General features: G+C 46.0%; 53 protein-coding genes and 3 pseudogenes (2 of these 56 only partly in view). 35 read left to right on the top strand and 21 right to left on the bottom strand.

The features are described 5' to 3' along the window. Positions 1-185 carry the 5' portion of an SMI1/KNR4 family protein gene (locus GJB61_RS01525; protein WP_154116450.1) on the bottom strand. The gene continues 379 nt to the left of window position 1, outside the view, so only the first 185 of its 564 coding nucleotides appear in the window; it begins with the start codon at positions 183-185; its stop codon lies beyond the left edge, outside the window. Positions 186-365: 180 nt separating this feature from the next. Between GJB61_RS01525 and GJB61_RS01530 the strand changes: the two genes are divergently transcribed. Next, positions 366-1,217, top strand: coding sequence for a diguanylate cyclase domain-containing protein (locus GJB61_RS01530; RefSeq protein WP_154116453.1), 852 nt, complete (start codon positions 366-368; stop codon positions 1,215-1,217). A 19-nt stretch (positions 1,218-1,236) separates the two neighbouring features. Here the strand turns inward: GJB61_RS01530 and GJB61_RS01535 are convergent, their stop codons facing one another. The 9 genes from GJB61_RS01535 to GJB61_RS01575 form a co-directional block, all read right to left on the bottom strand. Next, positions 1,237-2,439: an SLC45 family MFS transporter gene (locus GJB61_RS01535; RefSeq protein ID WP_338115637.1), complete on the bottom strand. Its 1,203-nt coding sequence runs from the start codon at positions 2,437-2,439 to the stop codon at positions 1,237-1,239. A 4-nt stretch (positions 2,440-2,443) separates the two neighbouring features. Continuing rightward, positions 2,444-3,181, bottom strand: a complete 738-nt coding sequence (locus tag GJB61_RS01540; RefSeq protein ID WP_154116457.1) for a glycerophosphodiester phosphodiesterase — start codon at positions 3,179-3,181, stop codon at positions 2,444-2,446. Positions 3,182-3,368: 187 nt separating this feature from the next. Next, positions 3,369-3,893 (bottom strand): adenylyl-sulfate kinase, encoded by a 525-nt coding sequence (gene cysC / locus GJB61_RS01545; protein WP_154116459.1) that lies wholly within the window; start codon positions 3,891-3,893, stop codon positions 3,369-3,371. Then, the gene (locus GJB61_RS01550; protein WP_154116463.1) at positions 3,890-4,759 is read right to left on the bottom strand and encodes an STM4011 family radical SAM protein; all 870 of its coding nucleotides are present in this window, start codon (positions 4,757-4,759) and stop codon (positions 3,890-3,892) included. Before GJB61_RS01550 ends, cysC begins: the two co-directional genes overlap by 4 nt. Continuing rightward, on the bottom strand, positions 4,756-6,141 hold the full coding sequence (locus GJB61_RS01555) for an STM4012 family radical SAM protein (protein WP_154116465.1): 1,386 nt from the start codon (positions 6,139-6,141) through the stop codon (positions 4,756-4,758). The genes GJB61_RS01550 and GJB61_RS01555 overlap by 4 nt, the downstream gene beginning before the upstream one ends. A 17-nt stretch (positions 6,142-6,158) precedes the next feature. After that, a complete protein-coding gene (locus GJB61_RS01560) occupies positions 6,159-6,944 on the bottom strand; it encodes an STM4013/SEN3800 family hydrolase (RefSeq protein ID WP_154116467.1) in 786 nt (261 codons plus the stop codon). Next, positions 6,941-8,254: an STM4014 family protein gene (locus GJB61_RS01565; protein ID WP_229521403.1), complete on the bottom strand. Its 1,314-nt coding sequence runs from the start codon at positions 8,252-8,254 to the stop codon at positions 6,941-6,943. The genes GJB61_RS01560 and GJB61_RS01565 overlap by 4 nt, the downstream gene beginning before the upstream one ends. Beyond that, positions 8,217-9,062: an STM4015 family protein gene (locus GJB61_RS01570; RefSeq protein WP_154116469.1), complete on the bottom strand. Its 846-nt coding sequence runs from the start codon at positions 9,060-9,062 to the stop codon at positions 8,217-8,219. The genes GJB61_RS01565 and GJB61_RS01570 overlap by 38 nt, the downstream gene beginning before the upstream one ends. Positions 9,063-9,447: 385 nt before the next feature. Further along, positions 9,448-10,584, bottom strand: a complete 1,137-nt coding sequence (locus GJB61_RS01575; RefSeq protein ID WP_154116471.1) for a copper amine oxidase N-terminal domain-containing protein — start codon at positions 10,582-10,584, stop codon at positions 9,448-9,450. A 265-nt stretch (positions 10,585-10,849) separates the two neighbouring features. On the opposite strand from GJB61_RS01575, the gene GJB61_RS01580 reads away from it, so the two are divergent. The 12 genes and pseudogenes from GJB61_RS01580 to GJB61_RS01630 all read left to right on the top strand — a co-directional run bounded on the left by GJB61_RS01580 (position 10,850) and on the right by GJB61_RS01630 (position 22,924). Beyond that, a complete protein-coding gene (locus GJB61_RS01580; RefSeq protein ID WP_229521404.1) occupies positions 10,850-11,275 on the top strand; it encodes an NAD(+) diphosphatase in 426 nt (141 codons plus the stop codon). A gap of 14 nt (positions 11,276-11,289) precedes the next feature. Then, on the top strand, positions 11,290-11,742 hold the full coding sequence (locus GJB61_RS01585) for an NUDIX hydrolase (RefSeq protein WP_154116477.1): 453 nt from the start codon (positions 11,290-11,292) through the stop codon (positions 11,740-11,742). A gap of 103 nt (positions 11,743-11,845) precedes the next feature. Continuing rightward, positions 11,846-12,298 (top strand): NanQ anomerase/TabA/YiaL family protein, encoded by a 453-nt coding sequence (locus GJB61_RS01590; protein ID WP_154116479.1) that lies wholly within the window; start codon positions 11,846-11,848, stop codon positions 12,296-12,298. Positions 12,299-12,511: 213 nt separating this feature from the next. Continuing rightward, complete coding sequence (locus tag GJB61_RS01595) at positions 12,512-14,089, top strand: response regulator transcription factor (RefSeq protein ID WP_154116481.1); 1,578 nt, start codon at positions 12,512-12,514, stop codon at positions 14,087-14,089. Next, positions 14,070-15,869 carry a sensor histidine kinase gene (locus tag GJB61_RS01600; protein WP_154116484.1) on the top strand — a complete coding sequence of 600 codons (1,800 nt, stop codon included), beginning with the start codon at positions 14,070-14,072 and terminating at the stop codon, positions 15,867-15,869. The genes GJB61_RS01595 and GJB61_RS01600 overlap by 20 nt, the downstream gene beginning before the upstream one ends. A 25-nt stretch (positions 15,870-15,894) precedes the next feature. Next, positions 15,895-17,424 carry a response regulator transcription factor gene (locus tag GJB61_RS01605; RefSeq protein WP_154116486.1) on the top strand — a complete coding sequence of 510 codons (1,530 nt, stop codon included), beginning with the start codon at positions 15,895-15,897 and terminating at the stop codon, positions 17,422-17,424. A 117-nt stretch (positions 17,425-17,541) separates the two neighbouring features. Beyond that, positions 17,542-19,245 (top strand): type 2 periplasmic-binding domain-containing protein, encoded by a 1,704-nt coding sequence (locus GJB61_RS01610; protein ID WP_154116488.1) that lies wholly within the window; start codon positions 17,542-17,544, stop codon positions 19,243-19,245. A gap of 92 nt (positions 19,246-19,337) precedes the next feature. Continuing rightward, on the top strand, positions 19,338-20,303 hold the full coding sequence (locus GJB61_RS01615) for an ABC transporter permease (RefSeq protein ID WP_154116490.1): 966 nt from the start codon (positions 19,338-19,340) through the stop codon (positions 20,301-20,303). A 2-nt stretch (positions 20,304-20,305) separates the two neighbouring features. Then, entirely contained in the window at positions 20,306-21,265 is a 960-nt protein-coding gene (locus GJB61_RS01620; RefSeq protein ID WP_154116491.1) for a carbohydrate ABC transporter permease, read from the top strand. Between the two features lie 42 nt (positions 21,266-21,307). Further along, positions 21,308-21,541 (top strand): annotated as a pseudogene (locus GJB61_RS31450) (family 43 glycosylhydrolase); the annotation flags it as partial. 28 nt (positions 21,542-21,569) lie between these two features. Then, complete coding sequence (locus GJB61_RS31455; RefSeq protein ID WP_338115638.1) at positions 21,570-22,055, top strand: beta-xylosidase family glycoside hydrolase; 486 nt, start codon at positions 21,570-21,572, stop codon at positions 22,053-22,055. Between the two features lie 182 nt (positions 22,056-22,237). Continuing rightward, the gene (locus tag GJB61_RS01630) at positions 22,238-22,924 is read left to right on the top strand and encodes a copper homeostasis protein CutC (protein WP_154116493.1); all 687 of its coding nucleotides are present in this window, start codon (positions 22,238-22,240) and stop codon (positions 22,922-22,924) included. Here GJB61_RS01630 and GJB61_RS01635 read toward each other — a convergent pair. Together GJB61_RS01635 and GJB61_RS01640 are read right to left on the bottom strand one after the other, a co-directional pair. Then, positions 22,921-24,612, bottom strand: a complete 1,692-nt coding sequence (locus GJB61_RS01635; protein WP_154116495.1) for an AraC family transcriptional regulator — start codon at positions 24,610-24,612, stop codon at positions 22,921-22,923. The genes GJB61_RS01630 and GJB61_RS01635 overlap by 4 nt on opposite strands. Positions 24,613-24,749: 137 nt before the next feature. Continuing rightward, positions 24,750-25,748, bottom strand: a complete 999-nt coding sequence (locus GJB61_RS01640) for an ABC transporter substrate-binding protein (protein WP_154116497.1) — start codon at positions 25,746-25,748, stop codon at positions 24,750-24,752. A gap of 239 nt (positions 25,749-25,987) precedes the next feature. Between GJB61_RS01640 and GJB61_RS01645 the strand changes: the two genes are divergently transcribed. The 3 genes from GJB61_RS01645 to GJB61_RS01655 all read left to right on the top strand — a co-directional run bounded on the left by GJB61_RS01645 (position 25,988) and on the right by GJB61_RS01655 (position 31,822). Continuing rightward, on the top strand, positions 25,988-29,347 hold the full coding sequence (locus GJB61_RS01645; RefSeq protein ID WP_195724191.1) for an Ig-like domain-containing protein: 3,360 nt from the start codon (positions 25,988-25,990) through the stop codon (positions 29,345-29,347). 424 nt (positions 29,348-29,771) lie between these two features. Continuing rightward, positions 29,772-30,824 carry an SPFH domain-containing protein gene (locus tag GJB61_RS01650; protein ID WP_154116501.1) on the top strand — a complete coding sequence of 351 codons (1,053 nt, stop codon included), beginning with the start codon at positions 29,772-29,774 and terminating at the stop codon, positions 30,822-30,824. Beyond that, positions 30,821-31,822, top strand: coding sequence for a diacylglycerol kinase catalytic domain-containing protein (locus tag GJB61_RS01655; protein ID WP_154116502.1), 1,002 nt, complete (start codon positions 30,821-30,823; stop codon positions 31,820-31,822). The genes GJB61_RS01650 and GJB61_RS01655 overlap by 4 nt, the downstream gene beginning before the upstream one ends. Positions 31,823-32,122: 300 nt before the next feature. Here GJB61_RS01655 and GJB61_RS01660 read toward each other — a convergent pair whose 3' ends face one another. Next, complete coding sequence (locus GJB61_RS01660) at positions 32,123-32,605, bottom strand: hypothetical protein (RefSeq protein WP_229521406.1); 483 nt, start codon at positions 32,603-32,605, stop codon at positions 32,123-32,125. Between the two features lie 189 nt (positions 32,606-32,794). Here GJB61_RS01660 and GJB61_RS01665 point away from each other — a divergent pair, with 189 nt between their 5' ends. From GJB61_RS01665 to GJB61_RS01710, 10 genes and pseudogenes are all read left to right on the top strand, one after another. After that, the gene (locus tag GJB61_RS01665; protein ID WP_154116504.1) at positions 32,795-33,706 is read left to right on the top strand and encodes a L,D-transpeptidase family protein; all 912 of its coding nucleotides are present in this window, start codon (positions 32,795-32,797) and stop codon (positions 33,704-33,706) included. A gap of 144 nt (positions 33,707-33,850) precedes the next feature. Continuing rightward, positions 33,851-35,455, top strand: coding sequence for a GAF domain-containing hybrid sensor histidine kinase/response regulator (locus tag GJB61_RS01670; RefSeq protein WP_154116506.1), 1,605 nt, complete (start codon positions 33,851-33,853; stop codon positions 35,453-35,455). A 538-nt stretch (positions 35,456-35,993) separates the two neighbouring features. Next, a pseudogene (locus GJB61_RS32480) lies at positions 35,994-36,590 on the top strand (metallophosphoesterase family protein); the annotation flags it as partial. A gap of 122 nt (positions 36,591-36,712) precedes the next feature. Then, positions 36,713-37,252, top strand: a complete 540-nt coding sequence (locus GJB61_RS01680; RefSeq protein WP_154116509.1) for an AAA family ATPase — start codon at positions 36,713-36,715, stop codon at positions 37,250-37,252. Next, positions 37,245-37,790, top strand: coding sequence for an RDD family protein (locus GJB61_RS01685; RefSeq protein ID WP_154116510.1), 546 nt, complete (start codon positions 37,245-37,247; stop codon positions 37,788-37,790). The genes GJB61_RS01680 and GJB61_RS01685 overlap by 8 nt, the downstream gene beginning before the upstream one ends. A 315-nt stretch (positions 37,791-38,105) precedes the next feature. After that, positions 38,106-38,825 carry a hypothetical protein gene (locus tag GJB61_RS01690; protein WP_154116511.1) on the top strand — a complete coding sequence of 240 codons (720 nt, stop codon included), beginning with the start codon at positions 38,106-38,108 and terminating at the stop codon, positions 38,823-38,825. An 88-nt stretch (positions 38,826-38,913) separates the two neighbouring features. Further along, complete coding sequence (locus tag GJB61_RS01695) at positions 38,914-39,594, top strand: YjgB family protein (RefSeq protein WP_154116514.1); 681 nt, start codon at positions 38,914-38,916, stop codon at positions 39,592-39,594. Positions 39,595-39,761: 167 nt separating this feature from the next. Beyond that, entirely contained in the window at positions 39,762-40,916 is a 1,155-nt protein-coding gene (locus GJB61_RS32100; RefSeq protein ID WP_154116515.1) for a winged helix-turn-helix domain-containing protein, read from the top strand. A 51-nt stretch (positions 40,917-40,967) separates the two neighbouring features. Beyond that, positions 40,968-42,239, top strand: a complete 1,272-nt coding sequence (locus GJB61_RS01705; protein WP_154116516.1) for an MFS transporter — start codon at positions 40,968-40,970, stop codon at positions 42,237-42,239. 30 nt (positions 42,240-42,269) lie between these two features. Beyond that, positions 42,270-42,908 carry a hypothetical protein gene (locus tag GJB61_RS01710; RefSeq protein ID WP_154116518.1) on the top strand — a complete coding sequence of 213 codons (639 nt, stop codon included), beginning with the start codon at positions 42,270-42,272 and terminating at the stop codon, positions 42,906-42,908. Between the two features lie 10 nt (positions 42,909-42,918). Here the strand turns inward: GJB61_RS01710 and GJB61_RS01715 are convergent, their stop codons facing one another. The 6 genes from GJB61_RS01715 to GJB61_RS01740 form a co-directional block, all read right to left on the bottom strand. Beyond that, a complete protein-coding gene (locus GJB61_RS01715; protein WP_154116520.1) occupies positions 42,919-43,701 on the bottom strand; it encodes a TatD family hydrolase in 783 nt (260 codons plus the stop codon). A gap of 69 nt (positions 43,702-43,770) precedes the next feature. After that, positions 43,771-44,634, bottom strand: a complete 864-nt coding sequence (hflC, locus tag GJB61_RS01720) for a protease modulator HflC (protein ID WP_154116522.1) — start codon at positions 44,632-44,634, stop codon at positions 43,771-43,773. Next, positions 44,631-45,686, bottom strand: a complete 1,056-nt coding sequence (hflK, locus tag GJB61_RS01725) for an FtsH protease activity modulator HflK (protein WP_229521407.1) — start codon at positions 45,684-45,686, stop codon at positions 44,631-44,633. Before hflK ends, hflC begins: the two co-directional genes overlap by 4 nt. A 137-nt stretch (positions 45,687-45,823) precedes the next feature. Next, entirely contained in the window at positions 45,824-46,900 is a 1,077-nt protein-coding gene (locus GJB61_RS01730; protein WP_154116524.1) for a stalk domain-containing protein, read from the bottom strand. Between the two features lie 104 nt (positions 46,901-47,004). Further along, positions 47,005-47,409, bottom strand: coding sequence for an FMN-binding protein (locus GJB61_RS01735; RefSeq protein ID WP_154116526.1), 405 nt, complete (start codon positions 47,407-47,409; stop codon positions 47,005-47,007). After that, the gene (locus GJB61_RS01740; protein WP_154116530.1) at positions 47,406-48,044 is read right to left on the bottom strand and encodes a TetR/AcrR family transcriptional regulator; all 639 of its coding nucleotides are present in this window, start codon (positions 48,042-48,044) and stop codon (positions 47,406-47,408) included. The genes GJB61_RS01735 and GJB61_RS01740 overlap by 4 nt, the downstream gene beginning before the upstream one ends. 158 nt (positions 48,045-48,202) lie before the next feature. Here GJB61_RS01740 and GJB61_RS01745 point away from each other — a divergent pair. After that, positions 48,203-48,400: pseudogene (locus tag GJB61_RS01745) on the top strand (hypothetical protein); the annotation flags it as partial. 87 nt (positions 48,401-48,487) lie between these two features. Here GJB61_RS01745 and GJB61_RS01750 read toward each other — a convergent pair. After that, the gene (locus tag GJB61_RS01750) at positions 48,488-49,888 is read right to left on the bottom strand and encodes an MFS transporter (RefSeq protein ID WP_154116533.1); all 1,401 of its coding nucleotides are present in this window, start codon (positions 49,886-49,888) and stop codon (positions 48,488-48,490) included. 121 nt (positions 49,889-50,009) lie between these two features. On the opposite strand from GJB61_RS01750, the gene GJB61_RS01755 reads away from it, so the two are divergent. From GJB61_RS01755 to GJB61_RS01765, 3 genes are all read left to right on the top strand, one after another. Further along, the gene (locus tag GJB61_RS01755; protein WP_154116535.1) at positions 50,010-50,324 is read left to right on the top strand and encodes an ArsR/SmtB family transcription factor; all 315 of its coding nucleotides are present in this window, start codon (positions 50,010-50,012) and stop codon (positions 50,322-50,324) included. 541 nt (positions 50,325-50,865) lie between these two features. Then, a complete protein-coding gene (locus GJB61_RS01760) occupies positions 50,866-51,450 on the top strand; it encodes a sigma-70 family RNA polymerase sigma factor (protein WP_154116537.1) in 585 nt (194 codons plus the stop codon). Next, a complete protein-coding gene (locus GJB61_RS01765; protein WP_154116539.1) occupies positions 51,440-52,201 on the top strand; it encodes a DUF3600 domain-containing protein in 762 nt (253 codons plus the stop codon). Before GJB61_RS01760 ends, GJB61_RS01765 begins: the two co-directional genes overlap by 11 nt. An 85-nt stretch (positions 52,202-52,286) precedes the next feature. Here the strand turns inward: GJB61_RS01765 and GJB61_RS01770 are convergent, their stop codons facing one another. Then, positions 52,287-52,865 (bottom strand): TetR/AcrR family transcriptional regulator, encoded by a 579-nt coding sequence (locus GJB61_RS01770; RefSeq protein WP_338115639.1) that lies wholly within the window; start codon positions 52,863-52,865, stop codon positions 52,287-52,289. Positions 52,866-53,022: 157 nt separating this feature from the next. Here GJB61_RS01770 and GJB61_RS01775 point away from each other — a divergent pair, with 157 nt between their 5' ends. The 5 genes from GJB61_RS01775 to GJB61_RS01795 all read left to right on the top strand — a co-directional run. After that, positions 53,023-54,213, top strand: coding sequence for an MFS transporter (locus tag GJB61_RS01775; RefSeq protein WP_154116544.1), 1,191 nt, complete (start codon positions 53,023-53,025; stop codon positions 54,211-54,213). A 210-nt stretch (positions 54,214-54,423) separates the two neighbouring features. Further along, positions 54,424-55,509, top strand: coding sequence for a LolA family protein (locus GJB61_RS01780; RefSeq protein WP_154116546.1), 1,086 nt, complete (start codon positions 54,424-54,426; stop codon positions 55,507-55,509). A 220-nt stretch (positions 55,510-55,729) separates the two neighbouring features. After that, positions 55,730-56,956, top strand: a complete 1,227-nt coding sequence (alr, locus tag GJB61_RS01785) for an alanine racemase (protein WP_338115640.1) — start codon at positions 55,730-55,732, stop codon at positions 56,954-56,956. 167 nt (positions 56,957-57,123) lie between these two features. Beyond that, entirely contained in the window at positions 57,124-57,405 is a 282-nt protein-coding gene (locus GJB61_RS01790) for a CopG family ribbon-helix-helix protein (protein WP_025698676.1), read from the top strand. A gap of 3 nt (positions 57,406-57,408) precedes the next feature. Further along, on the top strand, positions 57,409-57,671 hold the 5' portion of the coding sequence (locus GJB61_RS01795) for a type II toxin-antitoxin system PemK/MazF family toxin (protein WP_042124727.1). 88 nt of this gene lie beyond the right edge of the window; the window shows 263 of its 351 coding nt (coding positions 1-263); the start codon lies at positions 57,409-57,411; the stop codon falls past the right edge of the window.

Raw genomic sequence — 57,671 nt, forward strand, 5'->3', positions numbered from 1 at the left:
TCATTAAGCGGACTGCCTCCATTTTTATTAGTGATTAGTTCGATATAAGAGGACGGAAGTCGATAGCCTAGTAGCTGCTCAGCATTCAAGATGATTTCTGCCGTGACGGGTCCGGGACTAGTGAAATAATCTGAATCTTCCCAGAAGGTGGAGAGGTCAAACCCTATCCAATGCCTATTGCCCATTTTTCTCACCCTTTCTTATAATAATAGTATTAATGAGAGCATGGCTATTAAACGGTTGCTTATCATACTTGGTAGTTGTCATTTTCAGACGGGTCACATACTATTAGTAGATTAGGGATTAGAAGGGCACTTTCCTATCTACGAACTTATTCTCCTGCATAAAGGAAGTGCGAATGAAAGATGGAAGAAATCCAAAATTATATACTGGCGGTATGCTCAATACTCATCGCAGTAGTAGCTGTTTATTCGGCTTTTAGGCTGTTTCGTGACTTCTCATTAAAGTCTCCAAGGGTCAGAGCCATGCGCACCAGCTTTGTCATTATACTGGTCAGTACAGGAATTTGGACGATGCATTTGCTAGGGAATCTCTCACTTCAAGGGTACGGACAAGCTGAAGGGAACCCCTTGTTTCCTTTGATGATATATGGTTTGACAATAATCATTGTATTATTTCTGTTCTATCGGTTGCGGATATTACAGGTGGAGAGAGACCAGTTGAAAGAGCTGGCGTATAAAGATGCTTTAACGGGCTTGCTGAATAAAAATGGTATGGATCACTTTTGGGATCATTGTAAGGAAAATGAACAGCTGGCGGTTCTATTCTTGGATCTAAACCGCTTTAAGGCGATCAATGACAACTTAGGCCACCACGTAGGTGATTTGTTGCTGCAAGCAGTCGGAGGCAAGCTGAGCCAATTCTCCAGCAAAGGGAAACGGCATATCTTCCGAGTGGGCGGTGATGAATTCGTAATTATCGCCAAGCATTACAGTCAAAAAGAAGCTGAGCAGCTTGCCTTACGAGTTCTAGAGAAAACGACAACACAATACCAGTTGGAGCAGCATAATCTCTTTGTCTCGGCCAGTATAGGTATTACTATGAGTCATGGCAAGGTAGAGCGTTCCCGGTTACTTAAAGAGGCGGATACAGCCATGTACAGTGCCAAACAGCTGGGAACAGGTCGTTATTCCGTTTATAAGACACCTACTAGCGGCAGCTATGCCAGATGGTTTGACAACTTCAAATCCAGATAAGGAAATAGATGTCGGTGAGTTATGCACCTGTGGAGTGGAGCGTCTTCACTGGCTTTTTGCGTCCATTCATCAGGAACAGACAGAGCAAGGCAATTAGCATACTGGCCGCTGCACAGTAGAACAGAATAGAATAACCATGCAGATCAATCAGCAGCCCAAGCAAGGGAGGCGAGCTGATTGCTGCGAGTGAAGATACCAGATAATACATCCCTGTTCGTGTGCCAATGCTCTCCTCAGTACCCGTTGCCACAATATAAGGGTAGGAATTGATATTGATGCAGGCCCAGAACATCCCGCCAATCAGCAGTAAGCCCCGCAGGAACAACAGATTCTGTGCAAAGCCTACCAGTGCGAACACGATCATAAGACCGCATACACCGACAACAATGATTTTTTTCTTCCCGAAACGTCCGCCCAGCCAGCCGCTAGGAATAGCGAATAGCACAAAAGCCAGCGAAAAGAAGGTGAGGGAGAACGAGGCCGCTTTTTCGCTCAGCCCGAGGTGATGTTTGCCGTAGAGTGTAAATAGGGTCTCTACGCCTTGATAAGCAACAAACCAGAAAAAAATCGCCGCTAAGAGAAGTACCGTTGTCCGGTCTAGCTGCTTCTTAAAAGAGATGCGGGCAGGGTTGGCAGTCCCTGCGACTCCTTCCTGATTCACGCCGTCCCGGTTCTCTTTAATGAAGTGTGAGACGATAAATAAGCATAAAAGAGTAATCAGACCCGCTACGATAAATGGCAGCGCCGGGTTTGAGTCATAGAGGATGGAGCCCACGCCAAAAGCGAGGATCGAGCCAAATCCACCCATGAAATTAATCAATCCGTTAGCCTTCGTACGCTGAGCATCGGGGGTAATATCCGGCATTAAGGCGACTGTCGGCGAACGGTACAGGCTCATGGCCAAGTTCATCAGCATCATGAATAACAGCAGCGTGAACAGACCGGTGTGAAACGGAATTAACAGGGTCAGCACAGCAGCCAAAGGCATTCCAATCATCAGATAAGGCATTCTGCGCCCATAACGCGTGGTTGTGCGGTCACTGCGATTGCCGATCCACGGCTGCAGGAACAAGGCAAAGTAATTATCAATGGTCATCATGAAGCTGATCAGGGCCACACTATGCACATACTTTTCCAGGAAAAAGGGCACAAACGCGTTATACAGACTCCAAGTAATGCTGATGCTGAAAAAGCCAAAGCCGAGCAGCCAGACCTTCTTCACCCCATCAGCCTCCTTGGGCAGCCAGAAGTTCGGCCAGCAGGTCCGGATGATCGGTAATAATGCCAGCCACGCCTGCAGCTATTAAGTATTTCATCCGCTCCGGATCATTTACGGTAAAAGGATGATAGTCAATGCCATGAAGTGTTGCTTCGGCGACGAACTCCGGCAACACGGCATAGTGGGTAGCGTGCAGCGCATCTGCTTTTAGTGAAGCCGCATAATCCCATGGACGATACAAACCTTCACCATATAAAATTCCGGTTAGAATATCCGGAGCAATAGATTTACAGTAAGCCAGGGAATAATGATTGAAGCTCGACAGGATGACCCGTTCACTCATGTGGAAGTCCCGCACAGTCGCGATGACCTTTTCCTCCATACCAGGGTACAAGAAGAGCCCGTTCTTAAGCTCGATATTTAGGATCGTATCACGTCCTTGCAACAGATCAAGCAAGTCCTCTAGAGTCGGGATCTTTTCCCCTTTGAATGCAGCTCCGAACCAGGAGCCTGCATCTACCTCCAGTACTTCCTGAAGGGTCTTATCCTTTATATATCCGGTTCCATCCGTAGTACGGCTAAGCGCTTCATCGTGAATAAGCACGAGTCCGCCATCCTTGGTCATTTGTACATCGGTCTCAATGCCGGTTGCTCCAAGGACTAGACTCTTGTGGAATGCCGCCATCGTATTCTCTGGACATACCGCCGATGCGCCACGATGCGCAAAATTAATGATGTTTTTCATCAGCTTACAATCCCTCCGCCTTATGATTTATAAATATCTGCAGTTGCGATCTTCCCTAATCCATATTCCACATAGAGCTAAGAAACCCTGTCCGGAAATACTGTAAAGGTACTACTTTTGAAAATTTAACCTGGAGTTAACAGGGGACATACATAAAGGAGCAATATCTCTGGGTTGTTATGCTGCTTTACTTGGAAAGCCACTCCAGCAATACAGCAACACTTTGCTCGGACGATTGCTCTGCCGTACGTAGCGTAAGCTCCGGACATTCCGGGATCTCGTAGGGATCGGAAATTCCGGTGAAAGAAGGGATTTCACCACGACGGGCCTTGGCATACAGCCCTTTGACATCTCGCTCCTCGCAGATCTGCAACGGGCAATCTACATACACCTCCACGAACTGTGGGAGCTCTTGGCGGGCATACAACCGCATGTCCCGATAGGGACTGATTACCGACACAATCGTAATCACACCATGCCGATTTAACAATCCAGCGATATAGACTGTCCGGCGGATATTCTCGAACCGGTCCTCGCGGCTGAAGCCGAGCCCTCGCCCGAGGTTACGCCGCAGCTCGTCGCCGTCGAGCCATTCTACGGCCATTCCTTGTTCGCGGAGCTTATCGGCCAGCAGGGCGGCAATCGTTGATTTGCCCGCACCGGATAGTCCGGTCAGCCATAGGGTGAATCCTGAATTCAGCTTATTTATCATCGTTGAGATACTCCCATAGGGGGGATTCGCTCCAGTAAGCCAGAGCCGTAAATGTCCTGTAGCCCCAGCTGCGGCATATGAATATAACCAATATAACAGTCGCATAGCGGCATCCGGCAGCTTCGCTCAGCGGAGAGGCCCTCCAATCTATCGCGGTATAGGTTGCCGATAACGCCTCTATCCTTGTAGCAGCGTTTAACGAGTCCAGAGCCTTGTACATAGAATACATTGCGGCCTGCGTTGCATATTTTGCCAAGACTCTCATAGTCCATAGCATTAATAGCGAAGTGTGGGTCGATGCTGCTTAGGTAGGAAAGCTCCTCTGCTGTATAGTAATTTGGTTTATCCTTATAAGCATTTACCCATAAATATACGTCCTCCGGCAGGGCTGTGCGCAGTGAAGCTATAGCCGCAAAAGCACTGCGAAGACCCACGCTGCCTACACTAAACGGAATGCCCCTCTCATACAAAGTCGCACATTGGGCTAAGAATTTATCTTCCCGTACCTGTCCCGGATGATAGGTGGCCCAGAAGGCTATTTTGTCGCGATTCAGATCTGCGGTGAAATTTAAGTCCGCCGATAGGTTGGTCTGGATCGCCACCTTATCCACATGTTCCATGGTAGAGAGCGCGATCAGGGCGTCTTTGTACCAACGGTGAATAAGCCCTTCACCATAAGGATTGAAGAAAATAGACAGCTGATGACCTTCTGCTCCCTGTGCTCCTACCCACTTTACGAAGGTTTCAAGTCCCTCGCGGTCCTTGGCGAGGGTGGCAGCGCTGTCCCTTGTTTTGCCGAAGGGGCAATAAGGGCAATCGTAATTACAGGAGGTGAGAGATCCGCGGTAATAGAGAACTGCCTTCATGGCAAGACGAACCTTTCCATTTGCTCACGAATCTCGCCTGAAATAAACCAGTCACCGATAGAGTCGGAGTAGCCCATGCCCTCAGGGGTTAGGGTCAGCACGCCGTCGTCCTCTTGGCCAAGCTCAGTTTGCAACAGCAGGGACAACTTAGGGTAATCGCTCCACAGTGAGCTTCCGAAGCGCTCTCTGTAACTGGAAATCAGCAGCCCCTCGCTATGCAAAATAGCCTTTAGAATAAAGCGGCGCTGCTGCTCTTCAAGGCTCAGCATAATCCCGTAATCTGCCGTATCATAACGCTCTGTTGCCACATAATCGGCGATAATACTCTCCGTTGCTTTGCGGCTGACACCGTAACGGGAGGCATAATGGACGCTGCGCGTATAGGATCTAGCTCCACAACCCAGCCCGACCATACCTTCCTCTTGGCAGCTGTAATCGAGAATGGTTTTGTTCGTCCCTGCGGCTTCTTTGGCGAAGCGGCGCATAGAATATTGGCGGTAACCGCGGCTTATGAGCAGCTCGCGGGCGGCGTTGTAGCAATGAAGGCGGATATCACCCTGCCGCTGCATATCTCCGGGCTTAACGATTGTATGCTCACGGGTGTAGAGCGGATAAATAAAAATTTCCTCCGGTTCATAGGAAAGAGCCTGATCCAACGAATAGAGCCAGGAATCCACACTTTGTCCAGGGAGCCCGTAGATCAAATCCAGATTCAAGATCGGGAAATCGTATTTCCCCAGCAGCTCCAGCGCACGGTAGACCTCATCGGGATTCTGTGGGCGGTATATGGCTGCGGATTCAGCGGCCACAAAGCTCTGAATGCCCATACTGACCCGGTCCACCGAGGACTCCTTAAGAATCGTCAGCTTCGCATCCGTCAGGGTCTCGGGAGAGGCTTCTACCGAAATGGATGCAACGGTCGTATCCAGTCCCATAATATCCACAGCTATGGTGAACAGGCGACGCAGCTGATCTTCGGCCAGCAGGGTGGGCGTACCGCCACCAATGGCGAAGCGGGCATAAGGCTTATGCTTGGTGAACGTTGCCCATTGCTTCGCCTGTCGCTCCAGCGCATCCACATAACGGGTGTGAACATCAGCGCGTTTGTCAGGCAGCGTGAACAGATTGCAGAATCCGCAGCGCGCGCCGCAGAAGGGAATGTGCATATACAGGAAAAAAGCTTCCGCAGGCTCGTCCTCCCATAATTCCTTCAAAGGAAGCGGAGGCTGCAGGTCGCGGTAGGCTGTTTTATGGGGATAGGAATATAGATAAGAGCGGTAAGGGTAAGCGGTAATATGCTCTTTCCACAGCAAAAGCTCCTCGGCAGAGAGGAAGTGCTTCCCATCATTGTGGAGGAGTAGATCATCAAGTGGTAAGGTCATAGCTGTTCTCCTTCCTGTTACAATGTGAATTCACGGTAAGGGACATTCCACACCGTCTCGTGTGCGAGCCGATGCCCCTGATAGCCATCTTCGCCGTAGGCCGTTCCATGATCGGAAAAAGCGAGACAAAAAACCGGATTCCCCCGCTCCTGGAAGGCAGCGAATAACCGTCCCAGCTCGCCGTCGACATAACGAAGCGCAGCGCGCTGGCTGTCCACGGAATCTTTGCGGGCCCCCGGCAGAAAATAATGGTTCGGTCCGTGCATGGCTGAGATATTAAGGAACATGAACAATCTTTGCTCGTGTGATGTGTCCTTCAGCAGCTTCAAGGCATGATTCACCTGATGCTCCGTGGAGCGCGGATTAGTGACGCCAAACGTCATCCGCCAGTAGCTGTGCTGGAAATATCCGGGTAGTACACGGGCGAGCGGTACTTTTTTGCTGAAAAAAATAACGCCACCGATACAAATCGTACGATAGCCCGCGCCAGCAAGCCCGGACACCAGATCCGGCGTATCGAACAGCCAGGTATGGGGATGTGTCTTCATTCCGGTATTCCTGGAATGAAAGAGTCGGACATGCTCCGACTTATCTGTTGTTGCCGGAGTCGGCAGGAAACCGCCAAAGAAGGCGTGGTGCGCAGCATAGGTGAAGCTGCCCGGGGTATGGCGTTTCTCCCAAGGACCGCCACCGCACAGGTTTGGACAATTCGCCTCCTCCAGCACAGCAGCATCATACCGCAAGGTATCCAGTGTGATCATCAGAATATCATGAGTGCCAACAATACTGTTCATATCCATCATGCTGAACCCTCCTGTGCGACCGGTGGTGTAGGGGGTTTGGCGATATAGTCTCTGGCGAACAATACCTTCATTTCCCATTCGTAGGTGCTGCAGCCGTGGTATTTAACCTCGTACAGCAAGTCGCCAAACGGGTTAACATCCACTACGAAGCAACGCTGTGAACTCCCGGATACAAGTACATCTATACCGGCAATACCGGAGTTCGGGAAAGCGGCTAATGCATGCACGGCTGTATCCCGGACCTGCTCCTGAATATGTTCAGACAGGCCGGCTTCCGTTGGAGACATCCGCTGGCTGCGCAAATGCAGATTCGTAATCGGGGTGCTGCTTACCCGGGCGATGGAGTGGCAGGCTTCTCCGTATACTACAAGCTGGCGGATATCGAACGACCGTGCACCGTGCCCTAATTTGGGTATCCATTGTTCCGCATAAGCTCCATGACGATAGAGCCAGTCAATAATTCCTGAAATGGTTGCGGTATCGGTATATCGACGAAGTTTGCCCGAGTTATAGTAAATGGGAGGACGAGTGATGTAATGCTCTACTCCAACCGTAGTTAGGGCGACTTCAGCACCTGTTACGGGATTGATCTGGTAGGCGATGAGACCGGAAGCTGCTGAACCGCAGGCCAGCTTAATGAATATGCGGTGCATTCGTTCTGTCAGCATACTCTCACGCAGAGAAGTATAATCCGTGGGCTTCATCTCCTCACCCAAAGGTCGGGGGATGGAGATGCCCGTTTCTGCCAGGATCTGCTGCGTCCGGCGTTTATCCGTCATGTTAGCGATATCTGCGGGGTCATTTAACCACACAGAGCCCGGGCAAGCTTCGGTCGCTTCACGCTTTAGCCTTGCCAGCATGCGGCAGTAGCCGCGGAACCACTGGGATGGATGATGCAACACACCTTGCAAGTCCCTTAGCTGCCCTGCCGTCTTGACGCTCAGGGGATGGGGATCTGGGTGATCTCCGTAGGGATGCAGCGAATCGTCCATATCTTCGGCATCCGGTGCGCCTAACATGATCAAGGCACGCTCGTTCTCAAAGCTGCCGCCAGGAGATTCCAGCCGCAGCAGCGGGGGAGCGGTGCGGAGGTCAACACTGGCCTCATCAGGCAAGGACAGGGACAACTCCGCTAACGATTGTCCCGCCAACAGTCCAGCATACGGAATAATAATGGCCGGCGTTAGCCCAAGATTGCTTCTAGCTTCCTGAATACCACCTGTCCGCCTATCTCCGGGATTGCCGATAACGATTAGCGGCCGCAAGAGTGCATCACTCTGTGATGGAAGGATAGCGCCAGTCATCCCCATCCTCGCTTTCCTGCTTGTCGCTGACATCGACAGGCAATCCACTCTTCCGCCAGCGTTCCATCATCTCATCAGACATGTAATGATGGCTTAGGTTCAGCGCCTTCAGTCCTTTAATTCTATCGCTGGCCAGCAGTGCCTCGCCACCCTTGTCGCTTAACGTGCCCAAAGACAGATCCAGTGTCTCCAGCTGGTTCAGAATAGGGGCATCCGCTATAGCTTCAGCGATTTCATCCTGTATTTCACTATTTTTTAATCCTAAGTAGGTAAGCTTAGGGAACTTTCCAGGCTGAATGATGGGGAAAATGTCATCTACGCTTCCATCGAAACCGTAATTATCGACACCTAGATACAGCTCCAACTTGCGCAGATTAGGCAAACGCCCTGTGGCGATATTCTCCAGTACACCCTTGCCTAGTCCGCCGCTAATGATAATCAACTCTTCAAGCTTGTCATGGTGCAACTGGCTGAGACTCAGCTCATTCCCACCTTGAATGGTGAGCGACTGAAGCTCGGGGAAAGTGGGGAGCAGCGCAGACAGATCGCTTTGTGTAATCCATGAAATCTCACATTCCTCAAAGCCCATCTCACCGATGAACAGCTTGCGCAGAGCCGGGAAGCTTGCACTGTATTTAACCAATGCATCCACAACTTCTTCTGAACTATTCTCATAGGCTTGTCCCCAATCGCCGATGATCAGACTGCTTATGGAAGTACTTTCAGGGCTACTGCTTAACTTCTCAATCTCTGTGCCAATCCTTTGGCCATCTTCGAATTCATCATAACCAATCCCAAGCTTTACTTCAGTCATGGATCTTCCCTCCCGGAATATTTTGACTTTGAAGATACCCTATCATTTGGAAGTAGGGTAGTCAAATCAGAATTAGTAGGAGGGGCTATTTAAAGATTCCAGTGCCGAAACCGCCAGCTTGGCGAACTCTGCCCAGTATTCGTCGTTTACGGTAGCAAGGGAGCCGGACGATCTTTTTTGGCGAAGGCGAATATGGGTTACCTATACTCATTTAATGAAAAAGGCGCGCATCCGGTTTGACTCGGTGCGCGCTTTGCGAAAATATAAGAATTTATATGTTCACACGATAACTTATCCTTATATTTCTCGAAGAAACGGATGCCGCCTCTTTCAGAGGACGGCAAAGCCGTTTCTTCTTGTTTCTACTGAACCTTGGAATTCAGGGTTACTGAGAGGCCAGATTATAGGTTACCGTTTTGGCTTTTCCCTCTGGCAGTGGAGTGTAAGTGAACGTCAGCACATCTCCAGTACGTTTGGTCAGAACCAGCATTCTGGTTAAGATATAAGGGTCTCTGCCATCGGTCCGCTGCCATTCCTGCCAATCCTCGCTGCTAATCAGCTTCGCGCTAAGATTTGTAGCTACACCCGTCTCCGTATTAATCGCATACAGCTGCACGGTAGCAAGCGAACGTATCAGCACCACATCAGCTGCGGCATACTCCACTGTGAAATCATCGGTCACTCCAGTGATTTTCTCCAGCTCATACAGCTTGCCAAGACTGCCATCCCCATTAATATACTGGACATTTAGGCCATCCGTCATATAAAGCTGCGTTGTGGTTAGCCGGGGAGCCTGCTGGTAGGAGGAGTTGCTGAAGTGATAATCCATTTGCTTCAGGATAGTTCCGCTATGGATAAGTGCCTGATACCCGTTGCTGAAATCGTTAAACATGGCATAATGTTGTTCACTGAGCAGCAGCAGATCTGCACCCTTTCCGGCGTCGGTAATAACAAGCCCATAAGAATACGCCGAAGGTTTCAGTGGCAGACTGCCCATTCGCTGCGGCTTTCCCTTAACTGATGCGCGATAGTAGAGATCACCGTTTTTTTGCGAGACCCAATAGGTCCGGCCCTGGGCAGAGGCTGTAACATATCTCGGCTCATCCACAATATTCAGAGTGCTGCTGCCTTTGTCGTATACGATTTTGCCGCCCAGCGCGACTACCCCGGACACGAGGGGAATATACATCCCCCCCTTGATAATACGCGTGGGCTTCGCTAGCGTTGACGCTGCTCCGTTCACCTTCAACGATTTGGAACCGGAGATGAAGCCGATCTCGCGCTCTGGAGAAATCAGCTTCGCCGTTTTGGAAGCTTGGTCCCAGGATAGCGTGTACCCCATTGCTGCTGCCAGTGACTTCAGGGGAACCATTGTTGTTCCATCCACAATGACCTTGCTGCTGCTTAGACCGGTGTCACTATAATTCAATAAAATGCGGCTATCCTGTCCAGCAGAGGCTGTACCTACACTTAAAGTGAATGTCGCAGCGAGCAGACCGAGCACGAGTGTCCATTTTTTCATTTCTGAATATCTCTCCTTAGATTGGCGTTTTTCCTTCTCCTGTATCTAGACTGCATTTTATGGAAAAAGTTTCAAAAAATATGGGATACACTGGATTTAGCTAGACTTCGTTTCGTCAAGAGCCTATCATAGAAATCATTATGATTCCACTATAAGAAGGAAGAAGGAAGCGATTCGTTTGAAATATTGTCTGGAATGCGGAACAGAGCTGATCATGAAAGAGTGCGAGGGGGAAGGACAGATCCCTTTTTGTGAATCCTGCGGGATGTTCAGGTTCCCAATCTTTAGTACAGCAATGAGTACAGCGGTATTGAATAGGGACAAGGATAAGATTCTGTTAATCCAACAATACAACCGGCAAGACTACATACTGCTCGCAGGTTACGTGAATAAAGGTGAAAACGCCGAAGCCACGCTCATTCGCGAGGTGAAGGAAGAGGTAGGGCTTAACGTGATAGCCTATGAATATATGCGGAGCCTTTATTTTGAGGCATCCAATACGCTGATGTTAAATTTTATTAGTGTTGTAGATTCGGAGGATTTAAGTCAGGTCAGCGCTGAAGTGGATCATGCGACATGGTTTACTTTTGCTGAAGCGGCAGAAGCGATCAAAAAGAACAGCCTGGCGGAAACCTTCCTGCTGGCGATTATTGAGAAGCTGACTGCGGGTAGTGCAGAAATTAAGGTATGACGGGAGGAACAGATATGGGTTACATCAGTGAACTGCGAAAGCTGGTCGGGACAAGACCGGTAATTATGTCCGGGGTAGCGGTATTGGTATTTAACGACAGAGGGGAGCTTTTGCTGCAGCGACGTGCCGATTCGGGTGACTGGGGTACGATTGGTGGAGGCATGGAGCTTGGTGAATCTTTTGAAGAGACGGCACATCGGGAACTGCATGAAGAGAGCGGACTCATCTGCAAGGAACTGATTCTCAAAGCCGTATTATCAGGTAAAGACATGTATTACCGTTATCCTAACGGAGACGAGGTATATAATGCGATAATGCTGTATGAGGCGATAGGCGTAGAGGGAGAGCCGTTCCTGAATGATGATGAGGGGCTGGAGCTGAAGTTCTTTTCGTTAACTGAACCCATAGACAATATGAATCATGCTTCATATATGATCCTGTCCAAGTCAGGGTGTATTCAATGGTGAGGATACACACATTCGGAATACATAACGTGAACTACTATATAGACCGTGCCCTCAGGTATGGGCTATGATTTGCACTGTACAATACTTTTAGGGGGATACTAATATGATCGTAGATACTTTAGATCACTTGCTGGAGAACGAGGCTGCTTATGGAGATAAGATTCAAAGAGGGCTGCAATTTCTGAAGAACACAGATTTTACCGGACAGGCTGCCGGACGTCATACTGTAGATGAAGAGATGTTCTACTTCATTAACGAATATGAGACCAAGGAGGCTGCGGATTGCTTCTGGGAGGCGCATCGAGTGAACTTAGACCTGCATTATATTCTTGAAGGAACCGAGCGGATCGGCTACTCTGCCATCGAGCGTCTTCAGGTGAGGGATGAGTATAGCGCTGAGAAGGATGCGGTGTTTTTCACTGGAGCAGTGGAATCGGCAGTAGCTGCAAGCCCGGGTGATCTGGTGATTTGTTATCCGCAGGATGGGCATATGACAGGCATTGAGGCAAAGCAAAAGGAAGCTGTGCGTAAGGTAGTCTTGAAGATCAAGATATAAGGCGTGATTGAATTACAGAAAAGAACCTTTCTTTGGATGATGGTGGGTAGTACCACTTAATCCAGGAGAGGTTTCTTTGCGTTAGTAGACAACCATTTTTTTGGTAGTAATTCACACATCTACACAAATATGATAGCATGGGTCATATATTATTGGAAGCGGATTCATTGAGATGGTTTTATACCAATACCATGTTAAAAGGGAGTGGGCCCAATGATGAAAGTACTGATCGTTGATGATGAACCTTGGGTTCTTGAAGGATTAAAAACGATGATTGACTGGGGGAAACATGGCTTTGAAGTATGTGGTGAAGCGTTAAATGGTCCCGATGCTTTGCGACTAATCCAGGAGTATAAGCCCGAGCTAGTTCTTACAGATATCCATATCCCCGTTATCAATGGTCTAGAGTTAATCGCACAATTACATGAGTTGATGGTAACACCCCCAAAGTTTGTGATTCTAAGTGGCTATGATGATTTTAAATATGCGCGCACCGCATTGCGGTATCGAGTGAATGAATATTTACTAAAGCCGATTGATGATGATGAGATAGAGTCTTTATTGGGCCGGCTCAGCTTGATCATTCAAGAGGAAACTGCCTCTGAACAGACACTTGGCAAGAAGCAGTCCTTTATCAGGGGGAATATCATTAATCGTCTAATTCAGGGGGAATACAATGAGGGCCTGGAGCTTCAGGCACGGAATGTAATGAAACTTCAGGACGAAGCGGAACTAGTCTGCATTCTTATCTGCTGTGCTTCCAACACTCTGAATTTGATGCAATATGTCGAGGGGACTTTCCCTCAGGGGTTAGCCTGTTTTTTTGAGGACTCTACCGGGAAAATTGGAATTATGCTGCAATCTAGCTCCATTTCCCATGAGAGTCTGGATGTTATGGTTACCCAGCTCCGCAAGGATTTGGTAGGAGAGCAGGAGCCAACTATCCTAGTTGCAGTGAGCGAAAGAGCGATAGGGGTACAATCTATTCGAGCGTTGTATTTGCAAACACAAGAGATTTGGAAACTGAAATGCCAACTGGAGAAAGGCGGAGTATTCTTTTATAGTGATCAACGAAAATTAAAAAAGGATGATGACTATCATCAGGATATTTTCAAACAGCTCTTGGACAAGGTTGAAAGGAATGAACAGGAGCAAATAGAATCCTGCGTGAAGAGAGCGTTCGCTTCCTTTGCCGAAGATCTGTTGACTAGCGAGGTCGTAAAGACCCGTGTGGTTAATCTGGAACTGACCATATGTCGGCTTCTGGCCGAAATGCAGGGAAATCCAGATCTAATGATGACAAAGCTTCACCAAGAATATGGGAATCTAGGGGATCTGAATGATTATTTAGCCCTCAGTAAATATGTTTGCAGTTTAAGTAGGGAAGCGGCTATCTATCTGTCGCAATTAAAACAACAAACGGAAGGGAATACGATATTTAATGTGATTCAATATGTGGATCGTGAATTTCGCACCAAACTACAGCTTCAGGATTTAGCTCTCCACTTTCATATGAATTCAACGTATTTGGGACAACTATTCAGAAAGCATACGGGCCAAGGCTTTAGTGAATATTTGAATGAGAAACGGATGGAGGAGGCCAAATCTCTCCTGATGAGAACCCAATTAAAAATATCTGATATCGCTAACCAGGTCGGTTATTCAAAGACGGACTATTTTATCGATAAATTCAAGCTGATTGTGGGTGTAGTTCCCTCAGTATATAGAAATATAAACAAAAACCTGAAGCTACAGGGAGAAGGGGCTCAGCATGGGGAGAAAGAGGTTTAAGCTGGGGAAATTAGTCAATGATATTCCACTGAACTATAAATTTTTTCTTATCTATTTTGTGGGTGTACTCTTGCCCATTATGGTTATTAACCTGGTTTTCTTGGACCGTATATCTGATCTGATTAAATCGAGAGAGCAGCAGAATCTGGAGATATCGTTAGAGCGGGCCCGAAAGGATATTCATGATTTTATTGAGGGAGGAGTGGCAGTCAGCTACGCACTTACCACAGACAAAAACCTGTATGAAATGCTTGATCGTACATACGCAAACCCGTTGGACTTTTACGATACCTTCAACAATCAGCTGAGAGATCGCATGAGCAGCTATATGCCGGTAAATAATCAGATTGAACGCATTAGTGTATTTACTACGAATAGCTCTGTCGTTTCTGGAGGGAATTATCAAGTGATTACCTCGCATGTATTGAAGAGCGACTGGTATAAGCAGTGGAAAGCGGCTAAAACTCAAGTTTTGGTTACCGCTTACCATTTGAATGCGAATAACAATCTGGCCGCTACCGTTCCTTATTTAAGTGTAATTAAGGGTATGGACAACTATAGTTCCCTCAATGAATATCAGAAGCTGCTCCGCATAGATTTGGATATTAGCAAAATCTATGACTATATCGTCAGAGAAAGAGACTACTTAAGTCTTTACTTAGTCAACGAACGGAACGAGATTATTATGTCTGCAGAAAGTGGTTACCAGTCAGGAACGAAGGAACCTTATCCTGTATTTGAACTGCTTGATGATAAGCAAACAGAGGACGTTCATATTCTACCGATTGGTTCAGCCAATTATCTTAAAGGGTGGCGCATGATTGGAATCACTGAAGGAGAACGGATTTCTCAGGCAATCATGGAAATGAGAATGTATGCGGGTCTATTGGCCTCAACGGTCACGCTGATTTCCTTCGCTTTTATTTATGTAATGCTAAGATCCTATAATTATCGAGTGAAACGGCTCTCCAGACATATGCAAAAAGTAACGAATGAGAAGTTTGACTTAATCCGGATCGACGAAGGTCGTGATGAGATTGGCGGATTGATTCAGAATTTCAATATCATGACCTCCAGGATGAATTCTCTGATTAATGATGTGTATAAATTAGAAATCCAGAAGAAGAATCTGGAGATGGAAAGGGTACGGGCTGAACTCAACTTTTTGCAGAGCCAGATGAATCCTCATTTTCTGTTTAATACACTAAATGCCATCCTGGTTGTCTGTACCAAAAACAATTACGCCGATGTCACAGATATTATTAAAAGCTTGTCTAAATTACTCAGAAGACTGCTTAGCTGGAAGGAAGATCTCGTATCGCTACAAGAGGAAATGACCTTTATCGAAATGTATTTGAAAATCGAGAAATTCCGGTTCAGAGATAAGTTTGAATATCAGTTTGAGATTGATGAGCAATCCCTTCAATATAAAATCCCGAAACTGAGCATGCAGCCTTTGGTGGAGAATTCCTGTAAGCATGGCCTGCAAACGATTGAGGGACTTGGAATCATTAAAGTGAAAACCGTGGTCAAGGATGCTCGGTTAAGCATTACGGTTACCGATAACGGCAAGGGAATGGAAGTCAGCAAGCTGAAAGAAATTATGTACTCCGTACGTAATGAAGGTTCATCAGAAGCGAATATTGGGATTCGGAATGTCTACCGAAGACTGGAGCTTTATTATAATGATCAGGTCCGGTTTGGGATCACCAGCAGTCCGAATGAAGGGACGGAGGTCTCTTTTGACATTCCACTAAAACTCCTTGAACGAATACAATAATAGGCTAAAGAAGAGAGGGGAGCTCATGAAATTCAGAGTGTTATTAATCGATGATGAGCCTAGTGCCCTTGAAGGAATGCAAATGTGGATCGATTGGCAGGAGCTTGGTTTCGAAGTGTGTGGGACAAGCAGCAATGGCAAAGAAGGCTTGCAATTGATACAGCAACTTACACCAGATCTGGTGATAACGGATGTAAATATGCCGCTTATGAATGGGCTGGAGATGATTGCAGCCTGGCAGCAAACGAAAGCTAAAGATGTTAAATTTGCGATTTTAAGTGGTTACAGTGAGTTTGAATATGCTCAGACCGCGATACGTTACGGCATCAACCATTATTTGCTTAAGCCGATTATCCCCGAAGAAGCCGCAGAAGAGCTGAAGGAAATTTATCAGGAGTTGGAGCAAGAATCGGAAGCGTTGAATTTGAATCAGATGGCTTCGTCTGTGGAGATAGCTACCCTGATTAAAGGTGTGCTTTACGAGAAATCTACAGACGAGGCTAACCTCAATATTCTCACACGGCTATCGGAAAATAGGAGTCAGTGGGGGATCAGTCTGATACAGACACAGCCTGAATTATACGGTGAGGTAAGAGGGAGTACAGCAGCTTTATTAGCTAATGAACTATCCATGTATCTTATTGATTTGGATGCGAATATTTTGGCAATTGTATATGGATATACCCTTGGGCATGATCAAATAAATGCAGTGCTGAACAAATTACTTGCTGATTATGTCAAGCATCCCTTAGCGATTGCGGTAGGAGCTAGCGTGAGTTCTTTGTTAAATATTGCAAATGCTTACCAATCGGCGAGAGAAACCATGCTGCATTATTTCTATAGACCTGAATTCTCGGAGATTCTGTCTTACCAGGACATACAGAATGACTCCTTCAGCTATCATTATGATCAAATGAAACTAATGGATGCCATGATTAAGCCCCTTAACACACTGGATAGAACAAGCTTTATTCAAGCGGTGGGTGCTGCTGCCAGCAGTTTCCGTGAGATGCTTATTGCACCTGAGGTCGTAAAAAAGATAGTCATTCATATCATGTACAAAATTATAGAGTATACGCGTGAAGCTGGTGGAGCTCAGGTGGAATATTTGCTAGCCAGATTCAGTATTCCTGAAATTCTGGATTCGTTAATTACGTTGAATGATTTAATGGATAACTTATTAGCTTGTGGTGAGGAAAGTATTAATCTTCTTTTGCGAGAGCAAAGTAGAAGATCTCAAGGTATTGTGCAAGATATTAATCACTATATTCAGGAGAATTTCCGCCAAAATCTGACGATAAAGAGGCTTGCTGAAATCTTTTATCTGCATCCGGTGTACCTTGGACAATTATTGATGAAAAAGAATGGAATGAACTTTAATGTGCAGTTGCACAGTCTTAGGATCGAGGAAGCAATGCGGCTTTTTAGACAGAATACACTGAAAAATAGTGAAATTGCTGATAAAGTAGGCTACTCCAATTATGGTCAGTTTCTTAAACAATTTGAAAAAAAGATGCAGATGAGCCCAAATGAATATAAGCAGACCAAGATCTAAACTTTTTCGGGGTACACCTTTAATTCGTTCGTATTTACACGGGGGGTTCACTTCTATAATTAGAAATTGTAAGGGCTTACATCCCTTGTGTAACAACAAAAAAATTGGAGGTGCTTTATGGGGGGCAAGTCAAAGTCAATGTTCAAGCTTAGCCTAATTGTATTGTTATCCCTGAGTTTTACCCTAGCAGGGTGTGGTGGGAATACCAATAATGCTTCAGAAGGTAAAGAGAACACGGCAAAAGAAACAGCAGCCGCAACCGGGAACACAAACACTAGTACTAAGGTCGAACCTTTCGACATCAGTGTCTTTATCGGTGAAGCCGGTCAGCAACCTACTCCGGACAATAAAATTTACAAGAAAATTAAAGATGAACTGGGAGCCACCTTTAATTATGAATATCTGGCCGGCGATTTGAACCAGAAGCTGGGTGTAATGATTGCCGGTCAGGATTATCCGGATGTTATGACCGGTAATACCAAACTTACGGCAGCAGGTGCCTATATCCCGCTCGAAGACCTTATTGAACAATATGCTCCAAATTTGAAAGCGCATTATGCGGACTACTGGAACATGATGAAGGACCCTAATGATGGACATATTTATATTTTGCCTAACTATGGTGTCTATAACGGTAAAGTTAACAGTTCATGGTATTCAGGTCCGGCGTTCTGGATTCAGAAGGCCATTCTGAAAGAATTCGGTTATCCGAAGGTCAAAACACTGGATGAATATTTTGATCTCATCGCTAAATATAAAGAGAAATATCCAACCATTGATGGAAGCCCTACCATCGGGTTTGAAATTCTTAACAATGACTGGAGAAACTGGGGATTGTTTAATGCTCCTCAGCATTTGATCGGTCACCCTAATGATGGTGGAGTTGTAGTTAATGATAGCGTAGCTGAAATTTTTGCGGATAAGGATAGTGCCAAGCAGTACTATCAGAAGCTTAACGAAGTTAATAATCTAGGTCTGATTGATAAGGAAACCTTCGTACAGAACTATGATCAATACATGGCGAAGTTGTCCAGTGGTACGGTTCTGGGTATGTTTGACCAACATTGGAATTTCAGTGCTGCAGAGAACTCCCTAGTAACTCAAGGGAAAGATGAAAGAACTTATGTAGGTCTTCCTCTCGTATTTGATACTAAGACGAAAGACTATTACCGTGATCTCCCTGTTCTTAACTTGAACAATGGTTATGGGATTAGTATTAATGCCAAGAATGCTGTACAGATCATTAAGCTGCTAGATTCGCTCATTACTGAAGATTGGCAGAAGACACTCTCTTGGGGGGTTCCTGGAGAAGACTATGAAGTGACTGATGCAGGCAGATTTATCAAAACTCAGGAACAACGGGATAAAGCGGTGGATGCAACCTGGATATTGGCTAATAAAGCGAAGACATTTAATGACTTTGGACCGAAGCTCGAGGGCAGTTACGCGGACGGGAATTCCACCGATGCCGCCGCTCAGCCAGAAGAATATCTTGCTAGTGTAAAACCGTACGACAAGGAAATCCTGGATGCCTACGGATTCAAAAGTTACGTTGATTTCTTCAGCGAACCGCCAGCGAACCCTGTCTATTATCCAGCGTGGTCCATCGATTTGGTAGAGGGGTCCGAGGCTAAAGTTGTCAATACGAAGCTGAATGATTTGTCTACGAAGTTCTTGCCCAAAGCCATACTTGCTGAACCTGCAGATTTCGATTCGGCATGGAGCGAGTATGTAGGAGCGATTGGTAAAGTCAACGTCAAGGCCTATGAAGATAAGATCAATGAACAAATTAAATGGAGAATTGATAACTGGAGTAAATAAGCAGAGTGTTCTTTTAACAAATCAGAAAGTGGAGGGCTAATTCGCCTTCCTCTTTCTGAAATATAAGGATTTGGTGGGGAGATCAACTATATATGGATGAGATCTTAGCGGAAAAAAAAGTCGTCCGGCATCCTAAAAAAAAGAAGCAGCCTATCACTTGGGATCTAATTAAAAGTCAAAACCAGCTGGTTTGGATGTCTGTTCCATTACTGCTCTATATCATACTTTTTGCTTATGTCCCTGTATGGGGATGGACCATGGCTTTTCAGGATTACAGACCGGGACGCGCCTTTAACGACCAAAAGTGGGTAGGATTCAAGCAATTTAAGTTTCTGCTGACCGATGACAATTTCTTGCGAGTGTTGCGGAATACCTTTGCGATGGGTTTAATTAATCTGATCCTTGGCTTTGTAACCGCTATCGTATTAGCTCTGCTGCTGAATGAAATCCGCAAGGTATTTTGGAAAAGAGCGGTACAGACCATTTCGTATTTGCCTCACTTTCTGTCCTGGATCATTGTAACGGGGATTGTAGCCACCTCGCTCTCGATCAATGACGGTATTGTTAATATTGTTCTGATGAAGTTGCATCTTATTCGTGAACCGATTCTTTGGCTTAGTGAAGGAAAGTACTTCTGGGGCATTGTTGGTGCCTCGCATGTATGGAAGGAAGTTGGCTGGAATACGATTATTTATTTGGCTGCTATCGCCTCTGTCGATCCAGCACTATATGAAGCGGCCGAAATTGACGGGGCCAACCGGTATAAGAAAATGAGGTTTGTTACCTTGCCGGGCATTAAAGCAACCATTGTGATTTTGTTGATTATGTCCGTGGGTCATGTTCTGGAGGCAGGTTTTGAAGTGCAGTATTTGTTAGGCAACGGACTCATTGTAGACTGGTCGGAAACCATAGACATTTTCGTATTGAAATACGGGATTGCCCAGGGGAATTATTCATTGGCCACTGCAGGTGGTATTTTCAAAACGGTCGTTAGTATAACTTTGCTGCTGTTTGCGAACTGGACTGCTAAACGGCTAGGGGAAGAGAGGCTGTTATAGCTATGGGAAACCAACAAATTAGTCCTCAGAAAACTGCAGGCATTGTCATAAAAAAACGTTTGGGTTCAAGTGGTATGGAGCCCATTTTGTTTAATACATTCAACACTATTTTTATGATTATCTTGGTTACTGTAACGTTATATCCGTTTCTTAATACCATCGCTGTTTCGTTCAATGCAGGGAATGATACCATTCGTGGTGGAATTTACCTCTGGCCGCGAATATGGACAACACAAAACTATAAGGCTGTGTTTGTTACAGGGACTATTTATGATGCATTCTGGGTGTCGGTAGCGCGTACGGTTCTCTCAACGATATTAAATATTTTTCTGACGACGATGTTAGCCTATACCTTAAGCCGCAAAGAATACGTGTTTCGCAAGTCGATCACGGTCATCTTTGTGCTCACTATGTATTTTAGCGCTGGTCTGATTCCGGGATATTTCCTGATCAAGAATTTGCATTTGTTGAATTCTTTCTGGGTATATGTACTTCCCTCTATGGTTAGTGCCTTTAATATGATTGTTATCCGTACTTATATCGGCACGATTCCTGAAAGTCTCTTGGAATCGGCGAAAATTGATGGCGCAGGGGACTTCAAAATTTTCATACGGATTATATTCCCGCTATGTAAGCCTGTATTGGCTACGGTGGCTCTCTTTGTAGCCGTAGGAGCATGGAACTCCTGGTTCGATGCATTCCTGTATACGTCCTCAAGACAAGAGCTGAGTACTTTGCAGTATGAGTTAATGAAGCTGCTGTCCTCCACGATGAACTCTAACAGCAACCCTAATGTGGCAGCAGGGGTAGGGATGAATCAGAATTCCGCACAAGCGATGGTGACTCCACTATCGATCCGGGCTGCGGTTACCATCGTTGCTTCGGTACCTATATTGGTAGTCTATCCGTTTATGCAGAAGTATTTTGTGGTCGGCCTAAATGTAGGGAGTGTTAAGGAGTAATCACACAACTACTTATTACAGAATGGGAAGGTTGTCTGTCAAATGATCCAATCCTCAATTGCTTATGCTAACCCGATTCTCCCTGGCTTCTATCCTGATCCGAGTATTACTCGGGCAGGTGATGACTACTATCTGGTATGCAGTTCCTTTGAGTATTTTCCAGGGGTACCCTTATTTCATAGCCGCGACTTGATTCATTGGACACCAATAGGTCCTGTTCTAGACCGAAGTAGTCAGTTGGATACACGCAAGCGCAACAGCTCGGACGGGATCTTTTATATGAAGTCTTAATGAACCGGGTGAGGTGGCTTTTATAGGCAGAAGACAGCAGCATATTCAGGCAGAATGGAGCACCCTGCTAGATTGTAAAGCATCAGTGGATGGTGAAGAGGCTGGACTTTGCGCCAGATTGGATGAACAAGCACACTATGAAATAATGCTGGGACAAAAGGACGGTCAAAGGATAATAACAGCCTATTTGACGGCTAAAGGAATAACGGAAGTTGCAGCTGAGGTTGTCTTCACAGCGGAGAGCGTATATCTGAAGATACAAGCTGAACTAACTCAATATTCGCTACTTTATTCCCTGGATGGTCAAGAGTGGTTAAAGCTAGCGACTGGCTCAGCTTATTTGTTATCCCCTCAGGCCGTGGAAGGCAATGGTTTCACGGGTGTTGTAATCGGCCTCTATGCGACAGGTAATGGAAAGACTTCTGTAGAGCCGGCCTGCTTTCGGGCGGATTGCAAACCTTGTTACGAAATAAAGCTTATAAGAGGACTATTAATCTAGCTGCACAGAAACACCTTCCATTGTGAGGGTGTTTCTTTTCTGTCAGTATTGCTAATTAAGGGGAACCAAACGAAGGGATGTCATATGCGATGATGATGGCCGTACAGTATGATCGACGTAGCTCTTGCCAAGACTACGAAGTTGGATACTAGAGCAAATCTATAGTCAAGGAGGAATAAAGGATGTTATTAGAGGTTATTGCTACCACAGTGAGTGATGCTATTATAGCCGAACGTTATGGCGCTGATCGGATTGAACTGATTACAGGGATTAGTGAAGGTGGTTTGACGCCCAGTTTAGGTCTTATTGAAGAGGTGCGGGAGAAAGTCACAATTCCTGTTAGGGTAATGATCAGACCGCATGCCCGGTCATTCATATATGATGCAGCAGATCTGGAAACGATGCAACGTGATATCCGCCATATCCGCTCCGTGGGGGGCTTGTCTCTTGTGTTAGGAATACTTCGCCATGACGGGACGGTAGCGGAGGATTTGTTAGGCCAGCTGCTGGAGACAGCAGACGGTATGGAGGTTACTTTTCACCGGGCTTTCGATGAGGTAGAAGACCAATTCGAGGCCCTTAAATTATTGGCGCGATATCCGCAGATTACGGATATTCTAACATCCGGTGCACGTCATACTGCTCCAGAGGGGAGAGAGCGGATTGCAGCACTGGAACATCTAACCTCGGAGCAGTCCATCTCCATTTTAGCTGGCAGTGGCTTATCTATAGAGGGACTTAGCAAATTTATTAGTGACACGGGAGTGAGTAGGGTGCATTTCGGGTCAGCTGTCAGAGAAGAAGGAAATCCGCTGAAACCTATTGACCCTATGCGGCTGCAGGCTGTTCGTATGCTTCTGAATCCTTAGTTTGTGGCTTGTGGTGTTGAAGGTTGTGCACCAACCAGTAGCCTAGGCAGCAGAAGCAGTAATTTCTCCCGGGTCAAAGCATCTGCAGAATTCCACTTGGTTCCATCAAGCAGATAGACATGACCCTTCTGTACGGCGGGCAGACTGTTCCAGAGCGGGTTGAGTAGCAATTGCTCCATGGCGAATCTGGAGTCTGCACTTTCAGGGATGAGCATGAAGATGTGGTCTCCGGCATATAAATGCAACTGATGAAGCTCAACTTCGGCGAAACCGAGATCTTCAGCTAATATGTCCCTAACCCTATCTTCAGGCTGAAAGCCGCAGGCAGCATATAGAGCGGATGCCAATCCGGTCGTTCCCATAACGTAAAGATGATGGCCATGGTCATAGAGCAAAGCGGAGGCGGTCGCCCCAGGCTGCAGGATATCCGTATACAGGCGCTGCCACATGGCAGCGTTTTTTGCTGCGAAGTTATTCAGCCAGGCGGCGGCTTCCCGTTCCTTGCCGAGCCAGCTTCCTAATAAGGGTAGACGTTCTTCCAGCGGTGCAAAAGAGTTGAAAGTAAGGGTCGGCGCAATCTTGGCAACCCGGTTATATTCTCTTTCATCGGGATTGGCAATAATGATCAGATCGGGGTCTAGCGAACCCGTTCTCTGGACATCCAGCGGGAATCCAACATTGGCCAGTTTCTTCAGGCGGTGCTTGTAGACACTGTTCCGTGTGAAAGCCTCATCTCCTCCGACAGGTTTTACGCCCAGCGCCAATAAATCACCGAGGGTCTCACCATGATAGACAATCCGTTTGGGCCTGTCCGGAATGTCCACTACATGACCTGTCCAATCCTTGACCTCAACTTTCGGGCGCTGGGACTGTGCGTATTGTCCCGGTGTAATCCCAGTCTTCTGTCGGAAGCGGCGGTTGAAGTAATATTCATCGGTGAAGCCGACTAGATGAGCGATTTCGCGCAGGGATTCGCCGGAATGCAACAGTAATTGCTTCGAATGATATATGCGTAGCTCAGTCAGGAAATCAAGTGGCTTCTTGCCCGTCAGTTTTTGAAATATGGGAGTATACTGCCAAGAGGAGACATTAGCCTGCTCTGCAAGCTGCCGTACGGTGATGTTATCCATATAGTGATTCTGCAAATATGTAATGGTGCTTTCTACGGACTGCGCAGGACTGAAGTTATGTTCTGAAGGTGAATTATGCTCGAACAAGAATAATAGTAGCTCCTGAAATCTTAACTGCTGTTTGAAAAAGGGGATATCATCTGTGTCACCTTTGTTTATGAACAAATCTTCTATAAGGCGAATCATTCTATGGAAAGGGTAGGCAATCAGCTCCCGTTTACCCGGGAATATCTCGTGAGTGTAGGCTTCGGGCTGCCCGTTTATATAGATAGCCAGGAATGAGATTTTATAGTAGTAGAGTGTAATATCATTGCCGTATGTGTGAAAAGATTCCCCGGGAGACAGAAGGTAGCTCTTGTCCATACGGAGTGGCAGGGCGTCGTCATTAATGAACAAAGTACCAGAACCGCTTGTGAACACAAGGAGGGTATGCTGATCAGCCCTTTCTGTAATCTCTGGCGGAGAGAGTGAAGCGGCAGGCTGAACGATAAATTCAATATTCGTTAATTGAAAAAGCAAAGAGCGCAGCGGGGCAGCGGGTGTTGATGAATGCGGCATGTTCCAAAGTTCCCTTCACAAATGAGAATTGTTATCAATCACCATATTGTATAGAAAAAAAAGAAGCTTATCAACTGGTGTTGACAGGCTTCTTTACTGATTTTTGAAAAATAATAATTTCTGCTCATCCCCGAAGCTTACTTAGAAAGTAGATTAGGGAGTTCCTGCAGCAGCCACTCTCTGGTTGTAGCATCTGCTGAAGTTTTCTCTATATCCTGAAAATAGACTTGTCCTTTCTTGACGGCAGGCAAGTTCTTCCATATTTCATTCTTCAATAGTTCTTCCGTAGATACCTTGGCTTCATCCGCTACAGGATTCAGGATAAAGATACGATCCCCCGCATATTCCTGAAGCAGCTCCATGGAGATTTCTGCAAATCCATTGTTTGCATCCAGTACTTCTTGAATTCTAGCGGTTGGTTTGAAACCGTTCTCTTCATATAATACTTGCGAAAGTCCAGTCGTCGCCATTACATATAATCTGTCGCCGGGATAATAGGTGAATACCGAAGCGGTTTCCCCATCCTTTAGCCCCGCTGCTTTGAGCTGTGTCCACATCGCCGCTTCTTTGATCTTGTACTGTGCCAGCCAAGTGTCTGCTTCCGGTGTTTTGCCCAGGATTATGCCAAGTTCCAGCATCCGGTCCTCTAAAGGGGCAAAGGTATTAAAGATAATTGTGGGTGCAATTTTGGAAAGTGCCTCGAAATCGGCCTCATCTGTATCGGCATAGATGATCAAATCCGGCTGAAGAGCCAACGTCTTCTCCAGATTGATCGGAAAGCCCACATCCTCAACACCCACAACCTGATCTGCATAGATTTGGTTGGCTGTCATTTGCTTTGCAGTACCTGTGGCTTGTACGCCCAGTGCGAGCAGATCTCCATAAGTCTCTCCAACAAAGATAATTCGCTGCGGTGCAGCAGGGATCTCAACAGTGTGGCCTATGTAATCTGTATACGAGCGTGTAGCGGCAGCGGCTTCTCCGGCGCTGTCAGCGGATGCTTCCGGGGATGGAGCCGTACTTGGAGTGGAGTTATTTCCCGCAGGCTGTGTTGCTTGGTTGCCACACGCCAACAGCAGCACAGTCGTCAGGACAAGCACGCACAATGCGCCAAAGGGTTGTCTTGCTTTTTTCATAAGATAAGTCCTCCTAAAGTTTTGTTCATTAATAATGATAATCATTCTCGATAAAAGTAATCATAAAGGATACTCTCTGTTTACTCAATGGACAAACTCGAAGCGTGGAATTGGTTTTGTGCAAAACTGATCATTAGCGAATTAACGCAATACTACGCATTCTATTCAGAATTAATTCAGGTTTCCTTGCTACGATGTCGAAAGCTGCATACTTTTATCAATATTTAGGAGGTAGTAGATTGAAAAGGAATACTTTCACAAGGTTTATGACGATGACATTATCCATTCTTCTTATTTTTGGAAACGGCGGTTTGGCGTTGGCGAGCAGTACGGTTACTGTGAATAAAATGGTGCTGAGCGCAAACGAACTCGCGCTTGCTATTGAAGACACCGCTGTTTTGACAGCTACAGCCGTCTATTCTGACGCCTCTTCCAGTGATGTTACCGTGAATGCGGATTGGTCAAGCGATAAATCGGCAGTTGCCTCTGTCTACAACGGAGTTGTAACAGCAAAGACAGAAGGGACAGCAACGATTGTTGCAGTGTATACATATACAGACGGCACGAAATTCTCTCAAGCTGCAACCGTTACTGTCTCCAAGAAGGTTAAAGCCTTAACCCAGAACACACAGAGCCTTGACTTGCGCAAGGGAGCGACAGACTCTGTTATTCTGACGGCAACCTACTCTGATAATACAACCGATGCGATAGTGGCGGACAAGGCGGTTTGGAGTACAAGTGATGCTTCGATCGCTACCGTTGTGAATGGTAAGGTGAAGGGGATTTCTTCCGGCACAGCGACTATTACAGGCGTATATGGTAAAAAGACCATTACGGTTACTGTCAATGTAGAAGTGGCGAAGCGGATTACACCAGACAAGACAGATGTTTCTCTCCTGTTGAATGACAGTACTAAGGTTGTGTTAACAGCCACGTTCCAGGATGGGACCCAGGAGAATGTAACCAGCCTGGCCACATGGTCTTCCAGTGATGAGAATGTTGCTGACGTGCTGGGCGGAGTAATTACCGGGTACAAGCAGGGGACTGCTGTTATAACGGCTAAATACGGAACCAAAACAACTACTATTCAAGTGACGGTTGACCAGACCAGTAAACTGACGGTCGATGATCAGAGTGTATTCCTGAAGCCGGAGGATGAGCAGCAGATTACGCTAACGGCAGTTTATCCGGATGGCACTACAAAGGATGTTACAAGTACAGCAATCTGGAGCTCTAGTGATTCCGGCATTGCCTATGTCTATAAAGGCAAGATATACGGCTATACGGCTGGCACAGCTACGATTACAGGAACATATGGCGATAAATCGGTAGCGGTCGAAGTTGATGTCGCAGTGGCACGCTATCTCGATCTGAGCGAAGAATCCTTAAGCCTGAACACGAATTCCAGCAGCAGCCTGACATTGAAGGCAACCTATGCGGATGGCAGCACCGAGGACGTGACTTCCCAAGCCGTCTGGAAATCCAGTAATGAATTAGTTGCTTTTGTCAAAAAAGGAGCCGTTACAACTTATAAAACGTCGGGCACAGCCACCATCAGCGCTTCCTATGGTACGCTCGAAACCACGATGGAAGTTGAAGTTGGCGCAGTGAATAAATTGATAGCCGACCAGGAGAATGTATTCCTGCAAGTAGGCGGTGACCAGCAATTGAAGCTGACTGCAGTGGCAGGGAACGGCTCCTCGTCAGATGTGACAAGTGTAGCTACCTGGACCTCTAGCGATAAGGCAATTGCGCTTGTATCCAAGGGGTTGATTACAGGTTATTCCGTTGGGACGGCTACGATTACGGGTACGTATAATGGATCGACTGTCACTGTTACAGTGGATGTAGGAATGGCGAGACATCTCACTTTGAGTGAGACGACACTAAATATGGCCGTCAATGCTTCCAAAGCGCTGACGCTTACAGCTACCTTTGCAGATGGAACTACTTCAGATGTAACGGCTCAGGCGACCTGGACCTCCAGTGATGAGGCTGTGGCTTTTGTAACTAAAGGAACGATTAAGAGTTACGCAGAAGGCAACGTAACGATAAGTGCCAGCTATGGGGCTAAGTCCGTGAGTTCGAACCTTTCGGTAGGCAAAAGCAATAAATTGAGCATCGACGATGATAGTGTATTTTTACGAATTAATGGTACTCAGCAGTTGGTGCTCACTGCATTAGACGCTGAAGGTGTTTCCAGCAATGTTACAGCTGATGCAGTCTGGACATCCAGCGATGATAATATTGCTACCGTTACCAAAGGATTGATTACGGGCTATAAAACAGGTTCAGTAACGCTTACCGCAGTTTACGGAGGCAAAACAGTTACCATTACGGTTGACGTTGAGAAAGCCTCACGCCTGAACCTCACGATCAGCAAGCTGAATCTCGGGATTAATCAGAGCAAGGATATTACAGCTATAGCCAGCTATGCCGACGGAACATCACAGAATGTTACCGATACAGCAACGTGGAGCTCGGATAAAGAAGACGTTGCTGCGGCAACTGAAGGTAAAATTACAGCCTATGCTACAGGCAGTGCGGTAATCACCGCTTCCTATGGTGGCAAAACAGCGACGGTCAAAGTGACGTCAGGCACACCCAACAAGCTGACTCTTCAGGTCAAAAGCGTTGATCTCAAAGAAGATGAAACGTATCAAGCTGTAGCTACAGGTCAATATAGCGATGGCAGTGATCTCGCACTTACCGATGAAGTAGAGTGGAGCTCCAGTGACGAGAAAATTGCCGTAGTTGATAACGGGCTTATTACCGGAGTAGATACGGGAACGGCGATTATTACGGCCAAATCCGGTGAAGTAAAGACGACGATTACAGTGAATGTTGGATTAGTGGACGAACTGGATGCGGATGTGCATCTGATAACGATGTCACTCTCGGACAAAGCGCAAATTACTTTGACGGCTACAGATGCAGATGGCGTAGATACGGATGTGACGGACGATGCCGATTGGACCACTTCCAAAGCAACGATAGCTTCTGTAAAGAAGGGTCTCGTTACAGCTAATCTCAAAGGTAAGGCAACACTTACCGCATCCTATGGTGGACAAAAGACTACTATCGACATTGAGGTGGATCAGGTAGCGGAAATAGAGGCTTCTGTTACCAATATGTCACTTAAATCCGGCGAAGTCTCTTCGGCCAAAGTAACCATTACTTATAGTGATGGCAAAACGAAGGATGTAACGGACAAAGCGGAATGGAAAAGCGGAAGCTATAAAATCGTCACCGTTACCGCGGGTACAGTTAAGGCTGTGGCTTATGGAAAGTCTTATGTGACAGCGAAATATGGCGGCAAGACCGTGAAGATTCCGGTGACGGTGGATGTGCTTAAATATCTGGAGGTCAGTCAACTCAATGTGGAGTTGGCCGCGGGTCAGTCGCTACAGCTTAAGGCTACGGCTACCTTTGAAGATGACAGTGAGTCGGATGTATCCAAAGCTGCAATTTGGTCTTCAACCAAAGAATTAGTAGCTACAGGAAAAAATGGACTAATTAAGGCGAACGGAAAAGGATCAGCATCTATCTCGGTTAAATACGGTGGCAAAACCGTCAAAGTTAAAGTTACAGTAAAATAGGAGCTCAACAGCTGTAATCCTTGCAACTGAATCAGTGCAGGTATTTCTTAAGCAAATATGCTGTATAAAATCCAACAATAGTTGTTATATCTACGCTACAGTCCGTAAATATTGTATCAAATCCAGCTTTTCCAACTGTGGAGTCTCTTTTGAAATGATATGTTGGATTTTATACATTAATTCAGCTTTAATAGGATTTTTTCGAGAGGAAAACTGTAAAAAGTACAGTATTTGCCGAAATCTACTGTTCACCGCAATATTTGTGCATGCGTAACCGCTACATTTCTCTTAAAGAGATGTGGCGGTTTTTTTGTGAGATGTTATTAACAACTTGATAATATCAACAATACATGTTAACATGTTGTTAATAACAAATAGTTAATATCAATCATATATCCACCATCCATCCAAGGAGGTTTTGTCCATGTTCGGATTCAAATTCGTGAAGTTTCAACCTAGTGATTATGTGCTGAAGGTGAAGAATGGCAAAGTTGTCCGTGAAGGTGTTGGTCTTTCTTTTAATTATTATGCACCCACTACTTCCGTAGTCGTTGTACCGGTATCTTCGATTGATGTTCCGTTTATGTTTGAGGAAATCACGCATGATTACCAGACGGTAACAGTGCAGGGACAGCTGACCTACCGGATTGTGGATTACCGCAAAACAACCCAAATTCTGAATTATACCTACAATTTAAAAAAGAACACGTATCTCTCCGATGATCCTGGCAAGCTGGCCCAACGGGTCATCAATATCGCCAAAGTGCTGACTAAGCGGCAACTAGAGCAATTGCCCCTGCGGGAAGCTATTCAATCGAGCGAACGTCTCGCGCAGAGCATTACGCTGGAAATTGGCAAGAGTACGGAGATCGAGAAGCTGGGGATTGAGCTGATGGGCTTGTCCATTCTGGCGATTGTGCCGAATAAGGAAACACTCCGGGCGCTGGAGGCGCAGGCTAGAGAAGAAATTCTCCGCAGTGCCGATGATGCGTTATATGAACGCCGCAATGCATCGATTCAGCAGGAAAGACGCGTGAAGGAGAATGAATTGAACACCGAAATTGCGGTGGAAACGAAGAAGAAGCAAATCCGCGAGACGCAGCTGGATGCTGAACGTTCGGTGAAGCAGAAGCAGAATGAAATGAAGGAAGAACAGCTGAGCTTCGACACTGCACTGGAAGAGAAGAAGCAGGAGCTGATCGAGCTGACGGTTGCCAATAAAAGAGCTGAAGCAGATGCCAAGGCTTACGAGCTGCTGGCGGTTATGAATTCGCTGCAGGGAGTATCGCCGAATGTACTGCAGGCGTTAACGAATGTAGGCATGAATCCGGATAAGCTGATTGCCATCGCTTTCCAAGAGCTTGCCGTAAACGCCGGCAAAATTGGACAGCTGAACATCACCCCAGACCTGCTGCAAGGCATTATGGCTGGCTCGGGCAATGGAACGGGGGCAGCGAGAGGAGCGGGCGGAAGATGAGCAACCGGATATCCGAGAATAAGATTGTTTTGATTAAACGCAAGACCCGTCTCGAAGAATTAGTAGTCCGTTACAATACAATCCAACAGGCCCAGTTCTACATTGAGCGTCTTGGAGCGGACTTTAGCGATTATATCAATGAGGATTATAATTACCGGAGCGCTGTAGAAACAGCGGTTATTGAGCTTAGCGCGATAGGTCTGGTGCAGCTACTGGAGCGGCAGCATGTGCCGAACTTCATCTTTGGTGAAGAGGACACGGTTGTTGTGTTGGGTCAAGACGGACTTGTTGCCAATACGCTCAAATACTTGAAGAATCAGCCACTAATTGGCGTGAATCCTGATCCGGAGCGTTGGGACGGGGTGCTGTTGCCCTTTACCGTCAAGGATCTGCGGCTGATTGTACCTGAGGTGTTCCGGGGGCAACGACAGGTGCAGGAAGTGACATTGGCTAAAGCAGAGCTTAACGATGGTCAAAGTCTTTACGGAGTGAATGATTTGTTCATTGGACGCAAAACTCATGTATCTGCCCGTTACCAGTTGCAGCTAAACGGTTCGACTGAGCAGCAATCCTCCAGTGGGATTATTGTCTCGACTGGAATGGGCTCGACGGGTTGGCTGAAGAGCGTGCTGGCTGGAGCTGTCGGCATTGCCCGAGGAGCCGAGCAGATGAAAGCGGGCGCCGACACTGCTGACGTTGTCCAACAACGTGTCACTGATCCACAGCGTTCAATGGATACAGGTGCTTCTGAGCAGCGACTTGCTTGGGATCATCCGAATCTGTATTTTACGGTCAGAGAACCCTTCCCGAGCCGAACAACCTCTGCCGAGTTAGTCTTTGGGCAGATTACCGGAAATCAGCCGCTGCGGATTACCTCGCAAATGCCGGAGAACGGAGTGATTTTTAGTGATGGAGTAGAAAGTGACTTTCTGGAGTTCAACTCCGGTGTAGAGGCCACAATAAGTCTGGCAGAGAAGCGGGGGAGACTTGTGGTATGAGTAGGGTACATCGAGAGTAGGATTCGGTTAAATTATGTACTTTTTACAACATATCTTCCAGATAAAAGCCTGCTAAAGCTGAATTAATGTATAAAATCCAACATTTCATTTCAAAACAGGGTCCACAGCTAGCGAAAGTTGGATTTGATACAAGATTTGCCGATTGTAGAGTATACATTTCAAATAATGTTGGATTTAATACAGCATTTTAGTTTTTTAATAAGGGGTGTCTCAGAAGCCGGAGTTATGGCTTTTGGACACCCCTCTATCTTCAATACGGAGCTATTTGTAGCGGCTAAATTACTGGAAGCTTCTGTTCTGATTCATTGAAGACATCGAGTGGTTCATGCCTGATCCCATACCAGTATTCATGCCCGAATTCATACCTGAATTGAAACCAGAATGCATTGGAGAATTCATCGAAGAATGAATAGGCTGTTGATTAAAAGAAGGGTTGAAGGATGGGCTGTAGCTTGGAATTGAAGTACTGTAGCTGTTCGCTTGTGAACTTTGTTCCAGCTGTCTACAGATCTGCGAGACCTGTTGTAATTGCTGTAAAGCTGTTTGATGACCCTGCAATGCTTGCTGAATCATTTGGGAAGCTTTATGTTCGCGTTGGGCCAGTTCTTCCAGTCTTGTAGCATTCTGCTGCTCTTGCTGCATCAGCTGTTGGTAATTCTGACTGGCTTGCTGAGTTTGGCTTACAAGCTGCTGAATGATCTGTTCACACTGGTTGATCTGGCTGGAAAGGTTTGAATTCAAAATAATTTGCCTCCTTGGCATGTTCTATTTTTGTGAAGCGATTTTATTATCTCTGATGAAAGTCTGGACTATTCATTGAAACTGTTGAGACTCCCAGTGATAGTACAAGTTGAGAAGAATAGGTACAGACTGTGGTGCAACAATTCCGATTTGCTTTCGTCTGTATGAAGGAGATTTACAGATGTATCCAGACCTCGGAGGTGAAGCACCATGAGTCCATATTATTCAGCTCGTCGATTAAAGCTTTATTTGCAGCGTACGATCAAGCTGTTGCTTGTGTTCGGACTGCTGTTCACTGCTTTTTACACCGGAGCGGCGGCGGAAGCAGCCAGTTCTTCAGAGCTGCTTGTAGTGAACAAGCAAACGAATAAGCTGGCTTATTTCAGTGGTGGTAAACTGGTGCGAACCTTTTCTGTAGCTACAGGGAAGACCACGTCACTCACCCCGGAAGGAAGCTTTCCAATTGTGGTCAAGATCAAAAACAGACCTTATTATAAAGAAAATATCCCTGGTGGCGATCCTACAAATCCACTTGGTGATCGCTGGCTGGGATTAGAAGTGAATGGCACCAAAGGAACCACCTATGCGATCCACGGCAATAATAATGAATCATCCATCGGAAAATATGTAAGTGCAGGCTGTATCCGCATGCATAATGAGGACATTCATTGGCTGTATCCGTTAATAGCCAAGAACACCAAAGTCGTAATTACCTCAACCACACTGGATATGGAGCAGATTGCAGTCAAGAATGGCTATCCACTGGGGAGCAAGATGTTTGCAGCAAGTCTTATTATTAATGGCGTATCCACCAGACTGAAGGATTCTTTTGTGCTGGATCACTCACGTGTCTTTATTCCGCTGAGAGAATCCGTAGCCCTGCTTGGAGGAACGTTGCAGCAGGATGATAGAACAGGTGCTCTAATCATTACAATCGGCAAATATAAAGTGACACATCAGGCGCTGAGTAGTACAGCCGTTGTAAATGGGAAGTCTGTTACTATGCTGCCCTCCCGCAGTGAAAATAACCGCTTATTGATTCCGCTCGGCAGCCTGCCGGAGTTGTTCGGAATTCAGGTAAAATGGAACCCCCAAGCTGAGTCTGTAACAATCCTAAATTGAGGTGTCTCTTTTATTATAAAAGAGTACTGTGCTAGACACTGGTTATTCATGGATGTTAGTGCGAATCCGCATGAATATGTATATACTAGACGTACTAGATATACTAGATATACAAGTGAGTAGAATGGGGAATAGACAATTACTATGGAGAACACGAATATCACGATTCGTAACATGGAGGATGCTGCAGACCATATGCTTTTTCTGCTAAAGCATCTGCTGCGAGCCAATGCGATCATCATTACCGTTAATACTGGATTATCCGAACCCATACAGAAATTTTATAATCACGAAGATAAGTTTTTTAAGGAAACGGATGGAGTTTTGCTGCTTGAGAACATCTGCCAACTGATTATCGGTAATGATAATAAAGCTCTGCATGTCATTGATACACATGACCATCCACAATCTCCTGAGCTTGAATTTATCCGTGAGCTAGGGGTTCGTACCTTCGTCGGAGTGCCGCTGATTTTTGAAGATGTGAAATCTTACGGTACGATATGCGTGATGGATCAGACTGCAGGCGAGTATTCAGAAGACGATGTAAGGCTGCTCTACGCACTGGCGATTTTTTTCACTTATTTGATCGAACTCGAACAGAAGACGGATTCTGCAGAACAGCGTATCCAGTCGAAGGTTGATTTGTTCACCATGCTTAGCCATGAGATTCGTACTCCTATGAACGGTATTGTTGGCATGACCGACTTAATGATGACCACTGAAATGAATGAGCAGCAGAAATATTATATGGAAATTATCAATGAAAGCAACACGCGGCTATTGGAATTTCTGAATGATGTGCTCGAGTTTAGCAAAATGGAAGCCGGCAAGATGGATATCGAAGAGGAACCGTTCGATATTATTTCTACCCTAGAAGAAACCGTCTACCTGTTCTCGACCAAAGCATTGGAGAAGAATCTGGAGATGATTCTGAATACTGATTCAGAAATTCCTCTCTATGTTTTGGGTGATGCGCAGAAGGTCCGTCAGATTATTATGAATCTGTTAAGCAATGCCCTTAAGTTCACACATGAAGGCGAAATTTTTGTGGAGCTTAAGTTATTGCCGGCTCGGAATGATGAGGAAGTGTGTGTGAAGATATCCATACAGGATACCGGTATAGGTATTGTACAGAATAAACTAGATCTTTTATTCAATGAGTTTACGCAAGTTCATGATAAGAATTCGGTCCACCATTATGGAGGAACCGGGCTGGGATTGGCGATATGCAGGCATCTAATCGAGTTGATGGGCGGACATATCGAGGCTTCGAGTGAGCTGGGAGTAGGGACAACGTTTGAGATTACCTTGTTCCTCAAGAAGTATTCGAGTCTGCCTTCCATTCCTTTCGAAAGCGATGTGTTAGCCGGCACGAACATCCTGCTTGTTGATGACAATCAGACCAGCCTTCAAGTGATCACCTCGATGTTGGAGGATTGGGAGGTTACGGTAGCCTCCACGCAGAATCCGAAGCAGGCACTCGAATGGATTACTGAAGGCCTGGAGTTCGATCTTGTCATGATCGATAAAGACATGGGAGGCGTGGATGCCATTACGTTAACCGCTCAAATGCGTAAGATCAATATGCACAAGAGACTTTCCGTATTTCTGCTCGCACCCATAGGCACCAATCTTGATGATGATACGAAATCGCTGTTCGAATCTGTGATTATTAAGCCGATTCGCAAGCTGCATTTGTTAAATGCGATACTTTCTCTATTGAAGCATTCAAAGTCGCAGGAAGAATAGTAAGGATAACAACAGGGTCTTTTCATAAACCTAGACTGGTTCGTAGGACGTCTTTCCTCTATACGATATTCAACCGTAGCCCACTGGCTGCGGTTTTTTAGTGTTGTACAAGGTGAATTTTGCGGAGTCCACCACAGCTTCCGCTGGGAAGAGGATGCGTGTTTATGTATTTTTTGGAGGAATATGGATGTATTTTAGCGAATATTATAGTTTAATACGAGAAAAGGAAGGATAGAGTCATGCTGAAATTAGGTTCCTTTATATTAGAGTTACTACGGATGTTTATTTTGCTGATCTTGACCTTGTTGATCTTAGGTGGTTTGGAAAGGCTTGTATATTCACTTCTATTTGGACGACCAATATATACTTGGAGCATGGGGATTGGAAATATAGTACTCTTTTTTATGTTGTACCGAAATTATTTTCAGTTTAAGGGCTGGTATAAATCCGCTAAGAACAAAAAATTAAGTACATCCATTACGAGAAGTTTGGCTGTAATCTCAGTGATCCTAATTATTATACCGATTTGGGTGGCTTTATGAAGACAATCGCCATTCTTACAGATATTCATGGGAATCACCCGGCGTTGCAAGCTGCACTGCAGGATATTGCTACGAAACAGATTGAGCATATCTATTGTCTGGGAGATGTTGTTGGCATTGGCCCGGATTCTAATCAGGTGTTGGAACAGTTAACAACTAGATCAGATGTGTCTTTTATAATGGGGAATCATGATTTAGCGGTAATAGCGGCTGCTCGAAATGAACCCGTACCTGTTGGACATCACAATGAACGTGAACATCACGAATGGCTAGCGAAACGTATAGAACCTAAATACATAGAGTTAATGAGTGAGTGGCCAATGTCTCTAACAACCTCTATCCTTCAGAATGAATTGCTATTCTGCCATTATCACCTGGATTATAAGAACTGGTTTGCGCCTATAGACAAACTCCCGACAACCGAAGCGTTAGAGCAGATATACTCTAAAACCGACTATAAGCTCGTATGCTTCGGACATCATCATATTGTTCATCATTTTGAATCAGATACAAGGTTGTATTTTAATCCAGGATCTTTGGGTTGTTACGATAAACCGTATGCAAGGTATGGAATAGTCACGGTTTCTGAGAAGGAAATTACTGCTGGGGTACAGTTAGTTCCCTACAACAATATAAATTTCTTAAGATCTTACGAGGAACTTCAAGTGCCTGATCGAGAGTTTATATTGAAGGTTTTTCACGGAGGGCAATACCTATGCGGATCAGAATTATTGGAGCCTGCGGGAGTGGCAAGTCAACTCTTGCGAAGGAGCTGTCGAACAAATATGGAGTTTCATGGTACGAACTGGACAATTTGGTCTGGGATAGAAGTGCCGAGAATCTGCGCTTTCCTGTCGAGGTTAGGGACTCCAAGTTAGTTGAAATCCTAAACAGGGAATCATGGATCGTTGAAGGGGCGCATTATAAATGGGGAGAAGAGAGCTTTACTAGAGCGGATTTAATCCTTATTCTCACACCCAATAAGTTAGTCAGGGACTTTAGAGTGGTCACAAGATTTATTCGAACAAGAATGGGAATAGAGCAGTGGAATTATAAACAATCCTGGAATAATCTGTACCAGATGATTTTTGAATGGAACCGCGGTTACGACAGGGAAGCGATACCTAGAATTATGGAAATGACTGCAGAGCAGGCAGATAAAAGAAAGATGATCAAGAAGACTCAAGAAGTAGAGATTCACATTCATGCACATCTTTTAAAGTGTAGAGATAGGGAGAGCTTAAATCATGGATAGAAATTTCTCTGAAGCAGATTTCGTCGGATTTTGGAAAAGAGTGCTGATTACATTGCTGGATGGTGCCATATTGATCATTCCAGCACTTCTTCTTAATCGGTTGTCCTCATCTCTGGCAGATTTCTGGCAATCAGAAATACCGCTGATCATTCCATGGATATTCTATTTGTGTTTTGATGTTCTTCTGGTTTCAAGATTTGGCGGAACGCCAGGCAGATTGATCCTAAGAACACGAATTGTTAATGCGGAAGGGAACTATCCCAGCTTAAAGCAGGCCGTGCTTCGGGATTGCTTTTATATTGTGAGTTCCGTTTTAGCAATAATTGTAAATCTTGGTGAACACCCGTACACCGTTATTTCTCGGAACCTCTCTTTATGGGCAGATCAGGCCACGGTTCTGAACTTTATACTATCATGGGTCATCGTAATTGATTCTCTGTTCATCGTGTTCACTGTCCGCAACAGAGCGCTTCACGATATGATAGCTGGGACATATGTGGTCTATAAGTCTGCGCTGGACAGAAGTAGTGAGGAGTAAGTGGATTGACTCCTTAGCATTGGACTGCACCTGCAGATCTTGCGCAAAAGCGTATATCACCAGAACTGAAGTTGCCGCTATAGCTATAATAGAGAGACTTTTCAGAAATCTGATTTGATCTAATGTAATGTGATCTGCGAAGTAGAAAATAGCCCTTCTTCTTTTGGAGAGGGTTATTTTCTATTTCGATAGGGTGAACAAGGTCATTTTAAACTTATAATAATATTTGCATTGGCTTCTGGTGATCGCGAAGCTGAGAGTTTAGAATACAGAAAGTCTCTGTGAATTCGCAAATTATAAATAAGGAGTTTTTGAATGAAGGCTATTAAAAGATCTAGAGATTTAATCTACGTCAGTGGTAATTTGGAAGAGAAAACATTCTATTCCTCAGGAATTGAATTTAGTGAATTTATGAGTTCATTTGTAGAACCTCCTGAAAACTTAATTCTGCTCAAGCATAATTTTGATAATGTGCATTTCAATATGCATAGCTGTTTTGAGTTTGTAACGAAACATGAAATCGAGGAATTACTGAACGATAATGTGTATGCCTATGGCGATTTCTGCTGGGTTGATTTCTTAAATGAAGAAGCATTAAATAGACTTACTGATGACGAGATTGCGGAACTATTATTTTTTGGACATTTAGCCAGACCCCTCCATACCTTGCCGAAACACAGATTTGCTTATTACGCTCATGATGATGGTTGGTTTAACAAGCTTTATGTGAGCAGATTGGAAGATTATAAATCATTTTTATTGAATACTGTGAAGGCAAAGGTACTGGCATTTACGGGGATACTAACTACAGATTTGCCAGCCGATATTATTAATACTTTAATGGATAGCACAGAGAATGGGCTGCTGATTAACTTCGCTGAGATAGTAAGGAGTCAGGCAGTATTAAGGTTGCCGTTAATAGAAGTAGGCCATTTTAGGGATATGGATGCTTTGTTTACCGCAAGTAAGTCGATTCAAATGTATAGGAACTGGCTAGAATATTCTAATAAGACATGGAGATTCATTGCTGAGTAGTAATTGCAACATTTGCTACTCTCTTTTCGTCTTTACTAACAGTTCCGTTCTAACTAGAAGTTCTTTAACCAATCAGGGAGATGACAACATGACAGTAAATATTAAAAAGATAGCGGGATTGATGATCCTCGCGGGTATGCTCGGACTCACGGCATGCGATTCAAGCAATCAGAACGCGGCATCGCCAACTACAGCACCCACAGTAGCGCCAACTGAGGTGGCGGCGACTGCCCAGCCCCAGCCGGAGATCACTACATCTCCAGCTCCTACGGATGCACCGGCGGCTACTGCTGCTGCAACGAATGGGCCTAATACAGCAACAGCCAGTCCGCAGGCTGCCGCCAAACAGCTCAAGGAGCTGCTTGAGCTTGCCAAGCAGGGCAAGGTGCCGGGCGTGGAATATGCCGCACATAATGGACTTATCGATGATGTGAAGGCTGCTTGGGGCGAGCCAGATCGGGAAGAAGCAGCGGGCTCGGGCATCTATTCCACCTACACGGACAAACATGTCGTATTTGGCTTTAATAAAGGCAGCCAAATCTATGACGTTCGTTCCAGTGAAGCTAGCCTGCAGCAACTGACGCTGAAACAGATCGAAGGAGCGCTCGGCAAGCCTCACGAGATTAAAGAAAATGGCAAAGATAAGATTTATACTTACGAAGCCAACAAGCAGTATCAGCTTAAATTTATCATACCGGAATCGACGGGGACGGTAGATCATATCTCCGTATTCTCTGAACAGGATTCGATCAATAATATGGCTGGCTAAGATAAACAATATTATTGAAGTCCAATTAGGAAGAGCAATGTTGCGGAGGAATCTACGAATTGCTCTTTTTGTCTTGTCTCGGCATTTCACATCTCATGCTGGAGTACGGCGAAGGCTGCCTGATATAATGGAGCCATGAAGTGGATATGGGGAAGAAGGTTTCTGATATGCATCTGGAATTAAATGAGAGTGAATATAGAGTAGCTGCTGAAGGTATATCGATTGAGTTGCTTCCCAAGGAGTTTATGCTGCTGCAGTTTCTGAACCGGAACCAGGGGCGAACGTTCAGCCGGGAGCAGTTGCTGGATAAGGTGTGGCCACTGGAATATCCGGTAGAGCGAACGGTGGATGATCATATTTACCGACTGCGTAAAAAGCTGGCGAGTCTGCAAGGAGTACACATTAAGACCGTTCGCGGTTATGGCTATAGTCTAAGTATGCAGGATTCTGCCGCGATGAAGATAGTTAATCCAACAACCAAGGATGCAGAGCTGCATAATACGATGCGGGATTTGTTTGGAAAATATCACCTATACGGTCAAGGGCGTTCGATGCTGACCCTGTCACGCCAGCAGGACATACTGGGCTATACCATGGACCCGTTCTATTCCGTGTGCATTCATTTTGTGCAAGGGGATTTGGAGTGGCTGTTGAACACGAGGGAAGCCGAGATGCCGGAACGGCTATATTTTCTGCTACTATTTTATATATTTACGGGTGAACCTAAGATGAAGCTGGCCTTCTGTGAGCAGGTACTTGAGAAGAAGATATTGTCTATGCCACAGCATAAAGAGCTGGAAATTCTCAATATTTTGGATTTATATGTGCTGGCAGGGGAACCACACAAGGCGCTGGAAAGGTTGAAGTTAACTCATAAGGTAATCGCTGAACCTGATTTTGTGGATTTCATCCCGGCAACAGCCATCACAGAGATGTTTGTTCATATCGTGGTTGGAACACCTGACGAAGAACTGGAACAGATGGCTGAAGGAATTGCAGAGCTCTTGCTGGCCAAACCTTTTTTGCGTGAAATCGGCAGTTATAACGTGGTGAAGGGACTGTGGTATTTGCGGCGCAAGGCGTGGAAGGAGGCGGAGAGTCTACTGGACGAAGGTCTTCAGGTGCTGGATAGGTCCGGGTTTGTACCCATGCGGCTCTGGGGCTTGCATCGTATCGTTCGCTATTGCAATAACATATCAGGCAAGGATTCCTTGCGCTGTAAGTACATAAGAATATTGGAAGAAGAGATGGAGGAGCTTGGTCTGAACCGGCTGCTTCTGCCTCTGGAAACAACACTCTTTAATGTTCTAAAGTCCCTCTGATCTTTCTCTGACAATTCTCCCTTACAGTAAGTGTAATAGGAGGAATGTTAGATGAAGACTTCAGTACAAGCAGGAACAAGCCTGCTCAGTAACAAAATATACATGCGTGTATACACCGCTTTTGCCACTGCGACTTTTGGTGACTGGTTCGACGCATTAGCTATTCAGGTACTTGTGGGATACCGCTGGCAGGCCAGCCCATTGATGCTCGCCCTGATTCCGGTCTCGCTGGCTTTACCCGGTATTCTGCTGGGCTCCGTTGCCGGTGTAGCTGCCGATCGGCTAAACAAACTGAAGCTAATGCGTATCTGTGATCTGCTCACCGCAATCCTGACTGTATTGGTGTTATTCGCTCCGAATATGCTGTGGCTGCTTCCCCTGCTGGCGTTGCGTGCAGCTATTTCCACCCTGAATGTGCCTGCGCAGCAGTCCTTGACCCGCAGCATTGTCAGGGAGGATCAACTGCTGCAGGCAACCTCGCTGAATGGGATCGTCAATCAAGGCTCCAAAGTCGCTGGCCCCCTGCTGGGCGGTTTAGCGTTGTCGGTTCTATCCCCTCAGTGGTGTATTTTGCTCAATGCGGGTTTCCGGACCTGTTCTTATCTGCTCTTGCTCACCGTTAAGAACATCCAGACCGTAGAGGTGAACCCTGCATCCACTGTGAAGGAGGAACCTATTCCACTCCGCACGATGTGGAAGGAAGGCTGGAGTTTTATTTGGCGTAGCAGGCTGCTGTTGAACACGATGCTGTTCGGGGTAGTCGGTGCCCTCGCGATTCAGATGATCGATTTTCAGTTTACCAGCCTCTTTAGGTTGATTGCACCGGATAAGGAGTCCCTACTGGGCTGGCTTGTGGCGGCGTCGGGTGCAGGGGCACTTCTCTCCATTATGGCGATGAACAAAATAAACCGCGGAGCAGGTTATGGCTGGAAGCTCGGAACGGGTTATGCCCTGATTGGTGCTGCCTTCGGAGGTTTGGGATTACTTCAGCCGGGTGTCTCCGTTATGCCAGTGCTATTGTTAGGTTTTGTGTTGGGCGTCGGAAATGGAATGTTCATCATTACCTTCAATTATTGTCTCCAGAAAGAAACGCCACCGCATATGACTGGACGAATATTTGGGATTCAGAGTACCATTCTTAGTGGCGTGATGATTGGAGCTCCTCTGCTTGGAGGTCTGTTGGTCCAAAATGCCGGTCCGAACCGCATCTTTGTGATCTTCGGGATCGTAATCGCTGTGATCGGTGGAGTTGGACTGCTCTTCGGACGAGTGTTATGGCCAGTGGGGAAAGAGGATCAAGTGAGTGGTGAGGTGCCTTTTTAGAAGAGTAGATTCATAGGAGGTATAAATAAGATGAGTGAATTCACATCGGGTACTATTTTGCTGGCAAAGGATAAAGAGGCCGTTAGAAAGCATGCAGCCAAGGGTTCGGTTATGATGCAGCTGAACGACAAGTTTGTTGTTTATTTATCAGAAGATGTTTATATAGGCGAAATAATACCTGAATCTATGATCCAGCTGTCACAAGAAATACCGCTTCTTTACTTCTACAATTTCGAGGATCATCACTGGGGCTACCGTTTGCTTGCGCAAGGAGAGGAAGCCGCAGATTTACATATTGCGTATGAATACGAGGAGGAAATAGCATATAGTATTGCCAAGAAGAAGTACCCGGATATGGGGTTTAATGAACTGTACTTTGGAGGCTTACTGGAGGAGATAAGAGAGGAACTGGAGGCTGGCTCCGTGTTCAAGGAAAGCTTTGAGGCAGTCTTTAATAACTGTCATCTGGAGCTGTTCAGCTTATTAGATGTTTCCGATGAACAAATTACCAGACTTAAAGAAATATTGAATATTGATTATATCCATCATGATATTAGTGAAGGGATGGAATTATCAGAAGAATTTAAAACCATCCTTGGCATCGAAGAGATGTCATTCATCAGACATGAACGAGTGGTGGAATCGGGGGAATATGATGAGCTGTTCTAAATTTCATTTCCTACAGATTATAAAAGCGCACCGTATTCGCAGTTAGAATCTCTTCCGCCTTAAGAGGAGAATATCCATGCAGCGCACCCCAAGCTACGGCTACTTCATGGATCATGGACGGATGTGTAGGGCGTCCGGCAAAAACACCCTCGAATGGCCACGGGCCATCCGTTTCAGCCATGACTAGCTCCGGCGGGTAGCGGAGTGCAAGCTCCTGAATATCCCGTTCGTATAGGATATCAGGGGTGAAGGAAATGAAATAGCCGTGAGCAATCATTCGGGTTATTGCGGCTTCCGACCCTTTGAACCAATGAAAATGAGCATGACTGATGCCATGTTTCTCCAGCAGATCACAGGCAATTAACGCGTCCTCATACACGGCATGCAGCACCACCGGCTTGCCAAGCCGGGCGGCAAGTCCGAGTAAGGTATCCAAAAGTTCAATATAAGGATCCATATCAAAGGCTTCGCCGCGTGCGAGAGCTTCGGCCCGTGAATAGTAGGGAAGGCCGATCTCGCCTACAGCCACAAAGTCTGCTGTGGAACGGCTTCCGATCCACTCCAGCAGTGCCTTTAGTTCTTCCCTACTCGGCAGGGGCTGCTCGGGATGGAAACCGTAGGCCGCTCTGATCACTCTGGGATAAACAGTTGTGAGTTTTTCGGTGCGCAGGCATGAGTCCAGGTTCATGGAGACAGCAATCAATGTTTCGATATCATTTCCGAGTAGTTCGTTCAGCATTTGCTCTGCAACGGAAGAGTCATATTGTTCCAAATGAATATGAGCATCAATCATGAGTGCATTCTCCTTCGCGCCACAAACACAAATCGCGCGCGCTCCAGACATTGGAGAGCGCGCGATTTATTATTGACCTAATAAAATTTTGGTATAGGGTGAATCAATAGGAAGCATAATGACAGGCTCATTCTGTAACGTTGTCACATAACTTTGCAGGGTCCGATAAAAGCTATAGAACTCTGGATCTTTACCATAAGCAAGGTTATAGATCTTTGCGGCTTCTCCTTCACCCTCTGAGATGATCTGCTTGGCATCGGCTCTTGCCTGGGCTAGAAGCTCAGTGGATGTACGATCCGCTTTGGATGTTCTTTTACGTGATTCTTCGTCACCCTCCGATAAATAACGGGCAGCAATAGATTGACGGTCAGATATCATGCGGTTATATACGCTCTGCTTATTTTCCTCTGGCAGATCCGTACGTTTGATGCGAACATCAATAACCTCGATCCCATAATCATCTCTCTTTAAAGCTTCAATAACGTCCTTGGTGATCTCATCATTAATGTTGCCGCGTTCTGTTTTTTCGCTAATGATATTATCGTAATTGACTTCCGATAGCTTCCGGCGAACAGAGTTGTAAACGGCTTCATCTAGCCGTTGCACACCGCCGCTAACCGACTGAACCGTTTTTAAGAATTGTGAAGCGTTCGTAATACGCCAAACGGTATAATTATCTACGACAATTGGCTTTTGATCCTTTGTTAAGATTGTCGTAGGACTGCTTTCATAGGTCATCTGATACTTAGGGAGCGTTGAAGTATTCTCAATGAAAGGAAGCTTTAACTTTAAGCCTGGTTCGGATACGGCTCTTATCGCTTCACCGAATCGGAGAACAATTTTATACTCTCCTTCCTTCACAACAAACAGAGAAGCGGATGCCAAAATAAGTATGACTACGATAGGGGTTAGAATAAACCATTTTTTTCTCATTGTGCATCTCCTCCTTGTGGAGCTGTTGTTGCAGAAGGAGTGGTTGGGGTAGTAGATTTATTGGAACCGCTGCTCAACAACTCATTTAAGGGTAAATAATTAACGGTATCACTATTTGAATTTGTAATAATAATTTTGGCGTTTGGCAGTATTTTTTCCAACGTTTCCATGATCAAACGACTTTCGGTAACGCTGGAACTCTTCTTATACTCTGCATATATTGCATTAAATTGGGCCACGTCACCCTGTGCATTCAATACACGCGCTTTCTTCTCACCCTCGGCGTTCTCGATCAGAGCTTGAGCTTCACCGCGTGCTTTAGGAATGAGATCGTTCTCATATTTCACCGCATTGTTAATTTTCGTATTTTTCTCTTCCCGCGCATTTGTAACTTCACGGAATGCTTCCGTAACCTGTCCACTTGGTGGTTCAATATCTTGGAATTTAATATCAATGATCTGAATGCCGGTTTGGTATTTGGACTGCAGCTCCAAAAGCTGAACTCTAACCTTATCCTGTATGACCGTCTTGCCATCTGTAATCGCATAATCCAATTTCTCTGAACCAATTACGGAACGAATGGACGAAATCGAGGCATTGCGCAAAAATTGTTCAGGGTCATCGATATTGAACAGAAAATCGTGGATATTGCTTATTTTCCATTGCACGACAGCGTCGGCAGAGACGATATTCTCATCTCCGGTAATCATCATCGCTTCTTCTTCAACTTCAATATTCTTACTTGATCCTTCTTCTTGACGGTAACCGATATGAATTCTTTGCGTCAGCTCCGCTGGAACCGTTATGACCTGCTGAATCGGATAGGGCCATTTGAAATGCAAACCTGCTGAAGTTTCTTTGGAATACTTGCCGAAGGTTAGGATGGCAGCACGCTCTTGCTCTTGCACGGTGTAGAACGATGAATAGCCAATAATGAGAATGGCTGCTGCGGCAACGCCGATAACAATCTTTTTTATTGTTCCTGGCGGTAAATCAGGCATCTGGCGACCCCTCATACTGTGGTTCTGGTTGTCATCTGGATTGAAACCCAATAATATCTCTCCTCCTGTTGTTAGAAATTATCAATATAGGAGGTAGTACGTATAAATGGTGAACAGGTTGCTTATTTTGAGAACGCTTCTCATTTATTGTCAAATGAGACATAGAGTCCCTTGTACTTGAGCTCCATTCACTTTCCTGGTTGTACGTAAGCTGCGTACTCTTCATTAGGTACAAATTCAAGAGTTTCCAGTTCCATACCGATGCCTCTCGGTTTGTAGACAAGCTTCAGGGTTCCAATGCTGAAGAATCCAAGGTTCACACTAGTTTCCGCTTTTAGCTTGCCAGCTTCCACGGTGTAATAGGTAACAGCCCCCATTCCCGGCTGTTGGTTATCGTCGACATTTTCACCAAGGCCCGGAAGCGCCAAGGAAACACTGGAAGGCGTGGAGCCTTTAAGCTCAAGGCTGAGCAGTAGCTCATCCTTATTTTTTGTAACGCTTGTGGTTACGTTGGCCGCTACTGCCTGTTCTGCAGTAGGCACTGTAATCTCCTGCCATTGCTGTGGTTTAATCACGTGAAGCTCCTGCGCAACAATCCCCGTTCCCGTTCCGTTCGTCAGCACAACAATTGCCTCCGCCTGACCGTCCTCATCTATATCCGCGTAATAAAGCTGCGGAGGATTCATCGGCAAACGCGGACCTTCCCAAGGGAACGTGTGACGTTCTCCATTCACCTCAAGGATATATCCTTTGTAGGTTTCTCCCTCTTTGAGGGCGGCATATAGTTTGACCTCATTGTTCCCATCTGCCAGTGCAAGTGGCTCGCGGGGAACCCTCACAGTCGTACTAACGCTGCCTGACGTAACCATAAGTACAGTATTTGCAGTATTCAGCTGCACCTCAGCACCAGAGAGACTGTTTAGTGAATCGGCTGGAATGTAGAGATGTCCATTTCGCAGTATCGCTGGGGATTCCATATCTTCATTGCCCGTGAGCAGGATATTTGTGTTGTTTTCATCTGTTAAGGTTAAGGTCTTCAGTGAATTATTCCATTTCAGCTCACAGCGGTAATATTCCAGCAGAACCCTTGCAGGCACATACAGAATATTACTAGAGTAAAAAGGATGAAGAGAGGTGAGGACAGTCTGTCCGTCGACCTCTAGGTTCATTGTTGGTGTAGCGGATTGAGTCTTATCTATTGATGCGGGTGCTCCGCATCCAGCTAAAGAAAGCGCAAGGGCTCCGATAGCGATGAATTTATTCATGAAATTACCTCCAAGGATATAAGTCCAGTTCAGTAAAGTATAGAGTAAATCATCCTACTATAGGTCACTTTCTTTTAATAAAGCAGTTACAAGGGTGTTACATGTTACGGATTAAGGGCTTTAGCAGAATTAAGTGCATTCTCCACAGCTTTTTTAATCACTTTACTGGAATTGGTCGCCCCAGCTATGGCGTCTACCTCCAGCGTTTGCTGTTCTACAATCCGGTCTGTAATGACTTCAGCAGGTTTGCCTCTTTCAGTCTTATGCTTCAGCAGATCAATGTGGATGACTTTCCCACTCTTCACTGTGACCGAGACTTTGGCGTAGATGAAGTCTACATTGTAATCCCCAATATAGCTTCCGTCGGGGATGCTGCTGAACTCGATATTTTGAACCGTGGTATGACTGACTTTATTCTGATAGCTATGTACTCTGTACAGATAGATAAGGAGAGCGGAGAGAGCAATAAGGACAAGCAGCGCACCGAGTTGGATCAGCCGTTTCTTCATTTTTTTATCACCATCCCACTTAACAATTGAAAGCCGTATTCCAGCAATTCCCTGGTCGGAATATTCATCGTCTCCTCAATATAACTGCTCTTATGATGTGCAAGAAGGATAAGCGACGAAAGGCTGGACCAGTAAATAAAGATCGTCGGCTTCACCAGAAGCTCCGATTGCAATAAGCCCTCTCTTTTGCCATTCTCCAGAAGGCCTTCCAAGGCAGCATTGATTTCTTCCCCCACTCGAAAAATATCTTGTTCCACCTGAGTCCCACTCAACGCTTGTAACGGTCTAGTCTGAAAATTCACAATCGCAGCGAAATGAAAAGGAGTGGCTGTATAATAATCGACCAGTTTTTGGCATAACGCCTGATACCTGGAGAGGAACCCCGCTTGAGTGTTCAATCCCTCAGTAACATAGTCTTTCAACAGGGTAATGCCCCTTAAAATAATGGAATAATAGATTTCTTCCTTGCTGCCAAAATAGACATAAACCGTACGTTTGCTATATTCAGCGGTGCGAGCGATATCGTCCATCGTTGTCCCTTCAACTCCATTAGCTGCAAATAACCCTTCTGCCGCCAACAGAATATTCTCCTTATGCATGGCTGCAATAACATCCTTACGAGCTGATCTGTCCATGATTAACCTCCTGTGCTATAAAGTAAACTATTAGTTTACTTTTCCGTAATGTAAAAATACCACGGTTGTGGAGGTGTGTAAATAGGCGATTTCAACGCTCTACTTCTGGAGACGGCTAGGATGTTGAATGTGTTCATTAATAAGCAAAAGCTACAACCTCCTCAGCATCCGGTTATGAGGCCAACAGAGTGAATGATGGGAATGATCAAGCGGAATGGAAGTCCAGCCCAGTCACCTGGCCATCTTGGTGGCAGGTGGATCTAGGCGAAACGGGACCACTTGGACGACTATTGACCGTACGAGTAATACAACCTGTTACTGTAAAACTAGATTCTAGCGGAACAATTAAGCCGTGAATTCATAGAGGCCGTGCAAGAGCTAACCCTCTTGCACGGCCTCTATTGGTTTGTCGGGTACTCATCTAGCAAAACACAGCAGCACTGCTAAAAGTCTTCCAGTGGACCAGTGACACCTGCTGAATAGACGTTTCTTTTGTGGAATGAGGCATAGATCATCGAGCAGATAATGGCGATAACCGCCATGACCGTCATCCCCCAGAAAATATGGGAATAGGCAGTTGCAAGTGGCAGAGAGGCTTGAGCGTTCAGCGCAATACTGGTCATGGTAACACTGAACGCCCCACCGAAGAACTGGACCAGTTGGAAAAAGCCCATGCCTGCGCCGATTTCATCCACATGCAGGATATCCGATATTTGATTAGATACACTTGTTGTCAGTGTGGAGAAGCCGACGCTTAGCAAGATATAGACACCCATGATGGCGTAAAATGATGTTCCGGCTGAAAGAGCAAATAGCGCAGCAGCCGAGAGCAGCAGCCAAGGAGAGATCCTGATAAACAGTCCATTGCCGTAGCGGTTAATGATTCGTCCAACCCGGTTGGAGAGTAGCATGGACACTATGGCACCGGGGAAAATAACCAAACCCGATTGTGCTGGTGTCAGACCATATAGGTGTGCCAGTACCTGCGGGAGCAAATAGAGCGTGGCAAAGTTGTTGATATAGGACACAATGCCAAGCATTATGAGTGACATATAAGTTTTGTTACGAAAGAGGGAAGGCTGCACAAAGGGGTTCTGTGCACGGTGAATCCGCATCCAGAACAGAACCAGGGATACAACTCCAATAAGAAGCAGAACCCAGGAGCGGCTGGTCAGGAACAGCAGAACGCCGGTTGTCCCTATACCTATGAACACGGCACCGAGTAGATCGAAGGTACCCTTTTGTGGTTGCTCTTTAGGAATTAAACGGTAAAAGACAGGGATAAGCAGCAAAGAAATCCCGGTAATAATGAATAGGTCGTGCCAGCCCAGATACTGAGTTACAGTCCCCCCAACCACTGGACCCAGACCGAGTCCGAGGGAGCTGGCAGAGATCACTACAGCCATCGAGTTCCCCCGGCGTTCTGCTGGAATATATCTGGTGATAAGCACGATCGCAAGGCCTGGTACAGAAGCGGCCCCCGCAGCTTGTAGCAGTCTTGCGGAGAGCAGCACGATAAAGCTGTCGCTGAACAGTCCGATCATGGAAGCTGCTCCGAACAAGCTAAGGCCTATGGTAAACAAGGTGCGGATGGGAATGAAATCGGACAGCCTGGAGAAAGTGATCGACATAATCGCGAATATGATTGAGTATCCGGTGACAATCCAGGAAGAGGCTATGTTGGATAGAGCAAATTCTTTTGTGATTTGCGGCAGAGCCAGATTAAACATCATCGTATTCATAACGATAAGGATAATAATGAACCCGAGCATGGAAACAACAAGACCTTCACGGAAAACATATTCCTTGCTAGCTACTGTAGGTGAAGCGTTGGACTGACTCATAAACCCTCCTAATCTTCGATCATTATATTATTGTTGTACTAATATCATAGAACATTAGAAATATAGCATGGGATATGTTAAAATTCAATCAGTAGTTATTCAAGAAGGAGATGTAAGCGCTTTGAAAATACTGCATCATCCCCACAGAGAAGATATTCAGCTAAGCTCCGTACTGCATGCCTTAAGTGACCCTGTACGGCTGCAGATTATAAGCGACATCGCCGCCGGTGGTGAACAGCCCTGCAACAATTTTGATGTGCCTATTGCTAAATCAACCTTGACTCATCATATTCGCACACTGCGGGAAGCAGGGGTTATACAGGTTCGGGTTCAGGGTACGCAGCATATTATTGCGTTGAGGTCCGAGGATTTGAACACTTGTTTCCCGGGATTGCTATCCGCCATATTGAATGTAGGGAAGAATACGAACAAGTAAGAGAGAACACCCAAGAAGCTCATAGCTATTCTGTCCATAAAAGGATGGCGCAGCCGTGAGCTTCTTCATGACAAACACTTCCGTTTCTCCAAAATCCCCAGCAAACAGAGTAACTCTGACCTCCAGACCTCTCATCGCGTTGCTAAACCCAAATATGCAGTGGAAGAATTCGAACAAACAATGTGACAAATAAATATAGCCTGAATAGTTGAAGCTCCAATCTGGCGGACTGAAGAGCCGTTATTTCACGTTCCAGGAGGTGTGGGGAATAGGAAGCGGACTCAGAAGGCGTTATAGAAGCGAAACCAGGTTCTTTTTAGAGGAAATCTTTGCAATAGCGTCACTAGAGTCCACCAAACATCCAAATCGGCTGAATTCGAGTAAATAGATGCTTCTCTGTCCGGTTCCCGACTTGTGCTCTCTTTTCGACCAACAAGCTACCTTATTTTTCTATGTGATCCACTCCACTAGCCACAAATAAATCGAACCATATATTCTATACTTGCCAATATATAGTGTAAGACCGAAGGAGGAATGACGGATGAATCATCCAGATGAATATTCGCAGCTCATCGCGCTTGTGCTTGCCGGCAGCCGTGAAGCGTGTAGTGAGCTATATGAGAGAACCATTCGGGATGTCTATCCAACCGTTCATTTCCTCGTTCGCGAACCTAATGATACAGAGGATGTAGTTCAGGAGATTTATATTCAGCTCTACCGGTCTCTGGGGCAATTTGACGTAAGCCGTCCTTTTCGGCCATGGCTAATGGGTCTGACTATGCGGCAAATTCATGCTTATCGAAGAAAGAGCTGGAGTCATATCCGTATCCTCAAAAAAGCGGAGCAGGTGGAGCAAGCGATAGAATACGATTTCTCAAGTAAGGTAGTGGATAAAATATTCTATCAACCCTTAGTTGCTAGTGTAGATCGTCTACCCTACAAATTGAAGCAAGCCGTTATCCTGCACTATTTGAATGAATACTCCCAAGAGGAAATTTCGGTGATTCTCAGCATTCCGCTCGGAACCGTGAAATCTCGTATTCATGCTGCTCTACAGAAGCTGAGGCAGAAGCAAAAGACTAACATTCTAGTGAGGGGAAAGGTGGAGGATCAACATGAGTCTTGAAGAAGAGCTGCGCACAGCCTTGCGGGAAGAAACCAGGAATTGGATAGCTCCACCCGAACTGAAAGGAAAAATACTGAAGCAGGTACTATCGACGCAAGGGGGAAGACGAATGAAAAAATGGCTCGTGGCTAGTATTGTGGCGGCTTCACTGTTAATTCCTACAGGGGCGTATGCTGGATACCATTACTTGGCTGATTCCATTTACGGTTCGCAGGACAATGTCGTGCAGATTGGAGCTACACAGCAGAAATATGATGAACTGGAGGCCAAACTGCAGAAGGCCAAACAAAGTTACAGTGAACAGGAGTTTACCCAATTAATGGCCCTGCTGAAGGAATTGAGTAGCTATAATCTGAAGATTGCCGATGCGGAGGGAGTGCTTCATCCTGAGCAGTTAAGCGCTGACGATCAGAAATCCTACAAGAGCCTGACCGCTGAGCTGGAACCGTATTTTGCACAATTAAATGTAGCAGGAGGAACGTTGGGGGCGGTGCCAACTCTAACAACCTTCGACACTCTCTGGAATGAGCAACGGGATAGGGCAGAACAAATTCTCAGCCAACAAGAGCTTGCCGCTGTCGACGAAATAATCAATGAGCTGAGAGTTTACGATATTAAGGCGCTTGACCTGGAGGGTAGTATTCATACTGACCGGCTATCAGAGACTGATCTGACCAATCAGAAGCAACTGATAGAACAGCTTAGTCCTTATATGAAAAAGCTGGGTATTATGTTTAAGCCGAGCTCATGAATGATTGGGTAAAGGCTGTAAGCTGCTTCGGGTACTCTACCGAGGCAGCTTTTTTAGCTTTATTTAACTACTGTCCAGGCACTGTTTAGGGTGATTTAATTCCTTCAAAGGCAGAGGTTATCAAATCTTTTATAAAGGTATCGTTCAGCTTTTCGCCGGTTAGCAATAGTCTATAGAATATAGGCCCGTAGATCAGATCAATACTTAATTCAATATTAAGCTGTTCCGGCAGTTCTTTCCTCTGAACCCCTTGTTCTAGAAGCTGGCGTGCCTCTAGTCGACGGGGATTGACATATCTACTCCGATAGGCCTCAGCCAAACCTGGATCAGATTGTCCTTCACCTATGATTTCCGTGATTACGTTACCTTCCGGGCTTGTCAGAAATCTGGCCAGATTCGTAGCATGAATTAATATATCACTGAATACGAAGCCAGTATCAGGTACAGGCAGCCTTGCCGCAGCGGCAGACAGGAAGCCATCCATAATTACAGCAGCCTTGTTCGGCCACCATTTATAAATGGTGGCTTTGCTTACCTGTGCACGCTCAGCAATTTTCTCCACCGTTACAGCCCCGAAGCTTGTTTCCAGCAGTAAGTCATAAGAGGCGGTAAGAATAGCCTTCTCAGCTTCAGCGTTGCGTGGTCTTCCTCTTTTAATGTTCACGGTAAACCCTCCTCGAGTATCTTTCTGTCAAATCAGATGCAAACTATATATACATTATAAATTTTTTGAAAGGTATTTACAATACTGTACGTTTAGTATATCATTTGGATATGAATTAGTGAACTAAACGTTCAGTATTGTAAAAGGGGGAGTTAGAATGAATCATTCAACATCTGAAGGCAAAAAAATTCCAAGTTGGATCATTTTTCTGTTAGCGACGGCGTGTGGTCTTATTGTGGCTAATCTGTATTATGCACAAACTTTGGTAGGACCGATTAGTACAGCTACAGGTCTTTCGCCTGGGGCGGCAGGCTTAATCGTGACGGTGACCCAAATCGGTTATGTGCTGGGGCTGCTGTTTATCGTCCCGCTTAGTGATATTATCGAGAATCGGCGTTTGGTGGTATCGTCGCTGGTTGTCGTACTTGTCGCATTGGTTGCTGCAACTCTGGCATCGAATGCCATCCTGTTCCTAACCGCCTCGCTATTTATCGGACTTGGCTCAGTAGCCGCCCAGATATTGGTGCCGTATGCTACCTATTTATCCTCAGAAGAGCAGCGTGGCCGTGTAGTGGGGAATGTGATGAGTGGTCTGCTGCTGGGTATTATGTTTGCCCGACCGGTTGCCAGCTTCGTCTCGGCACTCTGGAGCTGGCATGCGATCTTTGCGATATCTGCAGTAGTTATTGCGCTGCTGACGATTCTATTGTCGCGGGTTCTTCCTATGCGCCAGCCTGCCCCCACCATGAACTACGGTGGGTTAATACGTTCGCTAGGAACTCTTCTGAAGAACACACCTGTACTGCGCCGCCGTGCGTTCTATCAAGCCAGTCTTTTCGGCGCCTTCAGCTTGTTCTGGACTACAGTCTCCTTGCGGCTGTCCGATACTTTTCACCTGACACAGCAAGGCATTGCCTTGTTTGCCTTGGCAGGTGTGGCTGGAGCAGTAGCGGCTCCCATTGCCGGTAGATGGGCTGACCGCGGTTGGACAAGACCACTGACCGGCCTTGCATTTGTGCTTGCAGCCACAGCTTTCTTGCTAGCCTACCTGTTTCAGGATGATTCCAAGATCGCTCTTGCGCTGCTGGTTCTGGCGGCAATTATGCTGGATATGGGCGTATCCGGGAATCTCGTGCTTGGTCAGCGGGCGATCTATTCGTTAGGCAGCGAAGCGAGAGGACGGTTGAACGGACTGTTTATGGCGATTTTCTTTGTGGGGGGAGCCATTGGCTCATCGCTGGGAGCCTGGTCATATGCGTATGGCGGCTGGAGGTTAACCGTTCTGATTGGAATGGCGATTCCTTTACTGGCGTTCCTGTACTTTTTAACAGAGAAAAAACAATCGTAACGATGGAGAAAGAAAATATTGTATATAGCCAAAATTATATAGGACTCGATTAGCCAGCTCGTTCATTGAGTTGGCTATTTGCATTCTTACGCTAGATAAGGTTTTTTGTTGTTGACCCCACGCTTGTCATGCCCGTCTGCATATTGCGGCCAAGTCCCTCATAGACATGTACTAATCAAGGCAATCAAAACAGGTTAAGGGGATGATGTCATGCGCCGGATAACATGGGTACTCGCGATTATTATGAGCGTGGCCCTGATCATGACGGGGTGCGGGAAAAAGGATGCCGCTTCCGTGGTCAAGGATTTGAACAATGTGGCCGATAAGTTGGAGAGCAAGCAGGGAGCGTATCAAGGTTCGGGCACGATGACCCTGTACTCGGGCGAGCAGCCGCAGGAGTATAAGGTGGAAGTGTGGTACAAGAATCCTTCCTATTACCGGATCAGTCTGGCGAATGTGCAGAAGGATATCACGCAGATTGTGCTGCGCAACGATGAGGGCGTATTCGTGCTAACGCCGAGCCTGAATAAGAGCTTCCGTTTCCAGAGTGACTGGCCAGACCATCAAGGTCAGGTCTATCTGTACCAGACGCTCGTTCGCGGCATTGTCTCCGATAATAACCGTCAGTTTGTGGTGGATGGAGATAATTATGTATTTGAAGTAGCTGCGAATTATCAGAGCAGCGCGCTTGTGCGCCAGAAGATTTGGCTGGATAAGAAGAGCTATGCACCGAAACAGGTACAGGTCTCCGATTCTGAAGCCAAGGTTGTGGTGGACGTGAAGTTCGACAGCTTCAAATTCGATCCAGAGTTTACTAAGGATTCTTTTGATATGCAAAAGAATATGACAACGGGCGCCACTTCGGAAAGCACGGTAGCTGAGGTAGACGAGAATGGCAATCCGGTGGTAGTGCCAGAGGGACAAGAACAGACGGAGCCTCTGGTTGCTGCAGAGTTGGGTGACTTTGGCATCATTGAGCCTGGCTATGTACCGGCTGGAGTGGAGTTCAAGGACTCTAACAAAATCGAGAGCAGTAAGGATCACGCGGTTCTCATTCGGTATGACGGAATTTACCAATACACCATCATGGAATCTCGCCCACTGGATCGTGCGGTGTCGCTGGCTCCCGGAAGTGTGATTGATCTCGGGTTTACAGTAGGCCTTTTGAGTGGGGATGAGCAGCAGACTTTGACCTGGATGAACGAGGGAGTAGAGTACCGGATTACTAGTGCAAATCTACCAGTTAGCGAAATGATGCAAATTGCCGCTTCTATGGAGGAACAATCGGGTAAATAATAAAATGTAGACGGATGCTGTGTTTAAGGGGTTGTTCCCTCTACAACGTGGCGTCCGTTTTCCTTTTTTGCTGATGCCGTCAAGGTCTTTTAGATTTTAAGCAAAAGATAGCTCTGCTCTCATTGACAGCCACCTTCAATTAGCATTAACATTGATGTAAGACAATGATTAATGCGACACTGTAAGACGTTTTACTAAAATGTAAGAAGGTGACTTTGAAGTGCAAGCAAGCTATCGACCGACAGTAGCCGAGATTAATCTGGATGATTTGCGTGCCAATTACGAGGCCTTTCGCTCGGTTTTACCGGCAGAGACCAAGTTTATGGGATGCGTCAAAGGAAATGCGTACGGCCATGGAGCAGTGGAAGTGACACGGGAGCTGGAACGACTCGGAGCGGATTATGTTAGTGTGGCCTTTTTGGATGAAGCATTAGAGCTGCGTCAGGCGGGAATACTGATTCCTATACTGGTGCTTGGCTATACATCTCCAGAAGGGATAATCGTAGCCTGGGAGAATCATGTAACTGTAACACTATTCACCCCGGAGGTACTGGAAGCAGTAAGGCAGCTTCCAAGACATTCGGAGCATCGGCTGAAGGTGCACATCAAGATTGATAGCGGGATGGGACGGCTGGGTCTTATGCCAGCTGACGCACCTGCATTCATCGCTGAAGTGCAGTCTGTAGCGCAAGCGGAGCTGGAGGGCATGTTCACCCATTTTGCCAAGGCAGACGAACAAGACAAAAGCTATACATTGATGCAGCACCAACGATTTATGGGCGTAGTGGAAGCGCTTCGGGAACAGGAAATTGAAATCCCGATCATACATACAGGCAATAGCGCTACTGCCATTGATACACCTCTTCTTTCCTGCAATATGGTGCGTGTAGGCATCAGCTTGTACGGATTCTATCCATCATCCGAGGTTAACCGCCAGCGGGTAGTCTTACATCCGGTCATGACGTTGAAGACGCAGGCTGTTTATGTCAAGAACCTGCCGCCCGATTGGGGCATCAGCTACGGAGCGCGTTACGTCACAGACAGCGTAGAGAGAATTGCAACGCTGCCTGTGGGGTACGCAGATGGATACTCCCGCATGCTAACAGGCAAAGCGGAGGTGTTAATACGCGGACGCCGCGTCCCTATCGTTGGAACCATCTGCATGGACCAATGTATGGTATCGCTCAAATCTTTCGCTGAAGAAGCAGAACAAATCAAAGCTGGCGAAGAGGTTGTACTCATCGGCCGCCAAGCTGACGTGTCCATCACGGCAGACGAGCTGGCTCTCCATCTTGGAACGATTCACTACGAGGTAATTTGTATGCTGACCCACCGAGTGCCCCGCGTATATATACGTGAAGGCATGCTTCCGAACCTGGTGAATGCCTTGCTGCAGCCGGAAAGTTCTGACAGTGATTCTGTGCAGGGAATAAATAGAAGGAAATAGATTGTATACGACTGTGTGATCTATAGTCTATACGAACCGCCATATCTAGTTTATAATGGGATGCAGCATACTTGATATACTGGCGGCATATATTCCTTGTATAAAATTCCTTGTATAATGTAACACTGGAACACAAGGGCAGAAGGTTTGTGGGGGTGGAAGAGAACGTGGCCAATTTGCAAAACACCAAAAGAATCATGATCAGCTTGCCCGATCATCTCTTACAGGAAGTGGATGGAATCGTTCAATTGGAGAATTCCAACCGGAGTGAATTGATCAGGCAGGCCATGAAGCTGTACTTAAGCGAACGGAGGAAACGTTCCATTCGCGAGTCCATGCAGCGTGGCTATATGGAAATGGCCAAGATCAACTTGACCATGGCATGCGAGGCGTTCCTCGCTGAGGAAGATGCAGACAGTACTCTTGGCCGCTTAGTAAGCGGGGTGTAAACATTGATCGTTAAACGCGGCGACGTTTTTTTTGCCGACCTATCGCCTGTAGTAGGTTCCGAACAAGGCGGAGTTAGGCCAGTTCTGGTGATTCAGAACGATATTGGTAATCGCTTCAGTCCAACCGTAATTGTGGCAGCGATCACTGCTCAGATTCAAAAGGCTAAACTACCGACGCATGTAGAAATTGATGCGGCTGCTCACGGCTTTGACCGGGATTCTGTTATTTTGCTGGAGCAGGTTCGAACCATTGACAAACAACGCTT

It is taken from the genome of Paenibacillus monticola (genome assembly GCF_009664975.1).
Lineage (GTDB): Bacteria > Bacillota > Bacilli > Paenibacillales > Paenibacillaceae > Paenibacillus_AQ > Paenibacillus_AQ monticola.

Bases quoted from the DNA above. Each gene is read 5' to 3' on its own strand.
- GJB61_RS01530 (WP_154116453.1), top strand. From the start codon at position 366: ATGGAAGAAATCCAAAATTATATACTGGCGGTATGCTCAATACTCATC.
- GJB61_RS01540 (WP_154116457.1), bottom strand. From the start codon at position 3,181: ATGAAAAACATCATTAATTTTGCGCATCGTGGCGCATCGGCGGTATGT.
- cysC (WP_154116459.1), bottom strand. From the start codon at position 3,893: ATGATAAATAAGCTGAATTCAGGATTCACCCTATGGCTGACCGGACTA.
- GJB61_RS01550 (WP_154116463.1), bottom strand. From the start codon at position 4,759: ATGAAGGCAGTTCTCTATTACCGCGGATCTCTCACCTCCTGTAATTAC.
- GJB61_RS01555 (WP_154116465.1), bottom strand. From the start codon at position 6,141: ATGACCTTACCACTTGATGATCTACTCCTCCACAATGATGGGAAGCAC.
- GJB61_RS01560 (WP_154116467.1), bottom strand. From the start codon at position 6,944: ATGATGGATATGAACAGTATTGTTGGCACTCATGATATTCTGATGATC.
- GJB61_RS01565 (WP_229521403.1), bottom strand. From the start codon at position 8,254: ATGGGGATGACTGGCGCTATCCTTCCATCACAGAGTGATGCACTCTTG.
- GJB61_RS01570 (WP_154116469.1), bottom strand. From the start codon at position 9,062: ATGACTGAAGTAAAGCTTGGGATTGGTTATGATGAATTCGAAGATGGC.
- GJB61_RS01575 (WP_154116471.1), bottom strand. From the start codon at position 10,584: ATGAAAAAATGGACACTCGTGCTCGGTCTGCTCGCTGCGACATTCACT.
- GJB61_RS01580 (WP_229521404.1), top strand. From the start codon at position 10,850: ATGTTCAGGTTCCCAATCTTTAGTACAGCAATGAGTACAGCGGTATTG.
- GJB61_RS01585 (WP_154116477.1), top strand. From the start codon at position 11,290: ATGGGTTACATCAGTGAACTGCGAAAGCTGGTCGGGACAAGACCGGTA.
- GJB61_RS01590 (WP_154116479.1), top strand. From the start codon at position 11,846: ATGATCGTAGATACTTTAGATCACTTGCTGGAGAACGAGGCTGCTTAT.
- GJB61_RS01595 (WP_154116481.1), top strand. From the start codon at position 12,512: ATGATGAAAGTACTGATCGTTGATGATGAACCTTGGGTTCTTGAAGGA.
- GJB61_RS01600 (WP_154116484.1), top strand. From the start codon at position 14,070: ATGGGGAGAAAGAGGTTTAAGCTGGGGAAATTAGTCAATGATATTCCA.
- GJB61_RS01605 (WP_154116486.1), top strand. From the start codon at position 15,895: ATGAAATTCAGAGTGTTATTAATCGATGATGAGCCTAGTGCCCTTGAA.
- GJB61_RS01610 (WP_154116488.1), top strand. From the start codon at position 17,542: ATGGGGGGCAAGTCAAAGTCAATGTTCAAGCTTAGCCTAATTGTATTG.
- GJB61_RS01615 (WP_154116490.1), top strand. From the start codon at position 19,338: ATGGATGAGATCTTAGCGGAAAAAAAAGTCGTCCGGCATCCTAAAAAA.
- GJB61_RS01620 (WP_154116491.1), top strand. From the start codon at position 20,306: ATGGGAAACCAACAAATTAGTCCTCAGAAAACTGCAGGCATTGTCATA.
- GJB61_RS01630 (WP_154116493.1), top strand. From the start codon at position 22,238: ATGTTATTAGAGGTTATTGCTACCACAGTGAGTGATGCTATTATAGCC.
- GJB61_RS01635 (WP_154116495.1), bottom strand. From the start codon at position 24,612: ATGCCGCATTCATCAACACCCGCTGCCCCGCTGCGCTCTTTGCTTTTT.
- GJB61_RS01640 (WP_154116497.1), bottom strand. From the start codon at position 25,748: ATGAAAAAAGCAAGACAACCCTTTGGCGCATTGTGCGTGCTTGTCCTG.
- GJB61_RS01650 (WP_154116501.1), top strand. From the start codon at position 29,772: ATGTTCGGATTCAAATTCGTGAAGTTTCAACCTAGTGATTATGTGCTG.
- GJB61_RS01655 (WP_154116502.1), top strand. From the start codon at position 30,821: ATGAGCAACCGGATATCCGAGAATAAGATTGTTTTGATTAAACGCAAG.
- GJB61_RS01660 (WP_229521406.1), bottom strand. From the start codon at position 32,605: ATGCCAAGGAGGCAAATTATTTTGAATTCAAACCTTTCCAGCCAGATC.
- GJB61_RS01665 (WP_154116504.1), top strand. From the start codon at position 32,795: ATGAGTCCATATTATTCAGCTCGTCGATTAAAGCTTTATTTGCAGCGT.
- GJB61_RS01670 (WP_154116506.1), top strand. From the start codon at position 33,851: ATGGAGAACACGAATATCACGATTCGTAACATGGAGGATGCTGCAGAC.
- GJB61_RS01680 (WP_154116509.1), top strand. From the start codon at position 36,713: ATGCGGATCAGAATTATTGGAGCCTGCGGGAGTGGCAAGTCAACTCTT.
- GJB61_RS01685 (WP_154116510.1), top strand. From the start codon at position 37,245: ATGGATAGAAATTTCTCTGAAGCAGATTTCGTCGGATTTTGGAAAAGA.
- GJB61_RS01690 (WP_154116511.1), top strand. From the start codon at position 38,106: ATGAAGGCTATTAAAAGATCTAGAGATTTAATCTACGTCAGTGGTAAT.
- GJB61_RS01695 (WP_154116514.1), top strand. From the start codon at position 38,914: ATGACAGTAAATATTAAAAAGATAGCGGGATTGATGATCCTCGCGGGT.
- GJB61_RS32100 (WP_154116515.1), top strand. From the start codon at position 39,762: ATGCATCTGGAATTAAATGAGAGTGAATATAGAGTAGCTGCTGAAGGT.
- GJB61_RS01705 (WP_154116516.1), top strand. From the start codon at position 40,968: ATGAAGACTTCAGTACAAGCAGGAACAAGCCTGCTCAGTAACAAAATA.
- GJB61_RS01710 (WP_154116518.1), top strand. From the start codon at position 42,270: ATGAGTGAATTCACATCGGGTACTATTTTGCTGGCAAAGGATAAAGAG.
- GJB61_RS01715 (WP_154116520.1), bottom strand. From the start codon at position 43,701: ATGATTGATGCTCATATTCATTTGGAACAATATGACTCTTCCGTTGCA.
- hflC (WP_154116522.1), bottom strand. From the start codon at position 44,634: ATGAGAAAAAAATGGTTTATTCTAACCCCTATCGTAGTCATACTTATT.
- GJB61_RS01730 (WP_154116524.1), bottom strand. From the start codon at position 46,900: ATGAATAAATTCATCGCTATCGGAGCCCTTGCGCTTTCTTTAGCTGGA.
- GJB61_RS01735 (WP_154116526.1), bottom strand. From the start codon at position 47,409: ATGAAGAAACGGCTGATCCAACTCGGTGCGCTGCTTGTCCTTATTGCT.
- GJB61_RS01740 (WP_154116530.1), bottom strand. From the start codon at position 48,044: ATGGACAGATCAGCTCGTAAGGATGTTATTGCAGCCATGCATAAGGAG.
- GJB61_RS01750 (WP_154116533.1), bottom strand. From the start codon at position 49,888: ATGAGTCAGTCCAACGCTTCACCTACAGTAGCTAGCAAGGAATATGTT.
- GJB61_RS01760 (WP_154116537.1), top strand. From the start codon at position 50,866: ATGAATCATCCAGATGAATATTCGCAGCTCATCGCGCTTGTGCTTGCC.
- GJB61_RS01765 (WP_154116539.1), top strand. From the start codon at position 51,440: ATGAGTCTTGAAGAAGAGCTGCGCACAGCCTTGCGGGAAGAAACCAGG.
- GJB61_RS01775 (WP_154116544.1), top strand. From the start codon at position 53,023: ATGAATCATTCAACATCTGAAGGCAAAAAAATTCCAAGTTGGATCATT.
- GJB61_RS01780 (WP_154116546.1), top strand. From the start codon at position 54,424: ATGCGCCGGATAACATGGGTACTCGCGATTATTATGAGCGTGGCCCTG.